This window comes from Microbacterium sp. T2.11-28 (genome assembly GCF_950097975.1).
GTDB lineage: Bacteria > Actinomycetota > Actinomycetes > Actinomycetales > Microbacteriaceae > Microbacterium.
The window spans coordinates 56,391-111,609 of the sequence record NZ_CATNHF010000032.1; the positions used below are offsets into that span (position 1 = coordinate 56,391).

53 protein-coding genes and 1 pseudogene (1 of these 54 running past the window's edge) are annotated in these 55,219 nt (G+C 70.7%); 29 read left to right on the plus strand and 25 right to left on the minus strand.

The features are described 5' to 3' along the window. The 5 genes from QQZ13_RS15595 to QQZ13_RS15615 all read left to right on the plus strand — a co-directional run. Positions 1 to 499: the 3' portion of a response regulator transcription factor gene (locus QQZ13_RS15595; protein ID WP_284530424.1), read on the plus strand. Its footprint begins 212 nt before the window's first position; the window shows 499 of its 711 coding nt (coding positions 213-711); the start codon falls outside the window, past its left edge; it ends in the stop codon at positions 497 to 499. Further along, positions 496 to 1,638: a cell wall metabolism sensor histidine kinase WalK gene (locus QQZ13_RS15600; protein WP_284530426.1), complete on the plus strand. Its 1,143-nt coding sequence runs from the start codon at positions 496 to 498 to the stop codon at positions 1,636 to 1,638. Before QQZ13_RS15595 ends, QQZ13_RS15600 begins: the two co-directional genes overlap by 4 nt. Before the next feature lie 86 nt (positions 1,639 to 1,724). Then, positions 1,725 to 1,970 carry a hypothetical protein gene (locus tag QQZ13_RS15605; protein ID WP_231478653.1) on the plus strand — a complete coding sequence of 82 codons (246 nt, stop codon included), beginning with the start codon at positions 1,725 to 1,727 and terminating at the stop codon, positions 1,968 to 1,970. After that, positions 1,967 to 2,206, plus strand: coding sequence for a DUF2933 domain-containing protein (locus tag QQZ13_RS15610; RefSeq protein WP_005049609.1), 240 nt, complete (start codon positions 1,967 to 1,969; stop codon positions 2,204 to 2,206). The genes QQZ13_RS15605 and QQZ13_RS15610 overlap by 4 nt, the downstream gene beginning before the upstream one ends. 218 nt (positions 2,207 to 2,424) lie before the next feature. Then, positions 2,425 to 2,736, plus strand: a complete 312-nt coding sequence (locus QQZ13_RS15615) for a thioredoxin family protein (RefSeq protein WP_284530431.1) — start codon at positions 2,425 to 2,427, stop codon at positions 2,734 to 2,736. Between the two features lie 78 nt (positions 2,737 to 2,814). On the opposite strand, the gene QQZ13_RS15620 is transcribed toward QQZ13_RS15615, so the two are convergent. The 3 genes from QQZ13_RS15620 to QQZ13_RS15630 all read right to left on the minus strand — a co-directional run bounded on the left by QQZ13_RS15620 (position 2,815) and on the right by QQZ13_RS15630 (position 5,392). Then, positions 2,815 to 3,417 carry a peroxiredoxin gene (locus tag QQZ13_RS15620; protein WP_284530444.1) on the minus strand — a complete coding sequence of 201 codons (603 nt, stop codon included), beginning with the start codon at positions 3,415 to 3,417 and terminating at the stop codon, positions 2,815 to 2,817. Continuing rightward, positions 3,414 to 4,388, minus strand: coding sequence for a cytochrome c biogenesis CcdA family protein (locus QQZ13_RS15625; RefSeq protein ID WP_284530446.1), 975 nt, complete (start codon positions 4,386 to 4,388; stop codon positions 3,414 to 3,416). The genes QQZ13_RS15620 and QQZ13_RS15625 overlap by 4 nt, the downstream gene beginning before the upstream one ends. Before the next feature lie 635 nt (positions 4,389 to 5,023). Continuing rightward, a complete protein-coding gene (locus tag QQZ13_RS15630; protein WP_284530448.1) occupies positions 5,024 to 5,392 on the minus strand; it encodes a hypothetical protein in 369 nt (122 codons plus the stop codon). Between the two features lie 582 nt (positions 5,393 to 5,974). On the opposite strand from QQZ13_RS15630, the gene QQZ13_RS15635 reads away from it, so the two are divergent. Beyond that, a complete protein-coding gene (locus tag QQZ13_RS15635; RefSeq protein ID WP_284530449.1) occupies positions 5,975 to 7,327 on the plus strand; it encodes a peptidoglycan DD-metalloendopeptidase family protein in 1,353 nt (450 codons plus the stop codon). Positions 7,328 to 7,682: 355 nt separating this feature from the next. Continuing rightward, positions 7,683 to 7,841, plus strand: a complete 159-nt coding sequence (locus QQZ13_RS15640) for a hypothetical protein (protein ID WP_284530450.1) — start codon at positions 7,683 to 7,685, stop codon at positions 7,839 to 7,841. A 675-nt stretch (positions 7,842 to 8,516) separates the two neighbouring features. On the opposite strand, the gene QQZ13_RS15645 is transcribed toward QQZ13_RS15640, so the two are convergent. The 3 genes from QQZ13_RS15645 to QQZ13_RS15655 are packed head-to-tail and all read right to left on the minus strand — an operon-like array spanning position 8,517 to position 11,318. After that, positions 8,517 to 9,329 carry an AAA family ATPase gene (locus tag QQZ13_RS15645; protein ID WP_284530451.1) on the minus strand — a complete coding sequence of 271 codons (813 nt, stop codon included), beginning with the start codon at positions 9,327 to 9,329 and terminating at the stop codon, positions 8,517 to 8,519. Then, positions 9,326 to 10,714 carry a Mu transposase C-terminal domain-containing protein gene (locus QQZ13_RS15650; RefSeq protein WP_284530452.1) on the minus strand — a complete coding sequence of 463 codons (1,389 nt, stop codon included), beginning with the start codon at positions 10,712 to 10,714 and terminating at the stop codon, positions 9,326 to 9,328. Before QQZ13_RS15650 ends, QQZ13_RS15645 begins: the two co-directional genes overlap by 4 nt. 1 nt (position 10,715) lies before the next feature. Further along, positions 10,716 to 11,318: a recombinase family protein gene (locus QQZ13_RS15655; RefSeq protein ID WP_284530453.1), complete on the minus strand. Its 603-nt coding sequence runs from the start codon at positions 11,316 to 11,318 to the stop codon at positions 10,716 to 10,718. Between the two features lie 197 nt (positions 11,319 to 11,515). On the opposite strand from QQZ13_RS15655, the gene QQZ13_RS15660 reads away from it, so the two are divergent. Continuing rightward, positions 11,516 to 11,875 (plus strand): helix-turn-helix transcriptional regulator, encoded by a 360-nt coding sequence (locus QQZ13_RS15660; protein ID WP_102508254.1) that lies wholly within the window; start codon positions 11,516 to 11,518, stop codon positions 11,873 to 11,875. After that, entirely contained in the window at positions 11,872 to 12,471 is a 600-nt protein-coding gene (locus QQZ13_RS15665; RefSeq protein ID WP_284530456.1) for a cadmium resistance transporter, read from the plus strand. The genes QQZ13_RS15660 and QQZ13_RS15665 overlap by 4 nt, the downstream gene beginning before the upstream one ends. Positions 12,472 to 13,219: 748 nt before the next feature. On the opposite strand, the gene QQZ13_RS15670 is transcribed toward QQZ13_RS15665, so the two are convergent. Next, a complete protein-coding gene (locus QQZ13_RS15670; protein ID WP_284530458.1) occupies positions 13,220 to 13,564 on the minus strand; it encodes a protein-L-isoaspartate carboxylmethyltransferase in 345 nt (114 codons plus the stop codon). A 174-nt stretch (positions 13,565 to 13,738) separates the two neighbouring features. On the opposite strand from QQZ13_RS15670, the gene QQZ13_RS15675 reads away from it, so the two are divergent. Then, positions 13,739 to 14,188: a GNAT family N-acetyltransferase gene (locus QQZ13_RS15675; RefSeq protein ID WP_284530459.1), complete on the plus strand. Its 450-nt coding sequence runs from the start codon at positions 13,739 to 13,741 to the stop codon at positions 14,186 to 14,188. Positions 14,189 to 14,201: 13 nt separating this feature from the next. On the opposite strand, the gene QQZ13_RS15680 is transcribed toward QQZ13_RS15675, so the two are convergent. Further along, positions 14,202 to 15,098, minus strand: coding sequence for a zinc-ribbon domain-containing protein (locus QQZ13_RS15680; RefSeq protein WP_284530460.1), 897 nt, complete (start codon positions 15,096 to 15,098; stop codon positions 14,202 to 14,204). 70 nt (positions 15,099 to 15,168) lie between these two features. Continuing rightward, complete coding sequence (locus tag QQZ13_RS15685; RefSeq protein ID WP_284530461.1) at positions 15,169 to 15,444, minus strand: hypothetical protein; 276 nt, start codon at positions 15,442 to 15,444, stop codon at positions 15,169 to 15,171. 192 nt (positions 15,445 to 15,636) lie between these two features. Between QQZ13_RS15685 and QQZ13_RS15690 the strand changes: the two genes are divergently transcribed. Beyond that, positions 15,637 to 16,533, plus strand: a complete 897-nt coding sequence (locus QQZ13_RS15690) for an SDR family oxidoreductase (RefSeq protein ID WP_284530462.1) — start codon at positions 15,637 to 15,639, stop codon at positions 16,531 to 16,533. A 4-nt stretch (positions 16,534 to 16,537) separates the two neighbouring features. Here QQZ13_RS15690 and QQZ13_RS15695 read toward each other — a convergent pair whose 3' ends face one another. Next, positions 16,538 to 17,296, minus strand: coding sequence for a DUF72 domain-containing protein (locus tag QQZ13_RS15695; protein WP_284530464.1), 759 nt, complete (start codon positions 17,294 to 17,296; stop codon positions 16,538 to 16,540). 9 nt (positions 17,297 to 17,305) lie between these two features. Continuing rightward, the gene (locus QQZ13_RS15700) at positions 17,306 to 17,599 is read right to left on the minus strand and encodes a hypothetical protein (protein ID WP_284530467.1); all 294 of its coding nucleotides are present in this window, start codon (positions 17,597 to 17,599) and stop codon (positions 17,306 to 17,308) included. A 179-nt stretch (positions 17,600 to 17,778) separates the two neighbouring features. Here QQZ13_RS15700 and QQZ13_RS15705 point away from each other — a divergent pair, with 179 nt between their 5' ends. Both QQZ13_RS15705 and QQZ13_RS15710 read left to right on the plus strand, forming a co-directional pair. Further along, a complete protein-coding gene (locus QQZ13_RS15705) occupies positions 17,779 to 19,104 on the plus strand; it encodes a cytochrome P450 (RefSeq protein ID WP_284530468.1) in 1,326 nt (441 codons plus the stop codon). 62 nt (positions 19,105 to 19,166) lie between these two features. Continuing rightward, entirely contained in the window at positions 19,167 to 20,534 is a 1,368-nt protein-coding gene (locus tag QQZ13_RS15710) for an APC family permease (RefSeq protein ID WP_284530540.1), read from the plus strand. Here the strand turns inward: QQZ13_RS15710 and QQZ13_RS15715 are convergent. Beyond that, complete coding sequence (locus tag QQZ13_RS15715) at positions 20,485 to 22,014, minus strand: FAD-dependent oxidoreductase (RefSeq protein ID WP_284530469.1); 1,530 nt, start codon at positions 22,012 to 22,014, stop codon at positions 20,485 to 20,487. The two genes, QQZ13_RS15710 and QQZ13_RS15715, sit on opposite strands and share 50 nt — an antisense overlap. A 222-nt stretch (positions 22,015 to 22,236) precedes the next feature. Here QQZ13_RS15715 and QQZ13_RS15720 point away from each other — a divergent pair, with 222 nt between their 5' ends. Beyond that, positions 22,237 to 23,646: an HNH endonuclease signature motif containing protein gene (locus QQZ13_RS15720; RefSeq protein ID WP_284530471.1), complete on the plus strand. Its 1,410-nt coding sequence runs from the start codon at positions 22,237 to 22,239 to the stop codon at positions 23,644 to 23,646. Between the two features lie 33 nt (positions 23,647 to 23,679). Here the strand turns inward: QQZ13_RS15720 and QQZ13_RS15725 are convergent, their stop codons facing one another. After that, positions 23,680 to 24,066, minus strand: coding sequence for an NUDIX domain-containing protein (locus tag QQZ13_RS15725; protein WP_342395275.1), 387 nt, complete (start codon positions 24,064 to 24,066; stop codon positions 23,680 to 23,682). A 101-nt stretch (positions 24,067 to 24,167) separates the two neighbouring features. On the opposite strand from QQZ13_RS15725, the gene QQZ13_RS15730 reads away from it, so the two are divergent. From QQZ13_RS15730 to QQZ13_RS15740, 3 genes are all read left to right on the plus strand, one after another. Next, complete coding sequence (locus tag QQZ13_RS15730) at positions 24,168 to 25,634, plus strand: SDR family NAD(P)-dependent oxidoreductase (RefSeq protein ID WP_284530541.1); 1,467 nt, start codon at positions 24,168 to 24,170, stop codon at positions 25,632 to 25,634. Beyond that, positions 25,628 to 25,849, plus strand: a complete 222-nt coding sequence (locus tag QQZ13_RS15735; RefSeq protein ID WP_284530475.1) for a hypothetical protein — start codon at positions 25,628 to 25,630, stop codon at positions 25,847 to 25,849. Before QQZ13_RS15730 ends, QQZ13_RS15735 begins: the two co-directional genes overlap by 7 nt. Before the next feature lie 179 nt (positions 25,850 to 26,028). Next, entirely contained in the window at positions 26,029 to 27,027 is a 999-nt protein-coding gene (locus tag QQZ13_RS15740) for a magnesium and cobalt transport protein CorA (RefSeq protein WP_284530477.1), read from the plus strand. 61 nt (positions 27,028 to 27,088) lie between these two features. Here QQZ13_RS15740 and QQZ13_RS15745 read toward each other — a convergent pair whose 3' ends face one another. The 3 genes from QQZ13_RS15745 to QQZ13_RS15755 all read right to left on the minus strand — a co-directional run bounded on the left by QQZ13_RS15745 (position 27,089) and on the right by QQZ13_RS15755 (position 28,832). After that, positions 27,089 to 28,039 (minus strand): manganese catalase family protein, encoded by a 951-nt coding sequence (locus QQZ13_RS15745; protein ID WP_284530479.1) that lies wholly within the window; start codon positions 28,037 to 28,039, stop codon positions 27,089 to 27,091. A 119-nt stretch (positions 28,040 to 28,158) separates the two neighbouring features. Beyond that, positions 28,159 to 28,356: a hypothetical protein gene (locus QQZ13_RS15750; protein WP_284530480.1), complete on the minus strand. Its 198-nt coding sequence runs from the start codon at positions 28,354 to 28,356 to the stop codon at positions 28,159 to 28,161. Continuing rightward, positions 28,353 to 28,832, minus strand: a complete 480-nt coding sequence (locus QQZ13_RS15755) for an SRPBCC domain-containing protein (protein ID WP_284530481.1) — start codon at positions 28,830 to 28,832, stop codon at positions 28,353 to 28,355. Before QQZ13_RS15755 ends, QQZ13_RS15750 begins: the two co-directional genes overlap by 4 nt. 292 nt (positions 28,833 to 29,124) lie before the next feature. On the opposite strand from QQZ13_RS15755, the gene QQZ13_RS15760 reads away from it, so the two are divergent. From QQZ13_RS15760 to QQZ13_RS15775, 4 genes are all read left to right on the plus strand, one after another. Beyond that, entirely contained in the window at positions 29,125 to 31,719 is a 2,595-nt protein-coding gene (locus QQZ13_RS15760) for a LuxR family transcriptional regulator (protein ID WP_284530482.1), read from the plus strand. 491 nt (positions 31,720 to 32,210) lie between these two features. Next, a complete protein-coding gene (locus QQZ13_RS15765) occupies positions 32,211 to 34,421 on the plus strand; it encodes a SpaH/EbpB family LPXTG-anchored major pilin (RefSeq protein WP_284530484.1) in 2,211 nt (736 codons plus the stop codon). A gap of 92 nt (positions 34,422 to 34,513) precedes the next feature. Continuing rightward, positions 34,514 to 35,425 carry a class C sortase gene (locus QQZ13_RS15770; protein ID WP_284530486.1) on the plus strand — a complete coding sequence of 304 codons (912 nt, stop codon included), beginning with the start codon at positions 34,514 to 34,516 and terminating at the stop codon, positions 35,423 to 35,425. Continuing rightward, positions 35,422 to 35,979 (plus strand): hypothetical protein, encoded by a 558-nt coding sequence (locus tag QQZ13_RS15775; RefSeq protein WP_284530487.1) that lies wholly within the window; start codon positions 35,422 to 35,424, stop codon positions 35,977 to 35,979. Before QQZ13_RS15770 ends, QQZ13_RS15775 begins: the two co-directional genes overlap by 4 nt. Positions 35,980 to 35,998: 19 nt before the next feature. Here the strand turns inward: QQZ13_RS15775 and QQZ13_RS15780 are convergent, their stop codons facing one another. Next, positions 35,999 to 36,676: a TetR/AcrR family transcriptional regulator gene (locus tag QQZ13_RS15780; protein ID WP_284530489.1), complete on the minus strand. Its 678-nt coding sequence runs from the start codon at positions 36,674 to 36,676 to the stop codon at positions 35,999 to 36,001. 117 nt (positions 36,677 to 36,793) lie between these two features. Between QQZ13_RS15780 and QQZ13_RS15785 the strand changes: the two genes are divergently transcribed. The 4 genes from QQZ13_RS15785 to QQZ13_RS15800 are packed head-to-tail and all read left to right on the plus strand — an operon-like array spanning position 36,794 to position 41,155. Beyond that, the gene (locus tag QQZ13_RS15785) at positions 36,794 to 38,074 is read left to right on the plus strand and encodes an extracellular solute-binding protein (RefSeq protein WP_284530492.1); all 1,281 of its coding nucleotides are present in this window, start codon (positions 36,794 to 36,796) and stop codon (positions 38,072 to 38,074) included. Between the two features lie 11 nt (positions 38,075 to 38,085). Beyond that, complete coding sequence (locus QQZ13_RS15790) at positions 38,086 to 39,063, plus strand: carbohydrate ABC transporter permease (protein ID WP_284530542.1); 978 nt, start codon at positions 38,086 to 38,088, stop codon at positions 39,061 to 39,063. A gap of 1 nt (position 39,064) precedes the next feature. Next, complete coding sequence (locus QQZ13_RS15795) at positions 39,065 to 39,967, plus strand: carbohydrate ABC transporter permease (protein WP_284530494.1); 903 nt, start codon at positions 39,065 to 39,067, stop codon at positions 39,965 to 39,967. Between the two features lie 21 nt (positions 39,968 to 39,988). Beyond that, positions 39,989 to 41,155: a glycoside hydrolase family 1 protein gene (locus tag QQZ13_RS15800; protein ID WP_284530495.1), complete on the plus strand. Its 1,167-nt coding sequence runs from the start codon at positions 39,989 to 39,991 to the stop codon at positions 41,153 to 41,155. A gap of 132 nt (positions 41,156 to 41,287) precedes the next feature. On the opposite strand, the gene QQZ13_RS15805 is transcribed toward QQZ13_RS15800, so the two are convergent. Both QQZ13_RS15805 and QQZ13_RS15810 read right to left on the minus strand, forming a co-directional pair. Beyond that, the gene (locus QQZ13_RS15805) at positions 41,288 to 42,166 is read right to left on the minus strand and encodes a serine hydrolase (protein WP_284530496.1); all 879 of its coding nucleotides are present in this window, start codon (positions 42,164 to 42,166) and stop codon (positions 41,288 to 41,290) included. 190 nt (positions 42,167 to 42,356) lie between these two features. Then, complete coding sequence (locus tag QQZ13_RS15810) at positions 42,357 to 42,959, minus strand: TetR/AcrR family transcriptional regulator (RefSeq protein WP_284530499.1); 603 nt, start codon at positions 42,957 to 42,959, stop codon at positions 42,357 to 42,359. 65 nt (positions 42,960 to 43,024) lie between these two features. Between QQZ13_RS15810 and QQZ13_RS15815 the strand changes: the two genes are divergently transcribed. Together QQZ13_RS15815 and QQZ13_RS15820 are read left to right on the plus strand one after the other, a co-directional pair. Beyond that, complete coding sequence (locus QQZ13_RS15815; RefSeq protein ID WP_284530501.1) at positions 43,025 to 45,154, plus strand: beta-galactosidase; 2,130 nt, start codon at positions 43,025 to 43,027, stop codon at positions 45,152 to 45,154. A 27-nt stretch (positions 45,155 to 45,181) separates the two neighbouring features. Further along, positions 45,182 to 45,793: a DUF1349 domain-containing protein gene (locus QQZ13_RS15820; protein WP_284530502.1), complete on the plus strand. Its 612-nt coding sequence runs from the start codon at positions 45,182 to 45,184 to the stop codon at positions 45,791 to 45,793. A 165-nt stretch (positions 45,794 to 45,958) separates the two neighbouring features. On the opposite strand, the gene QQZ13_RS15825 is transcribed toward QQZ13_RS15820, so the two are convergent. Beyond that, entirely contained in the window at positions 45,959 to 46,564 is a 606-nt protein-coding gene (locus QQZ13_RS15825) for a fasciclin domain-containing protein (RefSeq protein ID WP_284530503.1), read from the minus strand. A 190-nt stretch (positions 46,565 to 46,754) separates the two neighbouring features. Here QQZ13_RS15825 and QQZ13_RS15830 point away from each other — a divergent pair, with 190 nt between their 5' ends. Continuing rightward, positions 46,755 to 47,747, plus strand: a complete 993-nt coding sequence (locus QQZ13_RS15830; RefSeq protein WP_284530505.1) for an NADP-dependent oxidoreductase — start codon at positions 46,755 to 46,757, stop codon at positions 47,745 to 47,747. Between the two features lie 34 nt (positions 47,748 to 47,781). On the opposite strand, the pseudogene QQZ13_RS15835 reads toward QQZ13_RS15830, so the two are convergent. The 5 genes and pseudogenes from QQZ13_RS15835 to QQZ13_RS15855 all read right to left on the minus strand — a co-directional run. Then, positions 47,782 to 49,242 (minus strand): annotated as a pseudogene (locus tag QQZ13_RS15835) (rhamnulokinase family protein); the annotation flags it as partial. A 254-nt stretch (positions 49,243 to 49,496) separates the two neighbouring features. After that, on the minus strand, positions 49,497 to 51,533 hold the full coding sequence (locus QQZ13_RS15840) for a bifunctional aldolase/short-chain dehydrogenase (protein WP_284530506.1): 2,037 nt from the start codon (positions 51,531 to 51,533) through the stop codon (positions 49,497 to 49,499). Then, positions 51,530 to 52,417: an alpha/beta hydrolase fold domain-containing protein gene (locus tag QQZ13_RS15845; RefSeq protein ID WP_284530508.1), complete on the minus strand. Its 888-nt coding sequence runs from the start codon at positions 52,415 to 52,417 to the stop codon at positions 51,530 to 51,532. The genes QQZ13_RS15840 and QQZ13_RS15845 overlap by 4 nt, the downstream gene beginning before the upstream one ends. Positions 52,418 to 52,421: 4 nt before the next feature. Next, entirely contained in the window at positions 52,422 to 53,588 is a 1,167-nt protein-coding gene (gene rhaI, locus QQZ13_RS15850; protein ID WP_284530510.1) for an L-rhamnose isomerase, read from the minus strand. Further along, positions 53,585 to 53,953, minus strand: coding sequence for an L-rhamnose mutarotase (locus tag QQZ13_RS15855; protein ID WP_284530513.1), 369 nt, complete (start codon positions 53,951 to 53,953; stop codon positions 53,585 to 53,587). The genes rhaI and QQZ13_RS15855 overlap by 4 nt, the downstream gene beginning before the upstream one ends. Before the next feature lie 120 nt (positions 53,954 to 54,073). On the opposite strand from QQZ13_RS15855, the gene QQZ13_RS15860 reads away from it, so the two are divergent. Continuing rightward, complete coding sequence (locus tag QQZ13_RS15860; protein WP_284530515.1) at positions 54,074 to 55,072, plus strand: LacI family DNA-binding transcriptional regulator; 999 nt, start codon at positions 54,074 to 54,076, stop codon at positions 55,070 to 55,072. Positions 55,073 to 55,219: the final 147 nt, after the last annotated feature.

Consider the following 55,219-nt stretch of genomic DNA (forward strand, 5'->3'; position numbering starts at 1 on the left):
CCGGAGCATACGCACCTTCTCGGACTGCTACATCCTCATGCTCACGGCCCGAGTCGACGAGGTCGACATGCTGATCGGGTTGTCGGTGGGAGCGGACGACTACATGACCAAGCCGTTCAGCCCGCGCGAGCTCGTCGCCCGCATCGGGGTCATGATGCGGCGTCCGCGCGCCGCGGCTGCGGAAGGGACTGCCCCGCTCGTTTCGTTTGGCGCGTTGGCGATCGACGTTCGAGGGCGCGAAGTGTCCCTGGGGGGACGCCCGGTGCCGCTGACGCGCATCGAGTTCGACGTGCTGGCGGCGTTGGCGCTGAACCCGGGTCAGGTGTTCACTCGCCAGGCGCTCATCAACGCGGTGTGGGGTGGCGAGTGGGTCGGCGATGACCACCTCGTGGATGTGCATGTTCTGCACATCCGGCAGAAGCTCGGCGACACGGCCACCGAGCAGAAGTATGTCCGGACGGTCCGCGGGGTGGGATATCGGATGGGGCCGGGGCGATGATCATCGCCGCCGGTGCGCCTGTGGTGCGCGGGATCGCCGCGCGTCTTGTCATCGCGATGACCTTGGTCGTCTTCGCAGGAGGGCTCACGGCGTTCCTCGTCGCGACTCTCGTCGGCCCGGCCCTGTTCCTCCAACACGTCACCGAGTCGGGAGGGGCCTCCCAAGACGCCATCGGCCACGCGGAGGAGGCCTTCCGATCCGCGAGCACGCTCGCGACGACCATCGCTCTGGGCTCCGCCACGGTGACATCCGTCGCCGCCAGTGTCTTCCTCGCGCGCCGCATCGGCGCGTCGTTGCGCACGATGGCCGAGGCGTCGACACGTCTCGCCGCCGGTCGCTTCGATACCCGTGTGACAGCGCCCGGGGTCGGTGCCGAGTTCGACCAGCTCGCGCGTGCTTTCAACGCTATGGCCGATCGTCTCGACCGAGACGAGCAGCTGCGCCGGCGGCTGACGGCGGACGTGGCCCATGAGCTGCGCACGCCGGTCGCCACCATAGCGGCCACCCTGGACGCGCTGGACGACGACGTGCAGCAGCTCACTCCCGCGACCACCGCGGTGTTGCGGGCACAGGCGTCCCGTCTCACCCGGCTCTCCGCGGACCTCTCCGACGTCAGCCGTGTCGACAGCGGTAACCTGCACCTGCACCGGCAACCCCTTGCACCCGGGGCGATCCTCTCGGCGGCGGCGGCAGCGGCCGCCGGCGCCTACGCCGCCGCCGGCGTGACCCTCGTCGTCGATGCGCCGCACCTGCCGGACCTGCCCGTGGACCTCGACCGGCTCGGGCAGGTGTTCGCGAATCTTCTCGACAACGCGTTGCGGCATACCCCTGCTGGCGGCACCGTCCGCGTCAGCGCCGCGCCCACCCCGAGCGGGGTGCGCTTCGTCGTCGCCGATAACGGGGAAGGCATCGACCAGGCACACCTGCCGCACCTGTTCGAGCGGTTCTATCGGGTGGACGCTGCCAGGGACCGCGCGCACGGCGGGTCGGGGATCGGCCTCAGCATCACCCGCGCCCTCGTGCACGCGCACGGCGGAACCGTCACCGCCCACAGCGCGGGCGCGGGCCACGGCGCAGAATTCCTCATCGAACTGCCCCTCGATGGGGAGGACGCCGCGCGGGGGGCGCACCTTCAGTGATTCTTCATCAGACCACGGCGCGTCCTTGATCTGCGCCGCCCAGTCTGGAAGGACGGCAACCCCGCCGGTGAATTGAGGAGGCGGTCGTGAGCGTGTGGTGCGGGCAGATGGATGTCGTCGGCTGGATCGCCATGGTCGCCGGGTGGGGGATCGTCATCGGAGTCGTCGTCTGGGCGGTGCAACGCATCTTCCCCGCCCCGCAGACACCGAGCGACGCGAAGTCCTTGCTGGACGCACGTCTAGCAAGCGGCGACATCGACCTTCCCACCTACCAGTCCATCCGGGCCGCTGTGAACGATTCGGCGCCCGTCAACAATGAAGGAACACGATGAAGAAGCACCTCATTCTCCTCGCCGGCGCCGCGACGATCATCCTCGTCGGCCTGGTCGCGTTCGGCGTCGATCTCGCCCAGGCGCTGCCGTTTGCCCTGCTGCTCGCCTGCCCGCTCAGCATGATCGCCATGATGTACTTCATGAACAGGCACGGCACGCACGGCCACGGAGAGCCGTCGACTTCGGCGCACGACCAGCATGCCCCGTCACGCGACAACCACGAGCGCCTTCCCTGATCCGGCTGAGGCACCCCGCCCAATCGGTGGGGCCCGTTTGACCCGCACCCTCACCTTCGCCGATGAACGGCGGGGGTGAGGGTGCCTTACTGTCCACGGCGCTCTTCCCTCGCTGCCAGCCCGGGGGAGCAGACTGGGGGGACCCGGCAACGCCCTCTGCCCCGTCGCAGCGAGGTACCGGCGCTGCAGTGACGAGAATCCCGGCGGAGAACGGACTCATGGACATCGAGCTCCTGCACATCGACGACTGTCCGAGCTGGGTCGACATGCGCCGTCGACTCGAGGCGGCCCTCCGTGCGACGGGCTTCGGCGACACCCCCATCCGGCTCCGAGTCGTCACGACCGGAGAGGAAGCCGCCCGCCTGCGGTTCGCCGGATCGCCGACGATCCTTCTCGACGGCGCGGACCTCTTCCCCGGCGGGGAACCAGCCTCGGACGTCGCGTGCCGGGTCTACGCGACCCCGACTGGGCTCGCCGGGCTGCCGACCACCGAGCAGCTCATAGACGCGATCGCGTCTCGCGCACGGTGACTCGCGCACGGGGGCCTCCTCGCCAGAGCCCGGCCTTCGCCTCGCGGGTCTCGGTGGGTGTCGCGGTCGCGCAGGGGTCTATCCCAGCGCTTCCTGCACTTCGTGGAGGAGCTCCTCGGGGTCCAGCCACATCGAGGGGTAATCGCCGCGCCAGCGCTCGTTCCCCTCGGCGTCGATGAGCACGAACCCGTGACCGGGAAGACCGGCATGCATGCCTCTGCCGAGGACGTCGTAGGCCTCCGACACGGTCCCATCGTCGAGCAGGTACGGGGTTGTGACGCCGAACGCGTCCATGTCCGCCTGGATCTGCGCGGCCGGGTTCATAACGATGGGGAGGACGGTGATGTCCTTTTCGGCGAAGCCCGGGTTCTTCTCGATCGCGGCCATCTGTGCGGTGCAGGAACCGCATCCGGCGCCCTCATTGAAGTACAGCACCACCGTCTCGCCGCGGAGATCGCTCAGACTGACCGTGCTCCCATCGGTAGCGGGCAGCGTGAAGTCTGCGGCGGCTTCGACATCGACCGGGGCCGCCTCGGGGATGGCGGAGTAGATCCCGTACCCGACCAGGACGGCGCCGACGGTAACGGCCGAGGCGGTCACCCAGATCCGTGTCCGTGAGCGGGGGCTCTGCCGGCGGGTGCGGGCGGGGGCGCTGACCGTTTCGCGAGTCTTGCGGTTCATGGGGTGCTCTCCGTGGGTCGGGGTGTGGGGTCAGCGACGGGGTCCGGTGCGTCGATAGCGCGTCCCGTGGTCTCGGGCGAGTCGCCTCCGTCGGGTGGGTCGGGGGGTGTGTCGTGGCCACGATCGCGGAGCGTCACGAGCACGAAGATGCCGACCAACCCGATCAGGGCGGCGCCCAGAACGGGGTCCGGGATGGGCGCCGTCCACTGCAGGACGAACGCGAACAGATCGGTCAGCCACGCGGCGACCCCTGACTGCGACCCGCCGCCGGTCATATCGGTCGCACCGGCCTGCAGGATCACTGCGACGCCCATCGCAACGAATCCGGCCGCGACGATCAGGTTCACGGTGTTCGTCGCGAGGATCCGACGCCCCACCCGCAGGCGCACCGGCTTGGCGCGCAGCCACGACTGTCCGCCCTTGGGAAGCTTGTCCCATAGCAGCGCCATGAGGAACAGCGGGAGCACCATCCCGAACACATATGCAAGGCCGAGCACCGTGCCACCTGCCGGTGATCCGGACAGGGCGGACAGTGTCATCACCCCTGCGAGCACGGGCGCGCAGCAGCTCGACGCGATGCCGGAGAACACGCCGAGGCTGAAGAAGGTCGCCGTGTCGCTCCTCCCCGCGCTGGGGGCTCGCAGCATCCCGGGCATGGACCACATCCGGCCGGACAGGGCCAGGATCGCCAGCCCGATCATCAGAAGCCCGCCGGCCCAGTAGAGGACCGCGTGGTAGCGGGCGATGGCGCCGGCGATCAAGTTGGCGCCCACAGTGATCGGGACGAGAACAGCCGCGAGTCCGGCGGCGAAGACGAAAGTCAGCGGCAGCAGCTTCCAGCGTCGGTTCTTCACGGCGGCGGCGAGGTAGCTGGGGGCGAGGAAGACGATGCAGCAGGGCGCGAACAACGCGACGCCGCCGGCGAGAAAGGCGGCGAGGATCGACCCGGTCGCGAGGAGTTCACTGCCCATCAGATACGAGCTCGCGGCACGCCGAGAACGCGCGCAAGGGGTCCGCGCGGCAGTCGTCCAGCGCTGAAGAACTCCCCCTCGAGCAGGATCAGAGGGAACATCGCCGGTCGATACTGAGCGACAAGGGCAGCTCCCCGAGCTGATACGGCATCGACCACCTCAAGGTCGACAAGACCTTGAGCGCGGGCTCTCTCGAGCACGAGTTCGGCGTCAGCACAGTGTCCGCAGGCGGCGGAGGACACCAGCTGGACCTGCGGACGGCTGGGCACCACGGGAGATCGATCATTCACAGTCCTAGGCTCGTCAGCGAGTGTGGAGATTGCGTTGGATTCTGATGAAGGCTCCGTGAAGAGCTTTGCTGAATCGTCTTCGACGTTGGGGCTTCTAGCCGAGAGGCGCGTGGGTGCGCGCACCCACGGATGCTGCAACGAATCCGACCGTCAACAACACGCCCACGGCGACGACGAGGCTGAGCGCGCCGAGCCATCCGGCTATGGGATAGGTGACGAGGAGACTTGCGTGGGACAGCGAGAACGGTGCTGTGCAGACGAGACTGCGGTTATCGTCCGTGGAAGCCGCGAGAAGTACTCGCGCTGACGGCGTTTGATCAGAGAGGTGCCGGCGCTGAGTATCGCTCACACGGCCAGCAAGAGCCACCACAGGGTCGTCGCGATCGCCGCGACTATCGTGAAGACGAGGCCACTCGCGAGACCGACGAGCACGAGGACAGCTCCGCCGAGCATCGTGCGCGTAACTCCAACAGCGTCGACAATTTGAGCCGTGTCGAACGCAACGATCGATGAGCCGACTCCGTACGCGGCGTATGCGATGGCCAATGCGCCGTCGTCGAGAGCGAGGAAGCTCTTGATGTACACGACGCTGTTCACGAGGATGAGAGCGGAGCCGGTTGCGACAACGATGTCTATCAGCCTGAGGAAGCGGAGGCTGCCCGTGCGGGCGAGTACCCGCACTCCCTCCGTGGTTCGTTGCCAGAAGCTCAACACCCACGCTTTTCCGGCACGGGGCGGAATTGTCGTCGCAAACACGAGCGCTGCGGAGATGAGGAATCCGCCGACGGTCGCGGCGAAGAGGTGCGAGTAGGCGATGGCAATTCGCAGGGCAGCTGCGACGACCGCTTCGTCGCAGACGAGACGGGCCAGGAAGAGTGCCTTCGTATAGTCCCGTTCGCCCGTGAGAATGCTGGGGGTAGCCGACTGGGAAGAGGGGGTGAAGGTGGCCGACGAGGACTGCAGTAGGAAGATCAGTACATAGATCTGCCGCGTCTCAGTGACGAGGGTGGACCCAGCGCCGTGGCCGCTCGGATTATGTCGGCGCCGATGACGACGGCCCGGGGGGCGACAGTACCTGCCTGGGATGCGGCATGCTGCGATCCGTCTGGGGCGTGGAGAGGCGGCGCGGCTCCGAACGCCGACAGAGAGCCATGCCGGTGCCGATGATGACTCCCATTCTCATTACCTCCACACGCCGCAATGGGAGGCTGGCCCGCGCGGCTTCGATGAGAGCATCAGAATCATCTCACCGCCGTTGCCGGCCTCGCATGCGTCTGGCTAGCGGTTGGCCAGATCATGGAGCGACACACGTTGAATCACGAGCAGGGCCCTGAGGTCTGCGGCTGCGCCCCGAGCCGGCGCGAGCTGGCCGCGTTTAGCCGGGGCCGCACGGTCACGCGTCGCAGCGCCATCGGGTTCGGTGTCGTCGGCCTCGCAGCTGCCGGGCTCATCGCGTCCGGGCCGGCCTTCGCCGCCACCTATCCGTCGTGGGATGACGTCGAGAAGGCGAAGGCCAGCCTGGCGGCGAAGAGTCGCGAGGTCACCCGCATCGAAGGGCTTATCGCCTCCCTCGCCAATGACGTCGCCCTCAAGCAGGCGGAGGCCGAGCGGCTGAGCGCTGAGTACATCGCCGCGCAGGAGGCATTCGAAGAGGCCGCCGATCGCACAGTGTCGCTCCAGGGTCAGGCGGATTCCGAGCGAGCTCGTGCTGCCGAAGCAGCCGACAAGCTGGGCCGCCTCGCGGCGCAGCACTACCGATTGGGCGGCAATGACACGACGCTGGAGCTTTTCTTCTCGGGCTCGGCGGCAAACGCCGATGACCTGCTCGCACGGCTGGGCACAATGGACAAGCTCGTCGAGGCCAACCGTTCGGTCTACACGGATGCAGTGAGCGCCCGCGACAACGCGCAGAACCTGTCCAACCAGGCGGCCGTCGCCCGTGCCGAGCGCGACCGTCTCCAGCAGCAGACCGAGGCTAAGATGCTCCGCGCCCAGGACGCGGCGCAGAACGCGCAGTCGGCGCTCGACGCACAGGACGCGAGAAGAGAAGTCCTCGAAGCTCAGCTCGCGGCGCTCAGAGACACCACAACCAAAACTGTTTCGAGATACAGGGCGGGAGTGGAGGCTCGTCGCAAGGCGCGCAAGGAGCGTTTGCGCCGTGAACGCGAGGAGGCTGAGCGCAGGGCGCGAGAGGAGCAGAGCAGTGGCTCGGAGCCAGGGGATGTGGCTGCATCTGGCTGGACACGGCCCGCTTACGGGGGAGTCTCAAGGCACTTCGGGGCACGGGGCACCATCTGTGCCAACGGCTATTGCACATCAAGCGGGCACAGAGGTACGGACATGTACGCGGGTTGCGGTGCGCCAATCTTCGCCGCAGCAAGCGGTCGCGTCGTGTTCGCTGCGTATAACGGCGCGTGGGGGAACTTCGTCAAGATCGACCATGGCGGTGGTATTGCGAGCGCATATGCCCACATTAAACCGAGCGGTTTCGCGGTTAGATACGGCGAGGCGGTCAGGGCGGGCCAGGTCGTCGCGTACGCCGGCAACACGGGAGTATCGACGGGATGTCACGTCCACTTTGAGATCTACACAGGCGCGACGCGCATCAACCCTGTGCCGTTCATGCGGGCGCGAGGAGTCCATCTGTAGCGGCCGACAACTCGCGCCGAACGGGGTTGTCACGCGACCGGGGCGGGATTGGCGACTTCCTCGGAAACTGCGCGGTCTGGAGGTGGTGTGTGCGCACCGCCTACGCGAGATTTGTCCGGCATCGCATCAACCCACTGCTGTTGGTCGGATAGGGCTGATCAGTCCGGCGATCTTGTTCGCTTCCGCTTGGCCAGGCGCACTCGCTCCATCAAGTCGGAGTCATTGGACACGACGAAGGCATCGGCGGCACCTCCTTAGGCCTCCCGAACAAGGTACGTTGCGAGATTGACGTCAGAGTCCTTCTCCTACAAAGTCGCGATAGACCGGGGCGAGGGCATCCATTTCGAAGTGGAGGATGCGTTTGGTCGACCACAACGTCGCCTCTGATCTTGAAATCGAGCAGCTACCCTACCGAAAGGTCGTCGCACCCGTGCGGCTCGAACGCGCCTTGCGCGCAGCGCATGGCCTGGAGCCGTGGCTGGACCACTATGACGAGCTTCATTACCGGACCTGACCGACCGGTCCGACGAGCACGGCCGATACGGCGGTGCAATCAAGCCGAGGTCTGATGAGAGACCGAAACCTCCAGCTTCGAGACGACTTCGATGAGTTTGCGCAGTGGGAGGCGCAGTCGAAGGACTTCTTCGAGCATGCCGTCGTGCGCGTGGGTGACATCGCTGTCCCGGTGAGCGCATGCGTGCGGCCGTCGCCGAAGCTCCCAAGGGATTCTTCGAAGTCGAATGATGGTGGCCATCGAGGGCCGCGCCCCGCAGGGAATGCCGCTGAAGGTGTGCGGCGGTCTCCCCTCGTGAATGGTTCACCCTGTCGGATGCCGTCATCTTGGAGGACACTGCGCCAGACGTCGTCGAGGTCGCGTCCGGTTGGGCACGGGCGGTCGACTCGTTGCGCGCCTGGAATCTCTGGCCGAGTCGGGCAGGTGCAGCACGCGTGGGCCGCAACGCTGCTATGCGCGCGTCTCGGTCGGGGGTAACCAGGTCGAACCCAGATGGAGCGACGCGGACGGTGACGCCGATTTAGTGAACTTGGTCGTTCTCTTGACCATGCAAGATAGATTGAGGCGTGCGGGTGCTCGACAACCGAGGGTCGGAGACTCACGCGATTATCCGAATGTCGGGTGTGGACGTCGGGGCTCGAGGGCACTGTTTTAGTAACGCTAAATGGCAGTTTCTCAGGTGCCGATGACGAGGGTGCTTGCAGCGGCCTCGATGACGTCGTCGGTGATCGTTTCAAGTTCGTTGATCTTGAGGACTCGTGCGACCTGTGGAAAGAGGCGCTCGAGTAACCGGAAGTTACCTCGGGTGATGCGCTCGATCGCGGCGATCGCTTGCGCGTCGGTGAAGTCCTCGGGATCGAGGGTGCGGCCGAGGCGTTTCCAATGGCGCGTGAGGACGAAGAGAAGCTCGTCGCGTCCTAGGTTTCGGTATCGGTGGGAGAATCCGAGTCGGCTGTATAGCTGCGGGTAGTGGCGGAAACGTTGGTCGATGCCGGGCATGCCGATGAGGATGATCGCGATGTGTTCTCGATCATGTCGGTCACGAAGGATCTCGAGGGCGGTCGCGGAGAGTCGTTCGGCTTCATCGATGATGAGGAGTTCTACCCATCGCCGGGAATCATGGCGCATGACGGATCCTGTCCCTTTGCCGATCGCTCGAAGGTGTTCGTCGATGCAGTGCCCCAGTCGCCCCTGGATGCGATCGATGTCGTGGAGGAGCTGGGCGGTTTTGGCGAGAACGGGCGGGGTGAAGAACAAGGTGCGGGCTCGGTGAGCTGCCGCGTAGTGTTCCGCATCGGCCGCGTCTCGAGGTCCCCATTCGGTGATGAACGGGTCAAGGGTGTCCCACCTGGCGTAGCGGCGAGCGGATTGGGTCTTCCCCACTCCCGCGTCGCCATGGCAGATCCCGATGGTGCGCTCTTTCCTCACGGCATTGGCGAACTCGGTGAACCGGCGGTGTTCCTTCGTGATGATGAAGTCTCGACTCATGATCCGTCCTCTTCGTATGTCCGTAGCTTCACTCGCCTCGCTGGGGGCGCATCGTTGCGTGGTTCTTCGCGGGCGGCTGTGCGGGGTATGCGGTCGTTGATGTCTTTACGGAGGGCGCGTCGGCGGGCGCGACGGGCTGCTTCGATGTCTCGGAGGCTGAGTCTCTCGTTAGGGTGCGCTTCGTCGACGGCGACACAAATGAAGGTGTCGTGGTCATAGACACGAACTTCGGAAAGGTCCCGAGGGTCGTATCGGATGGTGATGCTGCGCCCGACGAACGGGGCTAGCGTCGGGGCGAGATAGCGCTGTCCTTGGAAATGGATCCCATCACGCTGCACGACTCTGTTCTTCGGGACGGTGAGGAGAAGCCCGTCGAGCTGATCGAGGCTGTCTGGCATGCGCGGTAGCCAACCGTCAGCGATCCACGCGGTTTTGGGGCTCATCCCGAGCTCGCGATGGGGGCGTTCGTTGTACGTGGCGATGAACTCATGAATCGCGTGGTCGAGTTCCGGGAGCGTGAGTCGCGGATCCGGATGTCGTGTTCCTGATGTCAGGTGTCCTGGGAGCTGCGCGAGGAGCTCGGTGTTAACGGTGCCGAAGAAACGCTCGATCTTCCCTCGGCCCTGCGGCCTGCCGACCGTTGAGTAGATCAGTCGAACCTTGAGGGCAACCGCGGTGTACTCCAAATGGTGGCTGGTGAAGTCGCTGCCATGGTCGACGTGCAACACGTCCGGCAGTCCACACATCGACCAGGTGGGGTCACTTTTGCGCCAGATCGCTTGCCGCAACGCAAGAGCGGTATTCATCGCCGAGGGCGCCCCGGTGAAGACCGTATATCCGCAGATCGCACGCGAATAGTCGTCGAGAATCACAGTCAACCAGGGCCGCTCGGGCTTCCCTGTCGCCCCGCGAATGAGGATGTCGAGTTCGGTGTGATCGGCCTGCCATGTCGTATTCGGACGTTCCGCACGCCGTCTAAACACCAACTCGTGCTTATCCCGATACGACGCCGGACCTTCTAACGCAAGAGTCACGAGCGCCGGATCGAGGCTCTGCACGATCGAACGAACCGTTGAGTAACTCGGCGGAACCACGCCGGTCCGTTCGCCTTCAGCTCGCGCGAGACGCTGCATCACCGCGATTGAAGGACGTGGCCGGGTGAGGGCAAGACCTTCGATGAACGACACGAGCTCCGGTGATGTGCGCCGCTGCCCCTGGTCAGTTCTCGTAACCGGGCGGAGCGAGTCGATACCGCCCGCAAGGTAGTTTTTCTTCCACCGGTGGAGAGTTTGTAGCCCAACACCGGTGTCTCTCGCCAGCGTGGTCAGCGGGATTGCATCCTCGATATGAAGCCGCAGAATTCTCCACCGCGCCAGCGCATCCATGTCACACCGGCTCAGTCACCGGTATCGACTCCTCTGCTGCGCGCTGGTGACGGTATAAGGTCGCTCGCGACCATCCCACCAGGCGGGCCGCGTCCTCTGCTGTGCGTCCCCTCGCGCGAGCGTCCCTGACGATCGCCAGCTTCTCTTCCACCACAGCCGGGTTCACGGCAGGCCGGCCGAACTTCGTCCCGTTCTGCCTCGCCGCGGCGATCCCCGCATTCACCCGCTCCGTGATCAGTTCCCGTTCATACTCCGCCAGCGTCGCGAGCATCCCCAGCATCATCCGTCCCGAGGACGTCTCCGGATCAATCCCGTCCGAAATCGACCGAACCTTCACGCCCCGATCGCGGAACAGATTGACGGTGTTCAACACATCGATCAGAGAGCGTCCGAGACGGTCGATGCGCCACACGACAACCGTGTCGCCCTCCGTCGCGTATTCGAGGAGCTTCTTCATCCCGGACCGTTTAATCGCCGCTCGCGCGCCCGAGGTCACGTCCGAGAACACATCGCGCGCCTCCACGCCTGCCGCCATCAGCGCGTCGAGTTGGAGACGCGCATCCTGACTCACCGTGCTCACCCTCGTATACCCCAACAGCCTCATCGCCCCAGTCTGACTCGTAAACCCCAAGTAGTCCACAAACCGAGACAAGAATCGTCGAGACGAGTTTCTGAGACCACTCACGGCCTCGAGACCGCGCGGGCGTGAACCTCGCAACGAGGCATGGGCGCCGTGGCTCGTTTAGCTATAGCTTTACGAGGCGACACTGTAAGTTCAGCTCATACTGTATAGTTCAGTGAATGCTGACCATTGCCTCTCGTGTTGACGTGATGAACCGGTTGGGCCGGGCGATGGCCGACCCCACCCGGTCGCGGATCCTGATGACCTTGCTGGAACGGCCGGCCTACCCGGCCGAACTGGCGCGGGACTTGGGGCTGACCCGGTCGAACGTGTCGAACCACCTGGCGTGCTTGCGGGACTGCGGGATCGCGGTCGCCGTGGCCGAGGGCCGCCAGACCCGGTACGAGATCGCCGATGCACACCTGGCGCGGGTGCTGATTGCTCTGGTCGAGGTCACCCTCGCGGTGGATGAGAGTGCCCCGTGCCTGGACCCGGCCTGCTCCGTGCCCGGCTGCTGCGAGAAGGGGGTGGGCGCGTGATCCTGTCCTCAACCCTCCAGGCGATCGGTCTGTTCCTGGTTACCAACATCGACGACATCATCGTGCTATCCCTGTTCTTCGGCCGTGGTGCGGGCCAGCGTGGGACCACCGTCCGAATCCTGGTCGGCCAGTACCTCGGCTTCACCGGCATCCTGGTTGCGGCAGTGCTCGTGTCCTTAGGCGCGGGCGCGTTCTTGCCCCCGGGGGTCATCCCCTACTTCGGGCTCATCCCGCTGGGCCTGGGAGTGTGGGCGGCCTGGCAGGGGTGGCGCAGAGGCGAAGACGATGATGACGACGCCAAGATCGCGGGCAAGAATGTCGCCGTCTGGACCGTGGCCGGGGTGACCTTCGCCAACGGCGGGGACAACATCGGCGTCTACGCCCCGGTCTTCCTCAGCGTCGGACCGGGGGCTGTGGCTGCCTACTGCATCGTGTTCCTGGCCCTGGTCGCGGTGCTGGTGGGCCTGGCCAAGTTCGTCGCCACCCGGCGACCGATCGCCGAGGTCCTGGAGCGCTGGGAACACATCCTGTTCCCCATCGTGCTGATCGGCCTGGGTTTCTTCATCCTGGTCAGCGGCGGGGCCTTCGGTTTCTAACCACGCTTCCTGATCGGCAGCCTCCACCACAAAGAGATCTCCGGCCATTGTCGATGCCGACGTCCTGGCGATCGTTGCTGGCCCCAGCTTGCGGACAGTGTCGTTCCTGGATGGACGGCCCTTGCCGCCACGTATCTCAGCAAAAATGCCGCCACATACCTGCAACAGTCACAGAATGTCGGGACACCGGAGCAAGGAGGATCGCGAAGCCACAGAACTGACACGGCTTGCCGCCAACATCGGCTGAGCGCTAGTTAAATCGCGATCGAGTATCCGGGGTGGCAACATACTGGCAACATCCGAATGCGCTTCAGCGGCTTCGGCCTGACCCGGGACTGCCGCGATTCCGGATGATTCGGCGGCGGCTGACTCGGGAAACTTCTCGTGATCGCGATCAATATGGGTTCAAATCCCACCGTCACCGCGGCATCAAGCTCGCCATGCCGCGGGTCACCTGTGCCCAACGCTTGCCCACATCTGAATCAGCTCCAGTTGATCAGGTGCGTCAGTCTGACCGAGGTTGGCTGCGCGATTCCGCGTGAATCCGCGGCCCCTGAGCGCACGCCGCTACGCTGATCACCGTCCGGCGGAGTTCAAATCCCTCCGTCTCCGCCACAGAAACCCGCGGAATTCCGCGGGTTTTCGGCGTTCACGGGCACGGATCGGGCACGGATCCTGCGTCTCGGGCGTGTGGAGCTGCCCGGCCGCACCGGAGCCGGCGGCCCCGGATCCCATAGCCGCCGCGCGGTCAGCGCAGCTGCGCGATGGCCTCGTCGGTGCGCGTCTGCAGGTAGGCGCACAGGATGCCGAGGGCGCCGACCTCGTCGGCGAGGCCGCGCACGCCGGCGGCGTCGAGGTCGATCGCCTCGGGGCGCGGCTCGAAGGTCACCATCCAGCGGGGTCGGTCGTCGATCATCTGCACGCTGATGTAGGCGATGCCGGGGGAGTTGTCGAGGTGCGCGACCACGAGACCGCTGTCGGTGTGAGGCACGAAGTCGTTGTCGACGACGCTCAGCTCACCGGCGAACACGCTGTGCGTGTCCCAGAAATCGGAGAGCCAGCGTTCGACGTGGGCGCGGTCACGGTACGGCATCGAAGGTGAGTGTAGAACCAGCGACAGGGTCGTGGGGCGAGATATCCGGATCCCGAAACGATCCGCGCCCGCGGCGCGCCGGGGGACATGACACGATGGCAGGGCCGCCGAGGCCACCGGACACCGACCGACGCGGTGTCGAGCACCGGGCATCGGCGAGGAAGTGAGGGCGTCATGACCGCTGCTGTCGACCCGGAGGTGCGCCGGTGGGCGCCCGGCGACGAGGAAGCCGTCGTGGCGGGCTTCATCGACACCTACAACGGCGAGCCGTGGAATGACGCCTGGGTGCCGGAGACGGCCGCGCAGTACCTGGCCGAGTTCCGTGCGATGCCGCGGGCCATCGCGCTGGTGGCACTCCTCGGGGACCGCGTGGTCGGTGCGGCGTACCTGCACGCGCGGACGTGGCAGGACGGGTCGGAGATCTACATCGACGAGTTCTTCGTCTTCCCGCAGGCGCAGCGCCGCGGCGTCGGGCGCGCCCTGGTCGCGGCGATCCGCGACGCGGCCGCCGAGATCGGCGCGGCGGACCTGACCCTCCTCACCGATCGCGACGTGCCCGCGTTCGACTTCTACCGGGGCCTCGGGTTCCGCGAGGGCAGCACGCAGGTCTTCATGATCGGCTAGCCCCGCGGCGGACTCACCGCAGGTAGGCGTCGACCAGGAGCGGCCCCCGGAGGTCGCGCAGCACGTCGATGAGCCGGTCGAGGGCGCGCGCGTTCCACGCGGCCAGCTGCATGTCGTGCGGTCCGAGCGGCAGGAGCTTGCCGGTGCGCAGCCGCACCACCTCCCAGCCGCTGGCGCGCAGCGTGCGGTCCTTGCGGCGATCCGCCTCCTCCCTCGCGCCGACGTGCTCGAGGCCGTGGCGCCCGATGGAGTCGTACTCGACGGCGATCCGCAGTTCGGGGAACAGGAAGTCGGGCCAGACCTCGACATGCTGGAAGAAGGGGCGTGCGACGCGCACCGCGTTGCGTCCGGGGGTGACATCCAGCCGGGCGAACAGGTCGGCGCGCACGCGGTCCTCGACAGCGGAGGCGGGCACGGGTGCGCAGGCGGAGACGAACGCCTCGCCGATCGGCACCGCGGGGGTCTTGTCGCAGATCCGTGCGGGCGGCCGCGGCCGCCGCGCGGGGCGCTCACGCAGGACGCCGGGCTCGGCGGCCGGCTGCCCGCTCAGCAGCGCGCCGGGCGGCAGCACCGTCTCGCGCTGGGGGAGCGGGAGGATCCGCGTCGGGTTCGCGCGCTCGGCGCACTCCGGACACCAGGCGCTCCGGCGCCGCTCCCGGCCCGGTCGTGCGCGCTGCTCGGCTGGAGTCGCGGCGAACCGGTGCCCCGATTCGCACTCCCACAGCAGCAGGACGTCGGCCGCCGGGGGGATCTGGGTGAGGGTGATCCCGGCGTTGAGCTCCGGATGGTACTGACGGATGAGCGCCGGGTAGGCGGCCCACGCCTCGCGGTAGGTTCCCACGGCGTAGGGCTCGCTCCGCCCCTTCGACCACTGGCGCCGCGCCCACCACGCCTCGACCCGCTCCGCCATGCCGGGAGAATACGGCCCGCCGCGGACATCGCCGCGCCGCGGGAGACATCGCCGACCGGCGACGGACGCGTCAGAAGTCGAACTCGGGGAGATCCACGGCGTAGAGGCGGATGCCGTTCGCGTCGGCGGAGCCGGCGCTCTGCGAGATGAACACGTTGCACGGCGAGCCGACGAGGGCGTTCACCCTGCTGCCGTCGGCGACGGTGAACTCGACGAAGGTCCCCGAGGTCTTCACGGCGGTCTCGATCGCAGCCTTCAGCTCGGGGATATCCACCGTCGGCGAGAGCTCGAAGTTCTTGTCGTTGATGAAGATCCGCGTGATTCCTGTCGGCTCATCGGTGTCCATGAGGAGACGTTACGTCCATCCGCTCGCATCGTGAGGGGTCTTGACAGCGACGGGTCACTGTGACCGGATGGATTGCCTCTTCGTGCAGCGCGCCGCCCGCGTCGCGATCCCGGTCGCGGCCAGGAGATCACAGACCGGCGACCGCTGTCAACGCCCCTCGGCATCCGTGTGCGCGCACCGCAGACTGACGGCATGTCCCGTGACCAGTACACCTTCGTGAACCCCGCAGACCTCTACGCCGACATCGATCCGAAGAAGCAGCATCAGCCCGAGCCGGGCCTCGACGCCGAGCTCGCGCCGAAGGCCGACCTCGGGGAGGACACCTACCGCGGCACGGGCCGGCTCGCCGGCCGGAAGGCCCTCATCACCGGCGCCGACTCCGGCATCGGCGCGGCCACCGCGATCGCGTTCGCCCGCGAGGGCGCCGACGTGGCGATGTCGTACCTCCCGGAAGAAGAGGAGGACGCCGCGCGCATCGCCGGCATCCTGCGCGAGGCCGGTGCCACAGTGCTCACCATCCCGGGCGACCTGCGCGACAAGGAGTACTGCCGCGCGCTCGTCGCCGAGGCGGTCGAGGGCCTGGGCGGTCTCGACATCCTCGTCAACAACGGCGGCAAGCAGGTCTTCAACGAGGACATCACGACGCTTCCCGACGACCAGTTCGACGACACCTTCGCCACCAACGTCTCGGCGATGTTCTGGATCACCAAGGAGGCGGTCCCGCACCTTCCCGGCGGTTCGGCGATCATCAACACGACGTCGATCCAGGCCTACTCGCCGTCCGACATCCTGGTCGACTACGCCTCGACCAAGGCGACGATCAACGCGTTCACCAAGGCGCTCGCCCAGCAGCTGGCACCGAAGGGCATCCGCGTGAACGCGGTCGCACCGGGACCGATCTGGACGCCCCTGCAGGTCACCGACGGCCAGCCGCAGGAGAAGATCGCGGTCTTCGGCGAGGACACCCCGCTCGGGCGGATGGGCCAGCCGGCCGAGCTCGCCCCGGCGTACGTGTTCCTCGCCTCGGCCGAGTCGAGCTACGTGATCGGCGAGACGCTGAACGTCAACGGCGGGATGCCGACGCCGTAGGCGCTCACCCGGATGCGAGCCGGGCGCGCAGGCGCCGGGCGTCGTGCACCGCGTGGCCGTCGCCGTCGTTGTTGAAGTAGCAGAGCACGGCCGTGCCCAGGGCCTGCCATTCGCGGATGCGGTCGCTCCACCAGTCCAGGTCGGCGTCGGAGTAGCCCCCGGCGTAGAGCACGTCGGGGTCGGGACCGTGGAAGCGCACGTAGACGACGTCGGAGGTGGCGCGGAGCACGCACGGCATGCCCGCGCCGCTCACGACGCAGTACGAGGCGTCGAACGCCTCGATCACCGCGAACACGCTGTCGTCGACCCAGGACCGGTGCCGCAGCTCCACCGTGGCGTGCCGGCCCTCGGGCACGGCCGCCAGCAGGCGCGCCAGGTGCTCGTCGTCGCGCTCCGCGCCGGGCGGGAGCTGGAGGAGCAGCGGACCGGCGGCGTCGCCCAGCCCCGACAGCCCGTCCGCCAGTCGCTCGGTCCACCGGGCGGGGTCGAGGTGCGTCCCGGCGTGGGTGAGGCCGCGCGGGGCCTTCACCGAGACGAGGAACCCGGGCGGCAGCTGCGCGCGCCAGCCGCGGAAGGTGTCGACCCGCGGCCAGTGGTAGAAGCTCGTGTTGAGCCCGACGGTGTCGAATTCGGCCGCATAGGCGGCCAGCCGGCGGGACGAGGCCGTGCCGGGCGGGTACAGATGACCTCGCCAGTGGTCGTAGCTCCACCCGGAGGTCCCGATGCGCACGTCGCCGGGACTCAGCCCCGGCACGCCGCTCACCGCACCCTCCTACGCCGAGCCCAGCGGCGGCGGGCGGTGGGCGATCGGGATGGGCTTGCTCGCGGGGTGGCGCGGGCGCGGGTGGAGGACGGCGGAGGCGCTGTCGAGCAGCTCGCCCAGGGTGGCGAAGGTCGCCGACGCGATGCCGTGGGCCACCCAGGTGACCGCATAGCGCCCGTCGGGTCTGAGCTCGATGCAGGCGACGACGACACCGTCCGGGTCGCCGTCCGCCGTGGATCGGTCGCGCAGACGCCAGGTCGTATCGGTGAGGGGATCCAGCGTGAGCCGGTGGGGGGAGGTCATGTGTGGTGCTTTCCGGGAGCCTCGAGAGCGCCCTCACCCCACCCTGCGACCCACGGGGAAGGATGCGCAGGGGATTGACAAGCCGCCGCGCGCCTGCGTTCCGGCCGCGGGTCTACCACACCGCCTCGCCCGCGTCTGCCCCGGTGCGCGTACCGGGGTCCTCCTGACAGCGTGGCCGCATGACCCCGCAGATCTCCCCTCGCCTCCTCGCCGACGACGCCCCGACGCTCCTCACCCAGGGCTACGGCTTCGCCGACCGGATCTGGCGTCGCGTGCGTGAGGGCGCGCGATCGGCTCCGCTGCGGCTGCTCGGGCACGACGCGATGCTCGTGCGCCGCCCGGAGGGCGTGGCGCTGTTCTACGACGAGTCGCGCGTCGCCCGGCACGGCGCCATGCCCGCGCTCGTGCAGGAGACCCTCTTCGGGCACGGTTCGGTGCACAGCCTCGACGGCGGCGAGCATCGGCACCGCAAGGCGACGTTCGTCGACGTCGCCTATCGCGACGTGGAGGTCGAGCGCCTGCTCCCCCTGCTCGACGAGGAGTGGCGCACCGAGCGCGATGCCTGGCTGTCCGGCGGGACCCGCACCGCCTACGACGCCGCCGTCGGCGCTCTCGGCCGCGCGGTGATGCGCTGGGCCGGACTTCCCGGCACCGCCGACGCGCGCACGCGCTGGGCGGCGCGTCTCGCGCAGATCGTCGACGGGTTCGGGGTGCCGTACTCCCCGGAGTTCGTCCTGGCCGGTGCACATCGCTGGTGGTCGGATCGTCACGCGGAGCGGCTGATCACGGCCGTGCGGGAGGGGCGGCTCCAGCCCGCCCGGCGAACCGCCCTGCACGCCTGGGCCTGGCATCGCGACCCCCGGGGCGACCTCCTCCCCGCCCGGCTCGCCGGGGTGGAGCTGCAGAACGTCCTCCGGCCGATGATCGCCGTCGCGCGGTTCGTGGCCTTCGCGGCGCGCGAGCTGCACGAGCGGCCGGACTGGCGGGAGCGGATCGCCGACGAGGTGGAAGCGCGCGGCGCGTTCGCCGGCGGTCCCCTCGCGACGGCGTTCGCCCAGGAGGTGCGGCGGACGGCGCCGTTCGTGCCCGTGCTGCCGGCGCGGGCGCTCGTGCCGGTCGAGCTTGACGGTCAGCGCGTCGACACCGGTGGTCGCGTGGTGCTCGACATCCTCGGGACCGACACCGATGCGGCGTCCTGGGAGCGCGCGGAGGCGTTCGAGCCCGAGAGGTTCGTCGGCGTCGACGACTACGAGGCACTCGCCGCGTTCATCCCCCACGGCGGTGCGGATGTCCGCACGGGCCATCGCTGCCCGGGCGAGAAGCTCGCCATCGCGGGGCTCGCGGCGGCGATCGGCGTGCTGAGCGATCCGCGGCTCGCGATCCTCGGCGACGGCCTCGACGTCAACCGGCGCCGGCTGCCGACCAAGCCCGCCTCGGGCGCGCGGGTGCGTCGCCGGGAGGATGCCGACGAGCGCGGCGGGTGCCCGTTCCACCGCCGCCGCTGACCGGCCCGCGACTGCGGACCCGCAGGACCAGATTCATGCCCGACAGAGAGAAGACCGGCCCCATGGCGACCAGCGAGACCTTCGGGGCACCCCCGCAGTCCGACCGACTGAAGCGGAGCATCACCACACCCCTGCTCTTCTTCTTCATCCTCGGCGACGTCCTCGGCGCGGGGATCTACGCGCTCATGGGGGTGCTCGCGGGAGAGGTCGGCGGGATGCTGTGGGCTCCGCTCGTCGTGGCGCTCCTGCTCGCCCTACTCACCGCCGGCTCCTACGCGGAGCTGGTGACGAAGTATCCGCGGGCCGGCGGCGCCGCCGTCTTCGCCCAGCGCGCGTTCGGGCGCCCGCTCGTGTCGTTCCTGGTGGGCTTCAGCATGCTCGCCGCGGGGGTGACGAGCGCCGCGGGGCTCGCGCTGGCCTTCGCCGGGGAGTACTTCCAGACCTTCATCGCGCTGCCCGCCGTACCGGTCGCGATCGTCTTCCTCCTCGTGATCGGCGCGCTGAACATGCGCGGAATCCGCGAGTCGCTCGCCGCGAACGTCGTCATGACGGTGATCGAGGTGAGCGGACTGGTCGTCGTCGTGGTGGTGGTCGCGGTCCTGGTCGGCTCGGGAGGTGGCGAGCTGTCGCGCGTCGTCTCCCCGAACCCCGACGCGGGTGTCGCCACCGCCGTCCTCGGCGGCGCGATCATCGCCTACTACTCGTTCGTGGGGTTCGAGACCTCGGCGAACGTCATCGAGGAGGTGCGCGAGCCGCGCAAGAGCTATCCGGTCGCGCTGTTCGGGGCTCTGATCGTCGCCGGGGCCGTCTACGTGCTCGTGGGGCTCGCGAGCTCCATCGCCCTCCCGCCCGAACGCCTCGCCGAGTCGTCCGGTCCGCTCCTCGCCGTCGTCGAGGCGAGCGGCGTCGCGGTCCCGTCCTGGCTGTTCAGCCTCATCGCCCTCATCGCCGTCGCCAACGGGGCGCTCCTCACGATGATCATGGCCAGCCGCCTCGCCTACGGGATGGCCGATCAGGGACTCCTGCCGTCGGTGCTGTCGCGCGTGCTCCCGAACCGCAGGACGCCGTGGGTCGCCATCCTCGCGACGACCGCGGTGGCGTGCCTGCTGACGCTGGCCGGGGATCTCCAGCTGCTCGCCGAGACCGTCGTCCTGCTCCTCCTGTTCGTGTTCCTCAGCACGAACATCGCGGTCCTGGTCCTCCGCCGCGACCGGGTCGCCCACGAGCACTTCCGGGTCTGGACGGCGATCCCGGTCCTCGGCATCGGATCGTGCGTCCTGCTCCTCAGCCAGCAGAGCGCGACGGTCTGGCTGTTCGGCGCCGCGCTCCTGGCCGTCGGCGTCGTGCTGCACCTCGTCGCCACCGTCGCACGGCGCCGCGTCAGTCGGCGTCGACCGGAGCGAGGTCCTGCGTCGCCGGCCCCTCGATGACGCGGCCGTCCGCGGCGAAGCGGGATCCGTGCAGCGGGCAGTCCCACGTGCTCTCGGCGTCGTTCCAGCGGACGATGCCGCCGAGGTGGGTGCAGACGGCGGACACGCGGCAGAGCGCGCCGTCCACGCGCGACTGCGCGACGGGGCGGACGCCGCTGCGCACGATCTCGGCGCGGCCGCTGTCGGAGTGGCTGCGCGGAGCGACCCACCCCGCGACCAGGTGGGCGCCGACCTCGGCATTGGCCGTGGCCGTCTCGCCGAGATCGCGGATCCCGGGACGCTGATCGCGCAGGGTGCGGTGCCAGGCCGGTGCCTCGCCGGTGATCTCGCCCACCACCGCGAGCGCGGCGGCGGGCGCGTTGGTCATGCCCCACTTGGCGAAGCCCGTCATCGCGAAGACGCGGTCGTGCCCGCCGTGGATGGCGCCGGCGTACGGGAGGTGCGTGGTCATCCGGTAGTCCTGCGCCGCCCACCAGGTGATGGGCGTCGCGCCGGGGAAGTGCTCCGCGGTCCACGTGAGGATGCCGTCGCGCAGGTCGCCGATCCCGTCCTCGCGGCCGGTGACGATCCCGCCGCCGCCCACGACGATCGCCGGTGCGCCGTCGCGGTCGACCGCGGTGCGGATCGAGCGGCCGACCGGGTCGACGGACAGGTACATGCCGTCGGGGGAGCCGCCGCCCGGACCGGCGGGGAGCCGGAAGGCGACGACGGCCTGCCGCTGCGGGACGAGCGCCGCGAACAGCAGTGAGCGGTCGAGGATCGGCGTGCCCGTGGCGAGGATCAGCCGCTCGGCGACGATATCGCCGCGCTCGGTCGTCACGGTGACTCCGCCGCCGGTGGCCGACACCCCGGTCACGCGGCAGCGATCCACCACGACGCCGCCCGCCTCGCGGATCCGCGCGATGAGGGCCGCCGCCGCGGTGACGGGCTGCACCTGCGCCTGGTCGGCCATGCGCAGGGCGCCCTCGACGGCGACGGGGAGCCCGATGGTCCCGGCGGGCACGGCGGGCACGTTCTCGACGGGGCTTCCCGCGGCGGCCATCGCGTCGGCCTCGGACCGCAGGGAGGTCAGACCCTCGGCCGTGGTCGCGTACGTGTAGGAGGGCCGGGCCTCCCAGGCGCCGGGGACGGCGGCCAGCTCGCGCCGCATCCAGCCGGCGCCGGCGCGGTTCGCCTCGAGATAGGCGGCGGCGGCCTCCTCGCCCGCGTGCTCCCTGATGCCGGACACCGTGGATCCCTGCAGCAGGCTCACCTTCCCCGTCGTGCGGGAGGTCGTCCGTCCGCCCAGTTCGTCGGCGTCGACGACGACCACCTCGTGCCCGGCGCGCGCGAGCTCCAGCGCGGTGGCCAGTCCCGCCAGTCCCGCGCCCGCCACGAGGGTCTGCGTGAGCGTCGGGAGCGGGTCCGTACCGCGCAGGTCGGGACCGGTGAGGCGCCACAGCGACGCGGGGGCGGGGGCGGGGTCGGGCGTGGACGTCATGCGGGCTCCTGGTCGTCGGTCTTCTCCGTGAACAGTGAGGGGCGGCGACCTGTCGTGCACGGGGGTTGACAGGTCGCGGCGGATGCCCGAGCGCGGCTCCGGTCCCCGAGCGTGGCGAGGGGCTCCTCCACAGCCGACGACGGAGCCGGGTTATCCACAGGAATCACCGATGACCAGGGATTGTCTGACCTCGGTGTCGGGGGTGGCGAGGACGATGGGGGCATGACGAACACCGCGACCATCACCGGCGATCAGGCCACCTGTGTGGACGCCGTGGTCGACGAGCTCGTCGAGATCCAGCGACGGCGCGCCGCGCTGTACGCGGAAGAAGCCGCGATTCTCGCCCGCGCGGTCGAGATCGCCCGCGACCAGGACGATGCGCCGGGTCCGTCGGAGATTCGAGACATTCCGATCCGCTCGATGGCCGCGCAGATCGGTGCCGCACTGCGCGTCTCGGATCGGACGGTGCAGCGGCATCTCTCGGATGCCGTCGTGCTGACGACCCGCTTCCCGGCCACCCACGCGGCGCTCGCGGCGGGGACGGTTTCGGTCGCGCATGCGCGTGTGGTCGTGGAGCACGGGCAGGCGATCGACGATGACGACCCGCGCGCCGCCTACGAGGCGGCGGTGCTGGAGATCGCGCGGCGGGAGACCTCCGGCCGGTTGAAGCCCGCCGCACGGCTGCTGGCCGCACGGCTGCACGCGATCCCGCTGGACGGTCGCCACGTCGAGGCCGCATCACGCCGGTCCGTGTGGGTGCGTGACCTGGAGGACGGGATGGCGGAGCTGGTCGCGACCCTGCCCGCGCACCTCGCGCACGGCATCCGCGATCGCCTCGACCAGTATGCAAGACGGGCGATGGGCGTTCACCAGAACGCGGGTACGGGCGGGGAGCTGCCCGATGAGACGCTCTTCGGCGAGCCGACCGCGCGCGATCGCCGCGGGGTCGAAGAGATCCGCGCGGATGTGTTCGCCGACCTGCTCCTCACCGGGCACGCCACACCAGAGAGCAGCAACGCCTCGATCCCCGAGGGGGAGGCGATCGTCGCGCACGTGCAACTGACGGTCCCCGTACTGACGGTCCTCGGCGTCGACACGACTCCCGCGGAGCTCACCGGCCACGCACCGATCGACACCGCTACAGCTCTGCGGCTCGCGGCGACCGCGCCGGGATGGGACCGGGTGCTGACCCATCCCGTGACCGGCACGGTGCTCGCGGTGGACCGGTACCGGCCGAGCGATCAGCTGAAACGGGCGCTCCGGGTCCGTGATGAGCACTGTCGGTTCCCCGGGTGCCGGGTTCCGGTGCGAAGGTGCGACATCGATCACACCACCGCGCGAGAACACGACGGACCCACCGAACTCGGCAACCTCGCGCACCTGTGCCGCCGCCATCACACCTTGAAACATCATTCGGCATGGCGCGTGAGACAGGCCGCGGATGGAGTGCTCCACTGGACCAGCCCGACCGGTCGGACCTACCCCGACCGGCCCGCACGCACGCTGGTGTTCACATCCGACGCCGACCCCGGCCCCGCCCCGAGACCAGGGTCGTCGCCGAACTCGACTCGCCCTTCTGACGACGCCACCGTCGTCGACGCCGCGGTCGCCGCCGTCCTCGCCGCGCACTGATCCGTCCCCGCTGAGCTCCCGCTCGGCGTCGCCTCAGCCGGGGAGGAAGTTCTCCCGCGCGAGAGGAGCGATCTCGATCGCGTCGGCCTCCGCGCGGCTCACCCAGCGCAGCTCCTCGATCTCGGCCCGCACGGCCGGCTGCTGGTCGCCGATGTCGGCGACGAAGACGTCGGCGACGACGAGGAATCCCGGCTCGTTCGCCGCTGCGGCGGTGAAGGTCCCGAGGCCGTCGAGGTCGTCGGGGGAGAGGCGGATGCCGAGCTCCTCCTCGAGTTCGCGGCTGAGCGTCTCGGCGGCGCTCTCGCCCGGCTCGGGCTTGCCCCCCGGCTGCATGAAGGCGGTGGTGCCCGCCTTGCGCACGAGCAGCAGCCGGCCCTCGGCGTCGACGATGACCGCCGCCGAGACGTGGATGCGGCGCACGGGGTATTCGGCGGAGGCTTCGTCGGAGGCGGAGGAGGTCACCGCCGCACCGTAACAGGTGCGCGTCCGCCGCCGACGTAGAATCGCATGTGCCCGCCGAACTGCCCGACTCCGCCGCCCCGTCCTCGGGCATCGCCCCCGACGAGCTGGAGATCGCGCTCAAGGTGCTCCGCCAGGTCGCCGCGATCGACCAGCGGCACCCCGACTTCATCACGCTCCGCAAGGCCACCTCGCACCTCTTCAAGGCCGCCAAGAAGGAGCGCCGGCGCGAGATCCGCGAGGCCGTGGCCGATGCCGACCGGGCCGTGGTCGCCGCGACGGCCACCGGGGCGCCGGATCGCATCGACGACGAGACGCGCGGCATCCCGATCAGCTCGGCGACCACCGCGCCGATCGCCGGCACGCTGCTGAAGGCGCGCGGCTGCTACATCTGCAAGCAGCCGTACACGATCGTCGACGCGTTCTACCACCAGCTGTGCCCCGCCTGCGCGGCGATGAGCCACGCCAAGCGCGACGCGCGCACCGACCTGACCGGCCGGCGCGCGCTGCTGACGGGCGGGCGGGCCAAGATCGGCATGTACATCGCGCTGCGCCTGCTGCGCGACGGCGCGCACACCACGATCACGACGCGCTTCCCGCGCGACGCCGTCCGTCGCTTCCGCAGCCTTCCCGACGCGTCCGACTGGATCGACCGGCTGAAGATCGTCGGCATCGACCTGCGCGACCCGGCGCAGGTCATCGGTCTCGCCGACGACGTCGCCGCCGCCGGGCACCTCGACATCCTCATCAACAACGCCACGCAGACCGTGCGCCGCTCGCCGGGCGCGTACCAGCCTCTCGTCGACGCCGAACTGGCCCCGCTGCCGACGGGACCGCTGCCGGAGCTCGTCACCTTCGGGCACACGAACGACCGCCACCCGCAGGCGCTGGAGCGCTCGGTGAGCGCGCACCCGATCCTGGCCGCCGCCGCCTCGCGCGCCGACGAGCTCACCGAGCAGGCGATGGCCGCGGGATCGAGCTCGCTGGAGCGCCTCGCCGCCGGCACCGCCATCGACGCCGGCGGGCTCATCCCCGACGTCGACCACGTCAACTCCTGGACCCAGCGCGTCGGCGAGGTCGACCCGCTCGAGATGCTCGAGGTGCAGCTGGCGAACACCACGGCTCCCTTCCTCCTCGTCTCACGGCTGCGCGCGTCGCTGGCGGCGAGCCCCGCGCGCCGCACCTACGTCGTGAACGTGAGCGCCATGGAGGGGGTGTTCGGCCGCGGCTACAAGGGGCCCGGGCACCCGCACACCAACATGGCGAAGGCGGCGGTCAACATGCTCACCCGCACGAGCGCCCGCGAGATGTTCGAGACCGACGGCATCCTCATGACGAGCGTCGACACCGGGTGGATCACCGACGAGCGCCCGCATCCGACGAAGGTGCGCCTGGCGGAGGAGGGCTTCCACGCGCCGCTCGATCTCGTCGACGGTGCGGCGCGGGTGTACGACCCGATCGTGCGGGGAGAGGCCGGCGAGGACCTTTTCGGGGTCTTCCTGAAGGACTACGCACCGGGCGCATGGTGAGGCTCCCCGCGCCGGGACGCCGGGTCGTCGTCCGCTACCTCCTGCCGAGCGGGCAGGCCACCGATGCGCTGGGGGAGCTCCTGAGCGCGGACGACGAGACGGTCGTCGTCGACGGGAAGCGCGGCATCGAGCGGATCGCGGTGTCGGACATCGTCGCGGCCAAGGAGGTCCCGCCCCCGCCCGCGCCGCGCCCCCGCCGTCCGATCGGCGGCTGAACGGCCCCGTCCGCGTTCCGGTGACAGTCGTTGCCGCCTCGGACGCGATCGGGTGACAGTCGTCGTCGCCTCGGCGGCCGGGAACCGGCAACGACTGCCACCCGTCCCGTCTGTGGCGACACCGGAGACACGTCCGTCGGCCGACCGGCGCAGCCCGCCCCGTGAGGCACACTGATCGCATGCCCATCGTCGACAACGCCGTGTACGTCGGAGGTCACCGGATCCGCAACCCGGAGAGCCTCGAGCAGACGTTCGAGCACATGCGCGACAACAAGGGGATGGCCTGGATCGGTCTGCTCCGTCCCACGGAGGAGGAGATCCACGCGGTCGCCGCCGAGTTCTCGCTCCATCCGCTCGCGGTCGAGGACGCCCTGTCGGGGCATCAGCGCGCCAAGCTCGAGCGGTACGGCGACGTCCTGTTCGCGGTGCTGCGGCCCGCGCGCTACGTCGAGTCCTCCGAGACCGTCGAGTTCGGCGAGCTCCACATCTTCGTGGGGCCGGACTTCGTCGTGACGGTGCGCCATGCCGAGGTGCCCGATCTCGCGCGCGTGCGCTCCCGCATGGAGTCCCAGCCCGACCTGCTGGGGTCCGGCCCCGAGGCGGTGCTCTACGCGATCCTCGACGAGGTCGTCGACGAGTACCTGCCGGTCACGGAGGGCCTGCAGAACGACGTCGACGAGATCGAGGACGCCCTGTTCGACGCCGGGTCGCCCCAGCTCTCGCGCCGCATCTACGACCTGTCGCGCGAGCTCATCCACTTCCAGCGCGCGGCCGATCCGCTGCGCGACATGCTGGAGTCCCTGCTGCGCGGCGGCGAGAAGTACGGCGTCGACATCGAGCTGCAGCGGTCGCTGCGCGACGTGCTCGACCACACGCTGCGGATCACGGACAAGCTCACCGCGCTCCGCTCCATCCTCGACAACGCGCTCACCCTCAACGCGACGCTCGTGACGCAGCGCCAGACCGACACCGCCCTGATGCAGAACGAGCAGGTGAAGAAGATCTCCGGATGGGCCGCGATCCTCTTCGGCCCGACCCTCGTCGGCACGATCTACGGCATGAACTTCACGCACATGCCCGAACTCGACTGGGTGTGGGGATACCCGCTCGCCCTGCTCGCGATGGCGGGGACCTCCGTGGCGCTGTGGGCCACCTTCAAGTCGCGGAAGTGGCTATAGGGCGCGGCCGGAGCGGCTGGAGGGCGCGGCCCTCAGCCGCTCCGGGGCGCCGCGAGGCGACCTACTTCATCGCCCCGAAGACGTTGTCGATATCGGCCATCTCCATCTCGGCGGTCGCCTCGATGAGCGCCCGCAGCTCGGCATCCGCGCCGGGGGAGAACTCCTCGGGACGCTCGGGCGCGATCTCCGACGGGACGCCGGCCGGGGCCTGCTGAGAGCCGTCGAGCTCCGTGCCGTCGGCCGACGGCGACATGCCCTGGAAGATGCGGCCGGCTTCGGACTGGTTGCCGAGGTCGAACGTGTACTGGACGCTCTGCAGCCCCCTGTCGACGAGCTCCTTGACCTCGGGGAACTGCTCCGCGTTGGTCTTCGGGATCGGCAGGGCCGTGCGCCAGTTGACGCCGAGGGTCTCGAGCGCCTTCGCGAACGCGTTCTCGTGCGCCTGGTCGCGGACGATGAGATACGAGATCGTCGAGCGGGCCGTCTTGTTGGACGTCATCTCGTAGAGGCGGCACTTCTGCAGGCGACCGGTGGACTCCAGCATCAGGTTGTACAGCAGATCCAGCGTCAGGTTCCCGGAGTTGTAGACGTAGCTCCCGCTCCACGGGTTGCCGGCGGCGTCCACCGGGAGCGCGCCCTGCGCGCCCACGAGGTAGTGGTGGATGTTGGACTCCGACAGCGCGATGTCGAGCGGGGTCGCGCCGCCCGCGCCGGGCTGATCGACGGGGTCGGCGGGCTTGCCGGTGTAGCGCGGCGAGCCGTCGAGCAGGCGCGAGATCGTCGTGCCGATGAGCTCGACGTGGCTGATCTCCTCGGTGCCGACGCCCTGGATGAGGTCGCGGTACGGCTTGGCCGACGCGCCCCGGAAGTTCATGCTCTGGAAGAGGTACTGCATCATCGTGCGCATCTCGCCGAACTGACCGCCGAGCCCCTCCTGCAGCGCGTTGGCGGCCGCGGGATCCGGCTCGTCCTGTGCGATGTCGTTGATCCATTGCTGCAGGTGGAAGTACATGCGACGCCTCCTCGAGACGGGGGGTAGGGGTCTGCACAGCATGCGCGCCGTCCGCCCGTCCGCCGTCGCCCTCGACGGGGCACCGGGGGCGGCGTACACTCGCGCGCCCCCGCGACGCGTCAGGCCTCGCCGTCGGCCTCGGGCTGCCCGGGACCCGGTCCGGGGCGGGCGATCGCGTCGTCGGCGATGTCGATGCGCGTGTTCCCGTCGTGCTCGGAGACGACGTAGTGCGACTCGGCCACGGGTGCGCCGCGGTCCTCGGGGTCGGTGACGCCCTCGGTCTCGTCGCGATCGAGGTCTTCTCGGGGGTCGGTCATGCGTCCAGCTCCTGTCGGTGGGGGCGGTCTCGGTCGAGGGGGCGGCCGGCATCGTGCTCGGCGAGCAGCGCGAGGCGGCGGAGCGTCTCGCGGTTGCGGAGGAACAGCAGCGGCTCGAGCAGGTCGCGCAGCCACGCGGCGGGTCCGGAGACCGGCGTCTCGCGGATGTGGACCGTGCACCCGGTACCGCGGGACTCGATGGTGAGCTCGACGCGGGCGGCGCCCATCGGCCAGCCGCGCGCCGTGAGGACGAGCCTGCGGTCCGGCTCGCACTCCTCGACCGTCGTCGTGTCGTTCACGAGCGCCGGCCAGGCGCCGAACGAGTGGTGCAGCCGTGCTCCGGGCTGAGGCCAGGCGGCGGCCACGTCGCGCATGCGCGCCGCGCCGACCACCCAGGCCGGGTACAGCCAGCCGTCCGCGAGCACGGCGAAGACCGCCGCCGGGGGACAGCGGAAGTGTCGGACGTTGCGCGACATGGCGATCCTTCCGTCGTTGCCGCGAGCGTAGGCGCGCCGGCTCCCCGGCCGCGACGGGATTGTCGCGCGCGTCCCGATGCCGTATGGTCGCCCGGCCGCGGCGTGCGGCCCTGCGACTCCGGAAGCCTGCGGCGGCCCGCCGCCGGTACGCAACGTGGGCCCCGCCGGTACCTAATTCCGCGCGTGTGGTCAGTCCTCGCGCGGCGGCCCGCCGAGGATCGGACGGCGGGCGTGCGGACGGGTCCCTTCTGCGCCGGCCGACATGAGGTCTACGTTTGCGTCAGGAGCGTGCGTGAGGAAGCGGGAGCTCATGATGATCGGTCGCGAACAGGAGCTCATGACCGCCGTCGAGCTGGTGCGTGCGGGCGTCAGCATCGACGTCGTCGGGGGACGCGGATCGGGGCGCAGCACCTTCCTCACCGCGCTGCGGACGCGACTGGTCGACGACGACTGGACGGCGGTGCAGGTGCGCGGCGTGGCGTCGCTGCGCCAGCATCCGCTGGCCGCCCTCCAGCTTGCGGGCCTCGGGCCCACCGCGGCGCCGTCGTCGCGGGGCTCGCTGTTCGAGACCGGCGAAGCGCTGCGGGCCGCCCTCCGTCAGCCCCGATCCGTGCTGATGATCGACGACTGGGACGACCTGGACGAGTCCTCGTGGGGGATCGTCGAGACCGTGCGTCGCGCCGCCGGCGTGCCCGTCGTGCTGTCGCGACTCCAGGGGCTCCGCGCCCGGCACACCCCCAGCGGCCTCGCGGCCTCGACGCTGGAGCCGGCGTACGTCATCGACATGGTGCCGCTGCGCTTCGAGGCGATGGAGAAGATCCTGGAGACGTACGTCTCGGCCCCGATCGATCCCGGCACCACGAGCAGGATCTTCGCCAAGTCCGGCGGCAGCATCGGGCTCGCGCTGGGCCTCGTCGACGCGTCGCTGCGCGAGGGCCGCATGGCCCGGCACGACGGCGAGACCTGGACGGCGACGCGCGACCTGTGGAGCCCGGCGCTGCGGGCGGTGCTCGAAGCGCACCTCGAGAACCTCCCCGAGGACGCGCTGGACACCCTGGAGATCATCGCGATCGTGGGGGTCGCCGACATCGGCACGGTGCGCAAGCTCGTGGACTGGCGCGCGCTCGAGCTGCTCGAGGAGCGGCGGATGATCCGCTTCATCCGCAGCGGCGAACGCCACCTGGTCACGGTCGTCCCGCCGCTGCTGGTCGAGTTCTTCCGGCACGAGCCGCTGACGACGCGGCGCATCCGGCTGACCGACCTCATCACGCAGCGGCTGGGCACGGCGCCGTCGTCGTCGGCGATCCTCGCCGAGCCGGAGCCCCGCAGCCCGCACAGCGGAGAGCGCGAGGCGATGTTCGCCCGGCTGCTGCAGGAGCGCGCTCGCGCGCGGCGGATCGTGACGGCCGCCGAGTGGGAGGCCAACCCGTCGCCGGAGACCGCCGTCCGGTACGTCCGCGCCCTGATGCACACCCACACGCGTGCGGCGAAGGAGACGATCGCCGACGTGCTGTCGACGACCGATGCGGCGCACGGCGACCCCGCCGGCCGCGCGGACTTCTGGGTGCTGCGGGCGCAGTGGCTCGCCTACGTGGACGGTGACCTCGACGCGGCGTGCGCCGAGCTGCGGCGCGAGGCGCCCGCGCTCGGGGTGTACGGGCGGATGCTGGACGCGTGCGAGGTGCGCCTCCACGCCAACCTCGCGACGGTGCCCGCCGATTTCGGCGCGCGGCTGGAGGCGGGCGAGGATCTGCCTCCCGCGGTCCAGCTCGCCCTGCTCGAGACGCAGATGCTCGTGCTGGTGATCCTCGGCCGCTTCGCCGACGCCCGCCGCGCGTTCGCGTTCGTCGAGGCGCTCGACACCGCGCACGAGGCCTACATCCCGCGCGCGCTGATGGGGCTGGTGCTGCTGGGCGAGGGCAGGGGCGAGGAGGCGCTCCAGCTGCTCCACCGCGGGTTCGACGAGTCCCACGGCTACCTCGACATTGACGCCGTCCGCGCCTTCGCGGCCGCGGCCTCGCTGTGCCATCTGCTCGCGGGCGACTACGCGGCCGTCGACGAGATGCTCGACGCGGTCTTCGCGGCGGGCGAGCCCGCCCCCTTCCCCCCGGGACTGCAGCAGTCGCTGCTGGCCAGCGCCGCCGTGCTCGCCGTCCGCCGCGGGCAGGTGGGCGCCGGGGAGCGGTTCGCGGCCGAGCTGGACGCCATCCGCACCCCCGACGGTCCCCTGCCGGGTCAGTCGCACGCCTGGCCGCGGGTGCAGCTCCTGGCCTTCGACGGGCGCACCGCCGAGGCGGGGGAGCTGCTGTGGTCGTCCTCCGAGGTGCTGTGGGGCCGCGGTGCGCGCTTCGCCGCCCTCACCGGCATGCTGGCCGCCGTCGAGCTCGCCCCGGACCCCGACCGCCTCGCCGTCGTCCGCGCGCATCTCGACGAGCTGCCCGAGGCCGTCACCCTGCGCGCCCACGCCGGGTTCGTGTCGGCGCTGGTCGACCTCGACCCCGACGCCATGACGGCCGCGGTGCCGGCCCTGCGCAGGGCCGGGCTCACCGGGCTCGCCCTCTCGGCGTGCCAGCTGGCGGCGGGGTGGTTCGCCGAGTCGGGCTCGTCCGGCGGGCAGCGGCGGGCCGATGATCTCGCGCGGGAGATCCGCGACGCCCACCCCGGCCGGGTCATCGACACGGCGCGGTTCCGCGCGACGTCGGTCGTCCTCACCGAGCGCGAGAAGGAAGTCGGCCGGCTCGCCAGCGAAGGCCTGTCGAACCGCGAGATCGCGGCACGACTGGTGCTGAGCGTCCGGACGGTGGAGAGCCACATGCACCGCGTGATGCGCAAGCTCGGCATCCGCGACCGTCGCGCGCTGCGACGCCATCACGCCGCGCTCGCCTGACGCGCCGCTCCCTGGCTGGGTGCGGGAGGCGGGGCACCCCGCGGCGCCCGGACTACGCACATCGGCGGGATGACGGCGGTTCCGGTGCGCCGCGGATACCGATAATCGCCGCGCGGACTACGCAAGCGGTGTTCTCACGGCCGGTGGCGCTGCGCGCGGACCCTAGCTTTGTGGAGTTGCGACCGGGGGGTCGCGACAGGCCGCGCCCCACCCCCAATGGGCGCCGGGATCGTACGACTCGTCGGCGATCCGCCGCCTCCTCGCGCTTCGGTACCCCCGCGCGAGGGGGCGGCCTCCACGCCGGGCGGGCCCGCGAGATCTTTTTCCGGCCCGGGCGTCACGATCGCGCATCCGCGCAGTCCTGATCTGTGCACGACATCGTCGGCGAGCCGTACCGCCTCCATCCCGAGGAGGGGTCAGCGGCTCGGCCGGCCCCCACGGGCCCCGGGGTCCGCTTGCGCGATCGCGCACGAGAAACGAACGGAAATCACATGAGCCAGCGCTCCCGCCGCCTGACGCCGCGTCCGCGCCCCGCGCGCACCGGCCGGGGCCGCATCGCCCGACTCCTCGGCATCGCCGTGGTCGCCGCGGCCCTCACCGCGCCCTCGTCGCTCGTCGCCTCCGCGACGGTGCCGGGCACGCCGGGCACGCCCCAGGCGGGAACGCCGGTCTACACCGAGGACTTCTCGAACCAGAACGCCGCCGTCAACGCCATCGACATCCGCACCTACACGGGCGGCGCCGCGGCGGCCAACTCCAGCTACACCGCCGACGCGCAGTGGACGCCCGCCGGCAACCAGTGCAACGGCTGGATCATGCGCAGCACGACGCTGCTGCCGCTCACCGACCTCGGATGCGCGCGCAACCAGCCCGACGGCTGGCAGCAGCTGCGCGACATGGCGGTGGCGCTCGGTCTCGCGCAGGGCATGACCCCGGCGCAGGCGGCGGCCAACCAGGTGCTCACCGAGTACACGAACGCCGCCGTCGGCACGATCGCCGCGGGCGTGGAGTTCCAGACGCGCAACACCATCACCGGCACGGGGGGCCACTACTACGCGGTCTCGGCGTACTTCGCCGCCACCAGCTGCCCCGCGGTGGGCGGCACGACGCAGCCGCGCGAGCGGTTCTCGCTGATCGTGAACGGCACTCCGGTGGTGCTGAGCTCGAACCTCAACCCCTGCACCAACTCGACCGACTGGGGCCCGCAAGTGACGAAGCTGCAGTCGGCGGCGTACATGGTGCCCGTCGGGACGACGGCCAACCTCGGGCTGTCGCTCTACAACGCGCAGACCAGCGGGTCGGGCAACGACGTGGCGTTCGACCTCCCGCAGATCGTGGACGTCACCCCGCAGCTCGACAAGGCGTTCAGCCCGACGGTGATCCGCAACGGCGGCACCTCGACGATGACGCTCACGGTGACCAACACCTCCGACCTGATGGCCAAGACGGACTGGTTCATCACCGACGCCCTGCCGACCGACCTGCGGATCGCGGCATCGCCCAACGTCGGCGGCACCTGCATCCAGCGTGCCGGTGCGGCGTATGCGGTCAGCGCGCCGGCCGGCGGCACGACCGTCTCGGTGACCGGCGGCGACCTCGCGCTCAATCAGGCGTCCTGCACGATCACGGTCGACGTGACCTCCGCCGTCAACGGCACCTACGTCAACGGCCCGGCCAACATCACCACCAACCTCAACCCGCCGGCCAACGCGTCGCTCGAGGTCATCCAGCCGTCGATCGACATCGTGAAGACCATCACCGCGGTCAACGGGGTCCCCGTCGTCGCCGACGACCCGGCCGTCAAGCTCTACACCGAGGTCGGGGACGTCATCACGTACTCCTTCGTCGCCACCAACACGACGCCGAAGGCGCCCACCAACACGACGCTCAACACCAATCTCACGAACGTGACGATCTCCGAGGCCTCCTTCTCGGGCGTCGGCGACATGAGCGCCTTCAGCTGCACCCCCGCGCAGGGCGCGACCCTCGCCAGCGGCGCCCAGATGACCTGCACCGCCACCTACACGGTGCAGCAGGGCGACCTGGACGCCGAGCGGCTGACGAACGTCGCGCGCGCCACCGGCACTCCCGCCGTGGGGCCGAACGTGACCGACACCGACGACGAGATCATCCCCGCCGTGCAGTCGCCGGAGCTGCTGCTGGAGAAGTCGGCGTCGGTCGAGGACGTCGACGGCGACGGCGTGATCACCAAGTGGGGCGACCTCACGATCGAGAAGGTCGACGAGGCCGGCGCGCCGCTGACCGGTGCGGTGTTCTCCGTGTACCCGACCGAGCAGGACGCGATCGACGGCACCAACGCGATCGTCCTGGACGGCGCGACCGAGTTCACGGTCGCCGCAGACGGCACGGTCACCCTCAGCGGCCTGCGCTACTCGGACTGGGCCGACGGTGCCGCCGTCGCCCCGGGCCAGGACGGCTACCAGACCTACTGGCTCGCCGAGATCGTCGCGCCCGACGGCTTCGAGCTGCTCGCCGAGCCCATCGAGTTCACGATCACGGCGGCGACCACCGCCGCGGGCGTCGACCTCGAGGTCGTGAACGTGCCGAGCAACGCCGGCTTCGAGCTGCCCAACACCGGTGGCGCCGGAACGACGCTCTTCTGGCTGGGCGGCGGCATGCTGCTCGCCGGTGCGGTGTTCCTCGCCGTCTACTCCCGTCGCAAGGCCCACGCCGACGCGTGACATCCGAGTGACCCGCCGTGCGGGGGAGGCGACGACGTCCCTCCTCCGCACGGTCCATTCCCCCCACCCCCTCGCCGAACCAGGACACCCGCATGACCCTCCTCGAACTCCCCGAGCCCGCCGCCGCGGTCCGGCGCGACCCGCGTGCGCGCCCGAAGCGACGGTGGGGAGGGACGCAGACGATCGTCGTGATCGTCGCCGCGCTGGGCGCCGCCGTCCTCGTCTATCCGATGGCGGCGAGCTGGTTCTCGGCGTGGAAGCACGACACCGAGGTCGACGGCTACGTCCAGACGGTCGAGTCGGTTCCGGACCGCGAGCTCGAGGTGCTGCGCGACGCGGCGCGCGAGTACAACGAGGTCCTGCCCTCCGGCCCCCTCCGCGACCCCTATGCGCTGGGCGCGGACGGCCGGCAGGCCGAGGTCGGCCTCGGCGCGGACGCGTACGCCCGGCTGCTGCGCGTGCCCGGGGTCGAGGCGATGTCGCGCGTGCGCATCCCGTCGATCGACGTGGACCTGCCGATCTTCCACGGCACCGAGGAGGGCATGCTCTCCCGCGGCGTGGGACACCTCTACGGCTCCTCGCTCCCGGTCGGGGGCAGCGGCACCCACACGGTGCTCGCGGGGCACACCGGCTTCGTGCAGGCGACCCTCTTCGACCACATCGCCGAGCTGCGCGAGGGTGATCTCATCGTGCTCACGACCCTCGGCGAGGACCTCTACTACGAGGTCGACCAGTCGATCGTGGTCCTTCCCGACGAGACCGAGGCGCTCCGTCAAGAGGCCGGCCGCGACTACGTGACCCTGGTGACGTGCACGCCGACCGGCGTCAACACGCACCGGCTCCTCGTGCGCGCCGAGCGCGTGGACGCTCCTGCCGAGAGCGAGACGCGCTCGGTCCTCGCCGACGACACGGGGGCCGCGGGCTTCCCGTGGTGGGCCCTCATCCTGGTCGGGGTCCCCGCGCTGGCCGCCTTCGCGGTGACGCCGCGGCGCCGTCGCCGATGAGCGCCGCCGACGAGACAGGTCTGCCGATGCGCAGCCGCCGCGGCGGCCGCGTGCTGCTGGTCATCAGCGTCGTCCTGGTGGTGCTCGGCCTCGTCTTCTCCCTCGCATCGGCGTTCGCCCCCGAGGCGGTGGACCGGGTGACCGGTGAGGCGAAGGTGACGATCACCACGCAGCTGCGGAACCTCTTCGCCCCCGACGATCTGCCCGTGATCCGCCTCGGAGACGAGGGGCAGATCCGCGACCTCGACGACTGCGACGGCACCTTCACCGAGATGGTGAGCTACCGCCTCGACGGGGTGCCCCCGCTCTACGCGGCGCACAACTTCTGCGGCGGCGATGCCATCCTCGGCTGGGACATCGGCGAGCGCGTGCGCGTGGAGGGGTCGGACACCGTCTACGAGGTCGTCGAGGAGCGTCGCACCGTGAAGTGGGCCGACGCCCACCTTCTGCAGGGGATGCAAGGGGAGTTCCTGCTCCAGACCTGCTTCTACGGGCAGAACCTCATGCGCTTCGTCGGCCTCGCGCCGGTGGACGCCCGCGCCCTCGGGCGGTGACCGTGCCGCGGTCGCCGGGTCAGTCGTGCTCGGCTGCGCCCGCGCCGGAGTCCGGCGCAGGGATCTCCAGCAGGTGCAGGAAATCCTCGAAGAGCCCCACCATGTCGACCTGGTCGGGGTCCAGCAGCCACTGCAGCTGCAGCCCGTCCATCATCGCGGTCACCAGCTGACCCACCCGGCGGGGGTCGAGGTCGGTGCGGAGCTGGCCGTCTTCCTGTAGGCGCGCGAACGCCTGATCGTCCTGATGGCGCAGATGCCGGTAGCGCTCGCGGAACGACTCGTGCGCGGGGTGCTGCGGATCGGTCGCCTCGGCGGACAGCACGACGTGGAGCGCCACCAGCCCGGGGGAGTGGGCGTTGCGCGCCACCTGATCCCGCATGGTGTCGACGAACGCCACACCGGACGCCTCCGACTCCTCGCGGCGCTCGCGGTCGCGCTCGTCGCGCTCGGCGATGGTCGCCGCCAGCAGCCCCGTCTTCGACCCGAAGTGGTGGAGCAGCCCGGCATCAGAGATGCCGACCCGGCGGGCGATCTCGCGCAGCGACGTGCCCCGGTAGCCCTGTTCGCCGAACACCTCCACCGCAGCCGAGAGGATCCGCTTGCGGCGCACGTCGCCGCGCACGCGGCGCAGGTCGGTGCGGGCCGCGGGCACCGAGGCCGGCGGCGCGCCGTCGGCTCGGAGGTCGTCGTCGCTCATTCGCTACTCCCTTGCAGGCGATTCGGTCTCAGTCTATGCTGAACAAACTAAGCAAGCAGTTGCTAGGTTTGTTTCCGAATCACGGAGACGTGTTCCAGGCTCAACGAGGAGAAGACCATGAAGATGGCACGCAAGGCGGTCGCGCTCGGCGCGATCGGCATCGTCGGAGTGCTCGCGCTGGCGGGCTGCGGCCGCACGGACGAGACGCCCACCGGTGAGGGGCCGTCGACGGCAGCCATCGACGACGCGCCCGCCACGGGCGAGATCACCATCTGGGCGATGGGCGAAGAGGGCGAGAACCTCGGCGGATTCGCCGACGCGTTCATCGAGGACAACCCCGACGCCACGGTCACGGTGACCTCGATCCCGTGGGCCGACGTGATGACCAAGTACCAGACCGCGGTGGCGGCCGGGACCGTGCCGGACGCCATCATGATCGGCTCCTCGCTGCTCCCGTCGATGGTGGCGGCCGGGGGCCTGGCCCCGGTTCCCGACGGCGTGGTCGACACCGCGACGCTCAACGAGACAGCGGCCGAGTCGACCACCGTCGAGGGCGTCTCGTACGCCGTGCCGTGGTACGTCGAGACCCGCGTGCTGTACTACCGCAGCGATCTCGCCGATGCTGCCGGCATGTCCGCCCCCACGTCGTGGGAGGAGCTCACCGCGTTCGCCGAGGGCTTCAAGGCCGAAGGTGCGCAGTACGGCCTGCAGCTGCCGATGGGCGACGCCGAGGACTCGACGCAGGTCGTCCTCCCCTTCTACGCCCAGGCCGGCGGCCAGGTGCTCAACGAGGCCGGCGACGCGTACGCGTGGGACCACGACGCGCTCGTGGCGGCCCTCGAGTACTACGGCTCGTTCTTCACCGACGGCCTCGCGCCGCTGTCGGGCTACGGCGACTCGCAGACGGCCGCCTTCACGGACGGCTCCAACCCCGCGTTCATCTCCGGGCCGTGGATGGTGTCGGTGCTGGCCGACATGAAGGATGCCGACTGGGTCGCCGAGAACGTCGCGACGGTGCCGGTGCCCGCCGGCTCCGCGAACAACGACTCCTACCTCGGCGGCGGCCACCTGGGCGTCTTCGCCGACGCGAAGAACGCCGACGGCGCGTGGAAGCTCGTCCGCTGGCTCGCCGAGGCCGACACCCAGGAGGCCTGGTTCGAGCTCACGAGCGGCCTGCCGGCCGTGACCTCCGCGCTCGACGGCTTCACCTCCGACCCGCGCGTGTCGGTCCTCAACGACCAGCTGCAGAACACCGTCGCCCCGCCGTCGGTTCCCAGCTGGGACGAGATGTCGGCCTTCATCGAGACCGAGGCCGAGAAGGTGGCCAACGGCTCGAGCGCCGAGGACGCCGCCACGGCGATCGAGGCGAAGGCCGAGTCCCTCGGGACGGGCTGGTAACCATCGTGGCGCTGGCCACCGCGGGTGATCCCACGAAGAACACCCCGCGGAAGTCCGACCCGAAGGCCGAGGCCCGGGCCGCGGCGAAGGCTGGGCGGCGGAACTTCGCCGCCCAGCGTCGCCGCACGGCGCTCGTCGCGTGGCTGTTCGCACTCCCGTTCCTCGTGGTGTTCGCGGTCTTCATGCTGGGGCCGGTGATCGGCTCGTTCGCGATGTCGTTCACCGACCTCGGCGTGAAGGACCTGCGCTCGCCGTTCGCGGTGAACTTCATCGCCTTCGACAACTTCGTCACGCTGTTCCAGGACGAGCTGTTCGTCAAGTCGATCGTCAACACCTTCTACTTCGTGCTGGTCGGCATCCCGCTGACGATGGCGCTCGGCCTGCTGCTCGCCGTCGCGCTGAACTCCGGCATCGAGAGGTTCCGCGGCGTGTTCCGCGTGGGCTACTACACCCCGGTGGTGACCTCGATCGTGGCGGTCGCCGTCGTGTGGCGGTTCATCCTCCAGGACTCCGGCCTCATGAACACCGTGCTCAGCTGGGTCGGCATCAACGGACCCGACTGGCTCAACGACCCGTTCTGGGCCATGCCGTCGATCATCGCGATGGGCGCGTGGCGGAACATGGGCACGCTGATGATCATCTTCCTGGCCGGGCTCCAGGCGATCCCGCGCGACGTCTACGAGGCGGCCGAGGTCGACGGCGCCGGTGCCTGGCGCCGGTTCACCGGCATGACGCTCCCGCTCATGCGTCCCACCCTGCTGCTGGGGGCGGTGCTGCTGTCGGTCGGCTTCCTGCAGGTGTTCGAGGAGCCCTTCGTCATGACCCAGGGCGGGCCGCTCAACTCGACGCTCACGATCAGCTACTACGTCTACAACCAGTTCGGCTACGGCGACTACTCGCTGGCCTCCGCCGCCGCCTACGTGCTGTTCGCGTTCATCGCGGCGCTGTCGGCGGTGCAGTTCCGGCTGCTGCGCTCGAAGGACAACTGACATGACCACCCTCACCTCACCCCCCGTGCCCGCCGAACCGGTGCGGCCCGCCGAGGCGGAGACCCCACGTCGCCGCCCGCAGCGCCGCCCGCAGTGGTCGCGCAGCCTGACCTACCTGGCGCTGACCGTCGGCCTGATCATCACGCTCATGCCGTTCGTGTGGATGCTCCTGGGCAGCTTCAAGACCCAGGGCGAGCTGCTGCAGCGGCCCATCACCTGGTGGCCCGAGCAGGCGACCCTCGACAACTACTCGCGCTGGCTGACGCAGCTGGACTACGGGCAGTTCTTCTTCAACTCGGTGGTCGTCGCCCTCGTCGTGGTGCTCGGCAACATCGTGTTCTGTTCGATGGTCGCCTACGCGCTGGCCAAGCTGGAGTTCCCCGGCAAGAAGGTGCTGTTCGCCCTCGTGCTGCTGACGCTCATGGTGCCCGGCGTGGTGACGCTCGTCCCGATGTTCGTCCTCGTGGCGAACATGGGGCTCGTCAACACCTATCCGGCGCTCATCCTGCCGTTCCTCGCGGGGCCGCTGGGCGTGTTCCTCATGCGGCAGTTCATCATGGGCGTCCCCGACGCTCTGCTCGAGGCGGCGCGCATCGACGGCGCCGGCGAGTTCCGCATCTTCCTCCGCGTCGTCATGCCGCAGTGCGGACCGGCCGTGGCGACCCTCGCGATCCTCACCTTCCTCGCCTCGTGGAACAACTTCCTGTGGCCGCTCGTGGTCGCCCAGACCGAGTCGATGTACACGCTGCCGGTCGCGCTGTCGCTGTACTCCGTGGGCTCCAACGGCACCTACTACGGGCTCCTGATGGCGGGATCCGTCCTGGTCGTCACCCCCATCCTCATCCTGTTCCTCTTCCTGCAGCGCTACTTCGTGCAGGGCATCACCATGACCGGGCTCAAGTAGGCCCAGACAAGGACCCCATCCATGACTTCGCTCACGTTCCCCGCCGGTTTCGTCTGGGGCGCCGCGACCGCCGGCCACCAGATCGAGGGCGGAAACGTCAACAGCGACTGGTGGCCGCGCGAGGTGGCCCCCGACACCACGATCGGGGAGCCCTCCGGCGACGCGGCGGACAGCTACCACCGGTACCGAGAGGACATCGCGCTGCTCGCGAAGTCCGGACTCGGGACCTACCGGTTCTCGCTGGAGTGGTCGCGCATCGAGCCGGCCGAGGGGATGGTGTCGCGCGCCGCGCTCGATCACTACCGGCGCGTGATCGACTGCTGCCACGAGCTCGGCGTCGTCCCGGCGATCACGATCTACCACTTCACGACGCCGCAGTGGTTCGCCGCCGACGGGGGTTGGCGCAACCCGGCATCCGTCGACCGCTTCACGCGCTTCGTCGAGATCGTGCTGCCGCTGCTGCACACCGCCTCGCACGTGTTCACGATCAACGAGCCCAACATCCTCGCGATGATCTTCGCGGGCAAGGAGGGCAATCAGCAGATCCAGGCCGGGTCGCTGCCGGAGCCGGACGCCGTCGTCACCGAGCACATCATCGCCGCGCACCACCGCGCGGTGGAGCTCGTGCGCACGACGGGACGCCCGGTGGGATGGCCCGTCGCGCCGCAGCAGTTCTTCGCCGATCCGGGCGCCGAGGAGGTGCTGCGGGCGTACGCGTACCCCCGTGAGACGGTCTTCCTCGAGGCGTCCCGCGGCGACGACTTCATCGGCGTGCAGGCCTACACCCGCACGCGCATCACCCTCGACGGTCCGCTGCCCGCGCCGGACGACGTGGAGCAGACCCTCACGGGCTGGGAGTACTACCCGCCCGCGATCGCCGAGGCCGCCCGCCTCGCGCACGACGTGACGGGCCTGCCGGTGTTCGTCACCGAGAACGGCATCGCCACCGCCGACGACACCCGCCGCATCGACTACACCCGGGACGCGCTGCGGGCGCTGCACGCGGAGATCACCGCGGGGCTGCCGCTCATCGGGTATCTCCACTGGTCGCTGCTCGACAACTACGAGTGGGGCTCGTTCGCGCCCACCTTCGGCCTGATCGGCTGGGACCGCGAGACGTTCGAGCGTCATCCCAAGCCCAGCCTGTGGTGGCTCGGCGAGGTCGCCCGCGCGAACGCCGTCGACTGACCGTCGGCAGGGCTGTCCCACTCTCGGTTGGTGATGTCCCACTTTCGGTTGCTCGCAGCGGGCGAAAGCGACCGAAAGTGGGACATGCCCCTCAGGGGTGGACCCTCAGAGGAGGGGCTCGAGGGGAGGGGGTCAGGCTTCGGTGAGGGTGACGATGGCGGCGGCCAGCGCGTCGGCCCCGGCGTGGTCGTCGGCGGTGACAGTGACCACCGAGTCCGCGGCGAAGATCACCAGCTGCCCGTAGGCGCCGTGGAGGCGCCACGCGTTCCCCGGTCCGCCCCAGCCCGACAGCGCATAGCGCTCGTAGCCCGGGCCCGATCCCGCGGGGCCTCCGTCGGCGTGCATCGCATCGATCCACCGCGCCGAGACGAGGCTTCGGCCCTGCCATCGGCCGCGGTCGCGGATCAGTAGGCCGATGCGCGACAGCTCGTCGGTGGTGAGGGCCAAGCCCCCGCCGGCGACGATGTACCCGAGCGGGCAGCGCTCCCACACCGCCTCGTGGATCGCGAGGGGATCGAGCAAGCGCGGCCCGAGATAGTCGAGCACGTCGCCGGTCCGGGTGGCGAGCACCCGCATGGCCGTGTAGGTGCTCGCATTGGAGTACTGGAAGACGCGCCCCCGCGACGGCCGCGACAGGAACTCGCGCGCGAGATCGGGCCAGTCGGTCATCATGGTCTCCGACCACGGGAGGTCCACGCCGCTCGTCATGGACAGCAGGCGCCGCAGCGTGACACCGCCGACGCCGTCGCCGACCTCCGCGTCCGCCAGCGCCGTGCCCGGCAGCAGATCGGCGAGAGGCGCGTCGAGGTCGATCAGCCCCTCGTCGGAGGCGATCGCCGCGGCGAGCACGCAGACCCCCTTGGCCGCGGAGTGGATGTCGCGGCGCACGGGTTCGGACCAGTCATGCGCGGCCACCTCATCTCCCACACGCACCCGCAGCCCGTGGGCGCGGAATCCGCTGGCCGCGACCTCCGCCACGATTCGGTCACGGAGGATGTCGGCGCGTGTCACTCCCTCAGTCTGCCGCAGCCCTCGGCGGCACGTGGCAGAAGCAGGCTGAACCCCGGCGAGGAGGCGGTGGCGGCATCCGCAGCGGCGGTTGAGCCTGCTTTTGCCACGGGCCGGGGCCGAACGGCGGCGGTGGCGGGGCGGGCGGCGGTGGCGGCGGCGGCGTGGTGGCGGTGGCGGGGCGGCCGGGGGGTCAGGGGGCGTCGGCGGGGCGCAGGAGGGTGTCGAGCAGCGAGCGCATCGCGGCGACCGGGTCGGTGCCGTCGGCGAGCCAGCGGATCTGGATGCCCTCCCAGCCGCTGACCACCAGATCGGCGAGCATCGCCGGGTCGGCGTCGCTCGTGAGGCGGCCGAGCGAGCGGTCGTGCGCGATGAGCATCCGGTACTCGGCGGTGACGGTGGCGTACCGATGGCGGAGCCACTCGTGCGCCTCATGACCGGGATGGGTCGCCTCGGCCGAGACGATCGAGAACATGCGGACGAGCTCGCGCCGACGGAGGTTCCGCTCGACGATGCCGAGCACCGCCGGAACGAACCCGTCGCGGCGCGAGCGGTCGGCGAAGTCGGTGTCAGCGGCGTCCTCCTGCTCGAGGACGGCGGCCAGCAGCGACACCTTCGTCGGGAAGTGGTGCATGACCGTGGTGAGACTGAGCCCCAGATCCTTCGCGATCTGGCGGAGCGAGCCGCCGCGGTACCCGTGCTCGCTGAAGACCGCGGTGGCCGAGTCGATGATCTCGCTGCGCCGCTCGGCGCTCTTCGCGTAGGGCCCGCGACGGGTGGGCGAGGCGTCGCTCATGCCACGAGCGTAGCCGCTCCGAGATAAACCGTGCATGTGCACGGGTTTTGACCTAAGCTGTCGGCGTGACTTCGATCCCCCCGATCCCGAACGCCGCCACGACCGCGCCCCGCTGGGTGAAGGACGGCGCCCTCGGCCCGAACCGGATGCGCTTCGGCGCCGACTACAACCCGGAGCAGTGGCCGCGCGACGTGTGGCAGGAGGACATGCGCCTCATGCGCGAGGCGGGGGTGAACATCGTCTCGCTCGGCATCTTCTCTTGGGCGCTGCTGGAGCCGCGGCCCGGAGAGTGGGACTTCTCCTGGCTCGACGAGGTCATGGACCTCCTCCACGCGAACGGGATCGACGTCGACCTCGCCACGGCGACCGCCTCGCCGCCGCCGTGGCTCACGCGCCTCCACCCCCAGGTGCTCCCCGAGACCGCCGACGGCACCGTGCTCTCGCCCGGATCGCGCCAGCACTGGCGACCGACGTCGCCCATCTTCCGCGAGTACGCGCTCCGGCTCACCCGCGCGCTCGCCGAGCGCTACGCATCGCACCCGGCGCTGGTCGCCTGGCACATCTCGAACGAGCTGGGATGCCACAACCTCTACGACTACTCGGACGACGCCGCGCGCGCCTTCCGGGTGTGGCTCCAGCAGCGCTACGGCACCCTCGACGCGCTCAACGACGCGTGGGGCACGGCGTTCTGGTCGCAGCACTACGGCGCCTGGGACGAGATCCTCCCGCCGCGGGTGGCCCCCACGCAGCGCAACCCGGGCCAGCAGCTGGACTTCGAGCGGTTCTCGTCGGACGCCGTGCGCGACCACCTGCGCGCCGAGGCCGAGGTGCTCCGCGCGGTGACGCCGGACGTGCCGTACACGACGAACTTCATGGTGGCGCAGAACGTCCGGGACATCGACTACGCCTCGTGGGTGGGCGACGTCGACTTCGTCTCCAACGACCACTACCTGCGCCCGGGCGAGCTCGGCCGCGACGATCTGTCGTTCTGGGCGAACCTGACCGGCAACCTCGCCGGCGGACGGCCCTGGTTCCTGATGGAGCACGCGACCTCGGCCGTCAACTGGCGCGAGGTCAACCCGCCCAAGCGGCCGGGCGAGCTCATCCGCGACGCGCTCACCCACGTCGGGCACGGCGCCGACGCCGTCTGCTACTTCCAGTGGCGCCAGTCGCGCGCCGGAGGCGAGCGCTACCACTCCGGCATGGTGCCGCACGCCGGCCCGAGCAGCCGGGTGTTCCGCGACGTCGTGGCCCTCGGCGGCGAGCTGGGCGCGCTCGCCCCCGTCACCGGATCCCACCGCGAGAAGGCGCGCGTGGCGCTCGTGTTCGACTACGAGTCCTGGTGGGTCAGCGGACGCGACTCGCACCCGACCGACGCGCTCCAGTACGACGTGGAGCAGCTGGAGTGGTACCGAGCGCTGCTGGACCTCGGCATCCGCGCCGACGTGCTGCCGGTGGGCGCCTCGTTCGACGACTACGAGGTCGTGATCGCCCCGATGCTGCACGTCGTGCCCGACGACCTCCGCCGCCGGCTCGAAGCCGTCGTCCGTGACGGCCGCCATGTCGTGACCACCTACTTCTCGGGCATCGTCGACGAGCACGACCGCGTCTGGCTCGGCGGCTACCCCGGCGCGCTGCGCGATCTGCTCGGGGTGAGCGTGGAGGAGTTCGTGCCCCTGCTCCCGGGCGCTCCGGTCGCCCTCACCTCGGGCGCGGTCGCGACGACCTGGACCGAGCGGATCGTGCGGGTCGGCGCCGACGTCGAGGTGCTCGACACGTACGCCGACGGCGACCTGGCCGGGTCGCCCGCCGTCACCCGGCGCCGCGTCGGCGACGGATCGGCGGTCTACGTGTCGGCCGACATCGCCCGCGCGGGCGCCCGGGGCGTGCTCCGGGCCCTCGCCGGCGAGATCGAGGCGCTGCGCGGGGACGACCTCGCCGCCGACGGGCGCCTGGAGGTGATCGTGCGCGTCTCGGGCGGATCGCGCTTCGTCTTCCTCGCCAATCGCACCGACGAGACGGTGCTCGTCTCCGCCGTCGGGGAGGCCCTCGGCACCCAGGGCTCGGACGACGCGGGCGCCCTCACCATCGCGCCGCGCTCGGTGGCCGTGCTCACCCAGGACGCCGCCGCGACGGGAGCGCCGGCAGGCGGCGCCGGCCTCTCGACGACGCGCGCGTCGTCGTCGACAGGCTGAGAGGCCGAGGGCTGAGAGGCTGAGGACATGACGCACGAGGAGACCCAGCCCACCGTCGCGACGGGCGCCGTCGCCTGGACCGAGGGGACGTGGACGACCGAGCCGGCGGCCACGTCGATCGAGGGCGACACGCTGCGGGTGACCGCGGCCGAGGGCAGCGACGCGTGGCGCCACACCGCCTACGGTTTCGTCCACGACACCGAGCACGCGCTGCTCGCTCCGTTCCCGGTGGGGTCGGCGATGGAGGTCGAGTTCGGCGCGGACTTCACCGCGGAGTTCGACCAGGCGGGGCTGTTCGTCCGCGCCGACCACGAGCACTGGGTGAAATCCGGTGTCGAGTTCGCCGACGGCGTGCTCAATGTCGGCGCGGTCGTCACCGCGGTGCGCTCGGACTGGTCGGTCGCCCCCGTGCCCGAGTGGTCGGGGCGGCGTGTGCGCGTGCGCGTCAGCCGCGGCGACGACGCGCTGACCCTGCGCGTGGCGGCGGACGACGAGCCGTTCCGTCTCGTGCGGGTGCTCCCGTTCGACGGCGCGCGGACCGCGTCGGCGGGGCCGTTCGTGTGCGCACCGACCCGCGCCGGCCTCGAAGTGGTCTTCACGGCCTGGCGGCGGACGCCGGCCGACGCGTCGCTGCACTGACCGACCGGCGCCTCCGACGGGTGCCGGGAGCGCCTGCTCCCGCCGATGCGCGGCCTGCGCGTGCGGACGCGATGCGGCGCGGGCGGGAGGCAGGTGCCCCCGGCGGGAGCCGGCGGGTTGGGGGCGCCGGCTCCGGCAGGTCCTCCCTGAGGCTCGGGCGAGCCGTCAGGGAGCGGGGACGAGCACCCGGTCGATCGTGTGGATCACGCCGTTGGATGCCGGGATGTTCAGGCGCCACAGCACCAGCCGCGGGTCCTTCAGGGCCGGGGTCTCGTCGCGCAGGGTGAGGCCGCGCGGCTTCACGATGCCGCCGTTGGCCATGGTCAGCGTCTTCGAGGTGATGACCTTGACCGGTCCGAGCCTCTTTCCGGCGACCACGTGGTACAGCAGGATGTCGGCGATCTGGTCGGTCGTGAACGCGCCGACGATCGTCTCCAGCGCCGCCGCCTCGGACTCCGGCCGCGTGCCGGTGAGGTCGGTGACCAGTCGCAGGAACGCCCGGTCGTTGGGGGCGAACACGGTGTAGGTCGCCCCGGTGTCGGACAGGGCCCCATCAAGGCCGGTCGCCACGACCGCCTGGACGAGCAGGTCGTAGTCCCACGGGTTCTTGTCGGGGGTGCCGCCGCCCGAGGCCGCGACCGCGACGTCGACGATGGTGCCCTTCGGGGCGGTGCCGCTGTGGCCGCCGCCGTGGGCCTGGGCGGGCAGGGCCGTCAGCGACAGGGCGGCCGCCGCGACGGCGGCGATCGTGACGCGTACGCGCTTGTTCATCGTTCACTCCTTCGTCTGGAAGAGGCGTCCGGGCTCCAGTGGCCGGGCGTCATCCGTATGTACGTCGCCGGGGCCGTCGGCGGATGCAGTCGACCCGCACCGATTTCCCTGCATCCGATTCCCCGCGCGGCGACGAATACCAGAGCACACACGCCGGGCGCCCGCCCGGCCCTCCTGCGGAGAGGTCATCATGGTGAAACGGCATGACGAGGCGCTGACCGTCGAGTACGACCGGCCGGGAGGAGCGGAGGTGCTCGAGCTGCGTCCGAGGCCGCTCACCCCGCCCGGCCGGGGCGAGGTCACCGTCGAGGTGATCACCACCGGCATCAGCCACATCGACGGGTTCATCCGGTCGGGCCGGGAGGAGACCTGGAGCGACGACCCGTGGCCGCGCCGGTCGGGGAGCGATTTCGCCGGGATCGTCGTGGCCTCGGGAGACGGCGCGGCGCGGTTCCGGCGGGGCGCCGAGGTCATCGGCCATGTGCGGGCCGGGGCCCACGCCGAGTACGTCACCGTGTCGGAGGGGGCGCTGGTCGCCCGACCGCGCGGGGTGACGTGGGAGACGGCGGGAGGGCTCTACCTCGCCGGTGCGACGGCGCTGGACACGGTGGACGAGCTGCGGGTGGGGCCCGACGACGTCGTCGTGATCTCCGCCGCGGCCGGAGGGGTCGGCAGCATCGAGGCGCAGATCGCCCGCCATCGCGGCGCCACGGTGATCGGCACGTGCGGCGACCGCAACTTCGACTATCTGCGACAGCTCGGCATCAAGCCGGTGCGCTACGGCGAGGGGATCGCCGACCGCATCCGCGCCGCCGCCGGCCGCCCCGTCACCGCGATGGTCGACAACTTCGGGCAGGACGGCCGCGACCTGGCCGACGAGCTGGGCGTGCCGCCGGCGCGCTACCGCTCCAGCGAGGACCGCCGGCAGACCGAGCTCGGCCTGCTCGACGACGATCCCGCGGCGGTCGCGCGCGGCACGCGGCTGCTGGAGGAGGTCGTCCGCCTCGCCGAGCGGCGCGCGTTCACGGTGCTGGTGTCGGGCTTCTATCCGCTCGCCGCCGTCGCCGAGGCGTACGAGGACCTCGCCCGCCTGCATGCCCGCGGCAAGGTGATCCTGGGCACGCGCCCGGTGACGACGGTGCGCTCGCTCAAGGCGCGCGACGTGTTCGAGGCGGCGCGCTGACCCGGCGCCCTGCCGGGCCGGTCAGAGCGCCGCGTCAGGGGCGCGGGTCGAAGCGGCGCGGGGGGTGGGTGCGGGCGACGAGCCCGCGCAGCGACTCGAGGTCGCCCGACACCAGCCCCGCGGCGCGCGCCTGCACAAGCACGTTGCCGAGCGCGGTCGCCTCGACGGGGCCGGCGAGCACCGGCAGTCCGGAGTGGTCGGCGGTCCGCTGACAGAGGAGGGCGTTCAGCGCGCCGCCGCCGACGACGTGGATCGTCCGCACGTCGACGCCCCCGAGGCGACCGGCTCGCTGCGCGGCCTCGGCGAACGCCTGCGCGAGCGACTCCACGATCGACCGGGTGAACTCGGCGCGCGTCCGCGGCGCGGCCACGCCGTGCTCGGCGCACCATTCCGCGATCCGCGCGGGCATGTCGCCCGGGGGCAGGAACCGCGGGTCGTTCACGTCGAAGACGGGGACGGCGGATGCCGGGATCTCCGCAGCGGCATCGAGGAGCGCCGACAGGTCGATCGGATGCACCGCGCCGCCCGCGGCGTCGCGGCGCTCCCAGCCGCGCACCGCTTCGCTCAGCAGCCAGAGGCCCATGACGTTGTGGAGCAGGCGCACGCGTCCGTCGACGCCGCCCTCGTTGGTGAAGTTCGCCGCCCGGGCCTCGGCAGTGAGGATCGGGTGCTCCACCTCGACTCCGACCAGGCCCCACGTGCCGCACGAGATGTAGGCCGCGGCCCCGGTCTCCATCGGCACCGCCACGACGGCGGAGGCCGTGTCGTGCGAGCCGACCGCGGTGACGGGCACCTCCGCGCCCGCGGCGAGGCCGACCGCCGTCGCCGCCGGAGCGTGCAGCGTGCCCAGGCGCTCGCCGGGCGCGATCAGGTCGGGGAGGAGGCGCGCCGGGATGCCGACGCGCTCGGCCAGCGCGAGGTCCCACTGCCGGTCGGCCCAGCGCAGCAGCCCCGTGGTCGAGGCGTTGGTCTGCTCCGCCCGCGCGACGCCGGTCAGCCAGTAGGCGATGAGGTCGGGGATGAGGAGCGCCGTATCGGCGATCTCGAGCACCGCCGGGTCGTCGGCCGCCCACTGGTACAGGGTGTTGAACGGCAGGAACTGCAGCCCCGTGCGGTCGTACAGCTCCGCCTGCGGCACCCGGGCGTGCACGGCGGCGACCCCGCGCGCCGTCCGCTCGTCGCGGTAGTGGAACGGCTCGCCCAGAAGGCGTCCGCCCGGCCCGCCGCGCGCCCCGCGCAGGAGGCCGTAGTCGACCGCCCACGAGTCCACGCCGATGGAGCGGACGCGGTCGTCCGGATCGGCGTGCGCGGCGACGGCGCTCCGCAGCCCCGCGAGGACCGCGCCGTACATGCCCAGGAGGTTCCAGTGCAGGCCGTCGCCGGTGTGGACCGGCTCGTTCGGGAAGCGCGCGACCGTTGTCGTCTCGAGGGTGCCCGGCCCGACGCGGCCCACGATCACCCGGCCGCTCGTGGCGCCGAGGTCGACCGCCGCGACCGTGCCCGGGCGTCCGCGGCCGCGCGGCGTTTCGTCTGGCTGCGCTCGCTCAACGACCGGGGTGTGCGTTTCGTCTCGCTGCGCTCGCTCAACGACCGGGGTGTCCGCTCGCTCAACGACCGGGGTGTGCGCTCGCTCAACGACCGGGGTGTGCGCTCGCTCAACGACCGGGGTGTCCGCTCGGTCGGCGGCCGGGGTGTGCGCCCGGTCGTTGAGCGAGGAGCGCAGCGACGAGACGAAACGCGCCGGGCCGGTCATCGCAGGAAGGCGGCCGCGACGCCCGAGTCGACCGGGATGTGCAGGCCCGTCGTCCGGCTGAGCTCTGGTCCGGTGAGCACGTACACGGCGTCGGCGACGTTCTCGGGCACGACCTCGCGCTTGAGGATCGTCCGGTCGGCGTAGTACTGGCCGAGCTCCTCCTCCTTCACCCCGTAGGTGGCGGCACGGTTCGCGCCCCAGCCGGCGGCGAAGATCCCCGACCCGCGCACGACGCCGTCGGGGTTGATGCCGTTGACCCGCACGCCGTGCGCGCCGAGCTCGACGGCGAGCAGCCGCACCTGGTGCGCCTGGTCGGCCTTGGTCGCCGAGTAGGCGATGTTGTTCGGGCCGGCGAACACCGAGTTCTTCGACGAGATGTAGACGACGTCGCCGCCCATCCCCTGCGCGACGAGCGCCTTCGCGGCGGCCTTCGCGACGAGGAACGAGCCCTTCGCCATGACGTCGTGCTGCAGGTCCCAGTCCTGCTCCGTCGTCTCCAGCAGCGGCTTCGAGAGCGAGAGCCCGGCGTTGTTGACGACGAGGTCGACACCGCCGAACGCGAGCACGGTGGCGTCGATCGCGGCCTGCACGCCGTCGGCGTCGGCGACGTTCGCCGCGACGCCGATGGCGACGTCGGCGCCGCCCAGCTCTGCGGCCGCCGCCTGCGCCTTGTCGAGGTCGAGGTCGGCGACCACGACGCACGCGCCTTCCGCCGCGAGTCGCGTCGCGATCGCCTTGCCGATGCCGGATGCGGCCCCGGTGACGAACGCGATCCGGCCCTGGTGGGTGCGGGGCTTGGGGCGGCGCTGGAGCTTGGCCTCTTCGAGGGCCCAGTACTCGATGCGGAACTTCTCGGCGTCGGAGATCGGGCTGTACGCCGACAGCGCCTCCGCGCCGCGCATGACGTTGATGGCGTTGACATAGAACTCGCCCGCCACCCGTGCGGTCTGCTTGTCGGCGCCGTAGCTGAACATGCCGACGCCCGGCACCAGCACGATGAGCGGATCGGCGCCGCGGATCGCGGGGCTCTCGGCCGTCGCGTGCGCGTCGTAGTAGGCCTGGTAGTCGGCGCGGTAGTCGCGGTGCAGCTCGCGCAGCCGCGCGACGGTCTCGTCGACGGAGGCCGATGCAGGGAGGTCGACGAGGAGCGGCTTCACCTTGGTGCGCAGGAAGTGGTCGGGGCAGCTCGTGCCGAGGGCGGCCAGGGCGGGCGCCTTCTCGGATGCCAGGAAGTCCAGGACGACGGCGGTGTCGGTGAAGTGCCCCACCTGCGCGCTGTCGGTCGACGCGAGACCGCGGATCGTCGGGGCGAGCGCGGCGGCCTTCGCGCGGCGCTCGGCTTCGGGAAGCGCTTCGAATCCGGCGCGGACGCCACCGAAGGGCTCGGGGGCGCCGTGCTCGGCGATGTAGGCGGCGGCGGTCTCGATGATCCACCGCGAGTTCGCCTCGGCCTCCTCGGAGGTGGAACCCCATGCGGTGATGCCGTGACCGCCGAGGATCGTCCCGATCGCCTGCGGGTTCTGCGCCTTGATCGCCGCGATGTCGAGGCCGAGCTGGAACCCGGGGCGGCGCCACGGCACCCACACGACGCGGCCGCCGAAGACGGTGGCGGTGAGGGCCTCGCCGTCGGCGGCGGTCGCGATCGCGATGCCGGAGTCGGGGTGCAGGTGGTCCACGTGCGCGGCGTCGACGAGTCCGTGCATCGCGGTGTCGATGGAGGGAGCCGCGCCGCCCTTGCCGTGCAGGCAGTAGTCGAAGGCGGCGACCATCTCATCCTCCCTGTCCACCCCCGGATACACGTCGACGAGGGCGCGCATCCGATCGAGGCGGAGCACCGCGAGGCCCTCCGGCGTGAGCGTGCCGAGGTCGCCGCCGGAGCCCTTCACCCAGAGCAGCTCGACGGGCTCTCCGGTGACCGGATCGATCTCCGTGCCCTTGGCCGACGTGTTGCCGCCTGCGTAGTTCGTGTTCTTCGGGTCGGCGCCGAGCCGGTTGCTGCGCGAGATCAGGTCGGAGACGGTGGCGTTCGTCATGTCGGGTTCCTTGAGGATCGGGTGGGAGGGGAGGCGAGGGCCAGGAGCCGGTCGGCGAAGCGGCCGATCGACACCCCTGCCGCCGGCTCGGCGGGACGGTTGAGGTGGCCGTGCTGCGTACCCGGCTCGCGGACGACCTCGACGTCGGCGCCGGCGGCGCGGAGCGTGGCGGCGAACGCCTCGCCCGACACGCGCAGCTCGTCGGCGTCGCTGTTGACCATGAGCACGGGCGGGAAGCCGGTGAGCTGCGCGGGCGTCGCGAGGCCGGGGACGGCGTAGACGTCGGCGGTGTCGACGGGAGCCCCGAGGAGGTTCTCGTACATGCCGCGGACGACCTCCGGCCCGAAGCGGTCGGCCTCCGGGTCGGCGTCGAGGGCGGCGCGCAGCTCGGCATCCGGGGCCGGCTGCACCGCGTGCAGGGTCGGATACGCCAGCGCGACGAGCGCGGGGAGGGTGCCGGTGCCGCCGGCCCCGTCGCCGAGGGCGCGGTGGAGCAGCCGCAGCGTCGCACCGGTCGCGAGGTTCGCTCCGGCGCTGGCGCCGCCGATCGCCCACGGTCCGGCCGCGATGCCCGATGCCGCCGCCCACGCGAACGCGAAGCCGACCTCCTCGGAGGCGACCGGGTGGCGGAAGCCGGGGAGGCCGGGCCCCGGCGGTGCGAGCCGGTAGTCGACCGAGACGACGGCGATGCCGCGGCCCGCCAGGGCGCGCGCGACGCCGTCGCCCTCGGGCATGTCGATGTCGCCGGCCGCGAAGCCGCCGCCGTGGGCCCACACCAGTCCGACGGGCGGCCCCGCCGGGGCGGCCGCGGCGTCGGGCCGGTAGATCCGCACGCGCAGCGGGCCGTGCGGGCCGTCGAGGATCTCGTCGCTGACGCCCGTCATCGGATCACGCGCCCCAGCCCGCCTGGGTGCCGCCGACGCGGGCGCCCGCGATCTGCTCCTGGTAGCCGGAGGCGAGGTAGGCGGCCATCGGGTCGGCGGGGAGCCCTCGCGATTCGCGCCACTGGGCGAGAGCGGGACGCACGTCGGTGTAGAAGGCGTCCATGAGGATGCCGTTCGCGGCCAGCACGTCGTTGCGCTGCTGCGCCGCCGCGAGCGCGTCGCGGTCGACGAGGAGGGCGCGCGCGGTCATCTCCTGCACGTTCAGCACCGAGCGGATCTGGCCGGGGATCTTGTCCTCGATGTTGTGGCACTGGTCGAGCATGAACGCGACGTCGGGGTTGTTCAGGCCGCCCCCGCGCACCACCTCCACGAGGATCCGGAACAGCTGGAAGGGGTCGGCCGCGCCGACGATGAGGTCGTCGTCGGCGTAGAAGCGGGAGTTGAAGTCGAACGAGCCGAGCTTCCCGAGGCGCAGCAGCTGCATCACGATGAACTCGATGTTGGTGCCGGGCGCGTGGTGTCCCGTGTCGAGGCAGACCATCGCACGATCCCCGAGGGCGGCCACCTGGGCGTACGAGGTCCCCCAGTCCGGAACGTCGGTGTGGTAGAACGCCGGCTCGAAGAACTTGTACTCCAGCACCAGGCGCTGCTCTCCGGAGAGGCGGTCGTAGATCTGCTGGAGGGAGTCCTGCAGGCGGTCCTGGCGGCCGCGCATGTCGTTCTGCCCGGGGTAGTTCGAGCCCTCGGCGAGCCAGATCTTGAGGTCGCGCGATCCGGTGGCATCCATCACCTCGATGCACGCGTAGTGGTGGTCGATGGCCTTCTGGCGGATGCGCTCGTCGTGGTGGGTGAGGGCGCCGAACTTGTAGTCCTCGTCCTGGAACGTGTTCGAGTTGATCGTGCCCAGGGCGACGCCGTGGTCCTCGGCGTGACGGCGCAGGGCGCCGAAGTCGTCGACCTGATCCCACGGGATGTGGAGCGCCACGCTCGGGGCGAGCGCCGTGTGGCGGTGGACCTGGGCGGCATCCGCGATCTTCTCGAACGGGTCGCGGGGCGTGCCGGCGGTGGCGAACACGCGGAAGCGCGTGCCGGAGTTGCCGAACGCCCAGCTGGGCAGCTCGATCCCCTGGCTCTCGAGGGCGGACCGGACGTCGGGGGAGAGCGTGCTCACGATGCGTCGCTTTCGTGGTCGGTGACGGAAGCCGTCAGCTGGTCGTACAGATGGAAGACCTCGGCGAGCGGGGTGGCGGCCTGGTCGGGGCGCCCGTCCAGCCCGACGAAGAACGGCGCCATCTCCGCCTCCCAGCGGGCGGCGACGGGCGAGGCGGCGAGGTAGGCCTGCGCGGCGGCATCGTCGTCGGTCTCGTAGTAGCCGAAGAGGCGCGCGTTCTGGCGGTCGAGGAACAGCGAGTAGTTGCGGCGGCCGGCGGCGGCGATCTCGGCGAGCATCTCGGGCCGCACCGGCGAATGGCGCGCGACGTACTCGTCGACGCGGTCGGCCGCGATCTGGAGCTGGAAGGCGACGCGAACGGTCATGTCACTCCTTCGTGAGAGTCGCGATCGGGACGGGGTCGGCGCGGCGGTCGGCAGCGGTCGGGCTATGAAACGATTCAAACTGTAGTGTGAGCCCACAGGATCCGTCAAGACAGGCAGCACATGGCAGTCAGCGTGAAGGACGTCGCGGCCGCGGCGTCGGTATCGGTGGGCACGGTGTCCAACGTGCTCAACCGCCCCGACAAGGTGGCGCCCGAGACCGTCGCCCGCGTGCAGGCGGCGATCGAGCGGCTCGGCTTCGTGCGCAACGACGCCGCGCGGCAGCTGCGTGCAGGCCGCAGCCGCAGCATCGGACTCATCGTCCTCGACAGCGCCAATCCCTTCTTCGCGGAGGTGGCCCGCGGCGCCGAGGAGCGCGCCGCGGAGCACGGCATCTCGGTGCTCCTCGGCAGCAGCGACCAGGACCGTGACCGCGAGAACACCTACCTCGACCTCTTCCGCGAGCAGCGCGTGAACGGGGTGCTGCTCACGCCGCAGTCCCTCGACCCGACGCGCGCGGCTGCGCTCCGCGACGCGGGCATCCCGGTCGTCCTGCTCGACGCCGAGCTCGACGGCGGCGGCATCCCGTCGGTCGCGGTCGACGATGTCGAGGGCGGGCACCTGGCCGTCGCGCACCTCCTGGACCGCGGGCGGCGGCGCATCGCGTTCGTCGGCCAGCCGTCGATCCGCCAGGTCGCCGACCGGCTCGAAGGCGCGCGCCGGGCGCTCGCCGACGTGCCGGGCGCCGAGCTGGAGGTCATCGAGGTCGACGCGCTGACGGTGCTGCAGGGCCGCGAGGCGGGGGAGCGGATCGCGCAGCGCGCGCCCGAGGACCGGCCGGACGCGGTGTTCTGTGCCAACGACCTGCTCGCCGTCGGGGTGCTCCAGGGCGCCGCGATCCTCGGATCGGTGCGGGTGCCCGACGACATGGCGCTCGTCGGCTACGACGACATCGAGTTCGCCCAGTCGACCGTGGTCGCCCTGAGCTCGGTGCGCCAGCCCGCCCGGGCGATCGGCGCCGCCGCGGTGGATGTGCTCTTCGAGCGGCTGGACGATCCGGCATCCCCGCCGCGCCACGTCCGCTTCCGCCCCGAACTCGTCGTCCGGGCCTCCAGCGCCTGACCTGGGCTGCCCATCCCACGGGGTCTCGCCGAAACGCCGAACAAGCGCCGCACCCTATGCCTGTGGATAACTCGAGAAAGGCGTTTGAGCGTATGCTTTTATGAGCTTCCTCTAGATGGAGGATCTCATGAAAGCATCCGCTCATTC

Excerpts from the sequence above, each read along its gene's own strand:
- QQZ13_RS15775 (WP_284530487.1), top strand. The coding sequence starts at position 35,422 with ATGAGCGCCGCCGACGAGACAGGTCTGCCGATGCGCAGCCGCCGCGGC.
- QQZ13_RS15675 (WP_284530459.1), top strand. The coding sequence starts at position 13,739 with ATGACCGCTGCTGTCGACCCGGAGGTGCGCCGGTGGGCGCCCGGCGAC.
- QQZ13_RS15860 (WP_284530515.1), top strand. The coding sequence starts at position 54,074 with ATGGCAGTCAGCGTGAAGGACGTCGCGGCCGCGGCGTCGGTATCGGTG.
- QQZ13_RS15795 (WP_284530494.1), top strand. The coding sequence starts at position 39,065 with ATGACCACCCTCACCTCACCCCCCGTGCCCGCCGAACCGGTGCGGCCC.
- QQZ13_RS15800 (WP_284530495.1), top strand. The coding sequence starts at position 39,989 with ATGACTTCGCTCACGTTCCCCGCCGGTTTCGTCTGGGGCGCCGCGACC.
- QQZ13_RS15845 (WP_284530508.1), bottom strand. The coding sequence starts at position 52,417 with ATGACGGGCGTCAGCGACGAGATCCTCGACGGCCCGCACGGCCCGCTG.
- QQZ13_RS15640 (WP_284530450.1), top strand. The coding sequence starts at position 7,683 with ATGCGTTTGGTCGACCACAACGTCGCCTCTGATCTTGAAATCGAGCAG.
- QQZ13_RS15720 (WP_284530471.1), top strand. The coding sequence starts at position 22,237 with ATGACGAACACCGCGACCATCACCGGCGATCAGGCCACCTGTGTGGAC.
- QQZ13_RS15740 (WP_284530477.1), top strand. The coding sequence starts at position 26,029 with ATGCCCATCGTCGACAACGCCGTGTACGTCGGAGGTCACCGGATCCGC.
- QQZ13_RS15660 (WP_102508254.1), top strand. The coding sequence starts at position 11,516 with ATGCTGACCATTGCCTCTCGTGTTGACGTGATGAACCGGTTGGGCCGG.
- QQZ13_RS15705 (WP_284530468.1), top strand. The coding sequence starts at position 17,779 with ATGACCCCGCAGATCTCCCCTCGCCTCCTCGCCGACGACGCCCCGACG.
- QQZ13_RS15810 (WP_284530499.1), bottom strand. The coding sequence starts at position 42,959 with ATGAGCGACGCCTCGCCCACCCGTCGCGGGCCCTACGCGAAGAGCGCC.
- QQZ13_RS15710 (WP_284530540.1), top strand. The coding sequence starts at position 19,167 with ATGGCGACCAGCGAGACCTTCGGGGCACCCCCGCAGTCCGACCGACTG.
- QQZ13_RS15610 (WP_005049609.1), top strand. The coding sequence starts at position 1,967 with ATGAAGAAGCACCTCATTCTCCTCGCCGGCGCCGCGACGATCATCCTC.
- QQZ13_RS15615 (WP_284530431.1), top strand. The coding sequence starts at position 2,425 with ATGGACATCGAGCTCCTGCACATCGACGACTGTCCGAGCTGGGTCGAC.
- QQZ13_RS15765 (WP_284530484.1), top strand. The coding sequence starts at position 32,211 with ATGAGCCAGCGCTCCCGCCGCCTGACGCCGCGTCCGCGCCCCGCGCGC.
- QQZ13_RS15680 (WP_284530460.1), bottom strand. The coding sequence starts at position 15,098 with ATGGCGGAGCGGGTCGAGGCGTGGTGGGCGCGGCGCCAGTGGTCGAAG.
- QQZ13_RS15685 (WP_284530461.1), bottom strand. The coding sequence starts at position 15,444 with ATGGACACCGATGAGCCGACAGGAATCACGCGGATCTTCATCAACGAC.
- QQZ13_RS15700 (WP_284530467.1), bottom strand. The coding sequence starts at position 17,599 with ATGACCTCCCCCCACCGGCTCACGCTGGATCCCCTCACCGATACGACC.
- QQZ13_RS15750 (WP_284530480.1), bottom strand. The coding sequence starts at position 28,356 with ATGACCGACCCCCGAGAAGACCTCGATCGCGACGAGACCGAGGGCGTC.
- QQZ13_RS15745 (WP_284530479.1), bottom strand. The coding sequence starts at position 28,039 with ATGTACTTCCACCTGCAGCAATGGATCAACGACATCGCACAGGACGAG.
- QQZ13_RS15830 (WP_284530505.1), top strand. The coding sequence starts at position 46,755 with ATGGTGAAACGGCATGACGAGGCGCTGACCGTCGAGTACGACCGGCCG.
- QQZ13_RS15840 (WP_284530506.1), bottom strand. The coding sequence starts at position 51,533 with ATGACGAACGCCACCGTCTCCGACCTGATCTCGCGCAGCAACCGGCTC.
- QQZ13_RS15735 (WP_284530475.1), top strand. The coding sequence starts at position 25,628 with ATGGTGAGGCTCCCCGCGCCGGGACGCCGGGTCGTCGTCCGCTACCTC.
- QQZ13_RS15670 (WP_284530458.1), bottom strand. The coding sequence starts at position 13,564 with ATGCCGTACCGTGACCGCGCCCACGTCGAACGCTGGCTCTCCGATTTC.
- QQZ13_RS15770 (WP_284530486.1), top strand. The coding sequence starts at position 34,514 with ATGACCCTCCTCGAACTCCCCGAGCCCGCCGCCGCGGTCCGGCGCGAC.
- QQZ13_RS15600 (WP_284530426.1), top strand. The coding sequence starts at position 496 with ATGATCATCGCCGCCGGTGCGCCTGTGGTGCGCGGGATCGCCGCGCGT.
- QQZ13_RS15755 (WP_284530481.1), bottom strand. The coding sequence starts at position 28,832 with ATGTCGCGCAACGTCCGACACTTCCGCTGTCCCCCGGCGGCGGTCTTC.
- QQZ13_RS15690 (WP_284530462.1), top strand. The coding sequence starts at position 15,637 with ATGTCCCGTGACCAGTACACCTTCGTGAACCCCGCAGACCTCTACGCC.
- QQZ13_RS15635 (WP_284530449.1), top strand. The coding sequence starts at position 5,975 with ATGGAGCGACACACGTTGAATCACGAGCAGGGCCCTGAGGTCTGCGGC.
- QQZ13_RS15650 (WP_284530452.1), bottom strand. The coding sequence starts at position 10,714 with ATGGATGCGCTGGCGCGGTGGAGAATTCTGCGGCTTCATATCGAGGAT.
- QQZ13_RS15855 (WP_284530513.1), bottom strand. The coding sequence starts at position 53,953 with ATGACCGTTCGCGTCGCCTTCCAGCTCCAGATCGCGGCCGACCGCGTC.
- QQZ13_RS15645 (WP_284530451.1), bottom strand. The coding sequence starts at position 9,329 with ATGAGTCGAGACTTCATCATCACGAAGGAACACCGCCGGTTCACCGAG.
- QQZ13_RS15715 (WP_284530469.1), bottom strand. The coding sequence starts at position 22,014 with ATGACGTCCACGCCCGACCCCGCCCCCGCCCCCGCGTCGCTGTGGCGC.
- QQZ13_RS15825 (WP_284530503.1), bottom strand. The coding sequence starts at position 46,564 with ATGAACAAGCGCGTACGCGTCACGATCGCCGCCGTCGCGGCGGCCGCC.
- QQZ13_RS15620 (WP_284530444.1), bottom strand. The coding sequence starts at position 3,417 with ATGAACCGCAAGACTCGCGAAACGGTCAGCGCCCCCGCCCGCACCCGC.
- QQZ13_RS15785 (WP_284530492.1), top strand. The coding sequence starts at position 36,794 with ATGAAGATGGCACGCAAGGCGGTCGCGCTCGGCGCGATCGGCATCGTC.
- QQZ13_RS15625 (WP_284530446.1), bottom strand. The coding sequence starts at position 4,388 with ATGGGCAGTGAACTCCTCGCGACCGGGTCGATCCTCGCCGCCTTTCTC.
- QQZ13_RS15780 (WP_284530489.1), bottom strand. The coding sequence starts at position 36,676 with ATGAGCGACGACGACCTCCGAGCCGACGGCGCGCCGCCGGCCTCGGTG.
- QQZ13_RS15655 (WP_284530453.1), bottom strand. The coding sequence starts at position 11,318 with ATGAGGCTGTTGGGGTATACGAGGGTGAGCACGGTGAGTCAGGATGCG.
- QQZ13_RS15820 (WP_284530502.1), top strand. The coding sequence starts at position 45,182 with ATGACGCACGAGGAGACCCAGCCCACCGTCGCGACGGGCGCCGTCGCC.